Source organism: Xylophilus sp. PBN-3R (assembly GCF_057747805.1).
Genome location: NZ_CM173225.1, coordinates 3,692,876 through 3,748,238 on the forward strand (window position 1 = coordinate 3,692,876; position 55,363 = coordinate 3,748,238).

The following is a 55,363-nucleotide window of genomic DNA, read 5'->3' on the forward strand; positions in this document are numbered from 1 at the left end:
CCGTCATGACGTCGGTCGAGAGGCGCCACATGCGGTCACGGTCGGCCGTGCGTTCAGCCACCTGCCTGGCCAACGAATCCGCGAACTGGCTCAACTGGCGCTGGGCCGCCACCTTGGCGGTGGTTTCGATCACCGTGTCGATCATGCCGCAGACATTGCCCGCCTCGTCCCTCACCGGGCTGTAGCAGAAGGTGAAATGCGCCGGCTCCAGAAAACCGGAGCGGTTCACTTCAAGCGGAAAGTCCTCGACATAGGTGGCCTCGCCGCCGTAGGCACGCTTGACCACCAGCGCCAGGGTGTCCCAGACCTCCGACCAGACGTCCGAAAACGGCCGACCCAAGGCTTCGGGTTTGCCCCCCAGGATCGGCCGGAAGGCGTCGTTGTAGATGGTGATCAGCGCCGGCCCCCACACCAGGCACTTGGGGAAATGGGAGGCCAGGATCATGTCGGTGGCGACACGCAGGCTGGCCGGCCAGGATTCGATGGCTCCCAGCGGCGTGGCCGACCAGTCGAACAACCGCACCTGCTCGCTCATTATTCCGCTACAGGCGGGAAAGTCGGTCGAGATACCGGAGCGTTGAGCGGATGATGATGTCATTCGGGAAAAGAGGGTTGGAACAACCATTGTAAGTAGGCGCCATCCTACAAAAACCAAGGCTTCCGAGTGGCAGTCAGCGATCTTGTCCCTGCCGGCTACCGGAAAAACGCTTTTGCAACCACTCGGTAAACGCCCGATGTGAGCGAGGACTGATGGCATGGACATTGCATCTTCCGATGTCCAAACCTTATCTTTGAAACGCTTGCACCGACATGGCGCTGAAATCGCATTCCCTCATCACCCTCGCCGCTCTCAGCCTCCTGGCTGGATGCGGTGGCGCCAATTCCCCGACCGTCGTCGGCACCGGCACGGTCACCCCGGTGACACCCGTCACGCCGGTTGCTCCGGTAGTGCCGGTGACCCCGGTCCGCACCGTGACCTTCGACCCGGCCCTCTGCACCCAGCAGGCGGGCGCGCCCTACGGCCAGACCGTGGGCATCACCGGCACCAACATGATGGTCACCTCGGCCGACGTGCAGGCGTCCGCCGCTGGCTGCAAGGTGCTGGCCAAGGGCGGCACCGCCATCGACGCGACCATCGCGGTGCAGGCCGTGCTGGGTGTGGACGAACCTTTCGCGTCCGGCCTGTTCGGCGGCAGTGTCATCACCTATTACGACGCGGCCAGCAAGAAGGTCCGCACCTTCGACGGGCTGTCGGCGGCACCTGCCAACACCGGCGGACAGCCCGATATCTACAAGGCCGTGGCGCAGGATGTCAGCCCTGTCTGCAAGACCGGCCTGACGGTCGGTGCCAGCATCTCCTCGCAACAGGGCAATACCAATATTTCCGGCCGCGCCGTGGGCGTGCCGGGCACCGTCGCCGTGCTGAACATGGTGCATGACGCCTACGGAAAGACCGCCTGGAATGCCCTGTGGGACGACGCCATCGCGCTGGCCAACAACGGCTTCCCGATGACGAAGTACATGTATTCCACCCTGTACGCCGACTCGGCAGAGTTCGACGACGACGGCAACCCGGTCACAGCCGGCACCGGTGTATCGGCCTGGGTCAATTCGGCCGGCACCGCCAAGGGCGCGCCGCGCTGCAAATATCCGGACATCAACGCCCGTTACTGCGAACCGAGCGACACCACCAAACAAAAACCCCTGGCCGTCGGCACACTCATCAAGAACCCCGAGCTGGCCAGCACCCTGGCCCTGGTGCGTGACGGTGGCGCCGCCGCCTTCTACAACCCGAGCGGCCCCATCGCCACCGCCGTCGTCGCCAAGCTGACCACCGGCCAGCTGCCCTGCGCGTCGATCCTGCCGACCGCCGGCACCGCCGCGGCGCCCTCGGTGGCCAGCACCATCGCCAAGATCCCCAGCCTGATGACGACGGCCGACTTCGGCACCTACAAGGCGGTAGAGCGCCAGCCGCTGTCTGCCACCCGTTTCGGAATGACCATCTACACCCAGCCGGCGCCGTCGTTCGGTGGTGTGGTGCAGCTGTACACACTGGGCCTGCTGGAACGCAAGAACATCGCGGCCACCGCTTTCAACGGCGTCGACTACCTGCACCTGGCGACTGAAGCCAGCCGCCTGGCCAATGCCGACCGCCGCAACATCGTCGGCGACCCGGCGTATTCCAATACCCGTGACCGCATCTCCGTGCTGCTGAGTCCGAGTTACCTCGACGCACGTGCGCTGCAGATCGGCGCGACCGCCATCGGCACCGTCGCCGCGGGTGGAACGGCGGACGGCATCCCGGCTTTCGCTGCCAACGCCAGCCCGTCGAGCTACGACACGCTCGCACTGCGCAAGACCTCGGCCAGGGCCACGATGCTGGCGGCTGCCGGCAAGCCGGCGCACGAGGAAGACTGGAACACCACCAGCAACGTGGCCGTCATCGACGGCTACGGCAACGCCTTGTCGATGACCACCACGATCAACACCCACTGGGGTGCGCACATCGAGGCGGCGGGGATGATGATCAACGACGCGCTGTCGAACTTCTCTGCCAGCACGCCGGGGCTGGATGTGAACGGTTATGCGGCCTACAAACGTCCTCGCAGCTCCATCTCGCCGTCCATCGCCTTCGATGCGGCCGGCAAGCTGAAGCTGGTCTGGGGTTCTGCCGGCGGCGGCCCGATTCCCGATTACATCGTGAAGACCTTCCTGGGTCACGAGGTCTATGGCATGGACCTGCAGGCGGCGATCAATGCGCCCAACTTCAGCGGCCAGAACGGGATCGCCGAGCTGGAAGCCGGCAGCACGCTCGCCGCCCAGGTGGCGCCACTGATTTCAGCTTATGGCAGCGGATCGAGCGCCGCGGCCACCGGGCTACTGAGCGGCCTGAGCGGGATTTCCGTCAGTTATGACGCCAATGGTTTCCCTGTCTACAGCGGCGCTGCGGACAACCGGCGCAATGGCGGCGCCAATGGTTATTGAAGTGTTTCCCTGATTGATCAGGCCGCCTTCGGGCGGCCTTTTTTATTTGTTCAATGCTCCAGCCGCGATAAGCCGAGCCGGAAATCAGAAAGCGCAGAAACCGCGTCTCCCATCTGCGCCCGCACGATAGCCCCGTCCATAAGAAGCGCGACCACACCGGCATTTTCCGGCTTGCCCAGCAAGGAAATGATGCCGGCCATTTCGGACTTGTGCGCCAAGCCCGACGCACAGGTATCAGAAAAATCCCCCGCTGTTTCCGCAGCTGAATTGATGAAGGCACAGCCGCGAAATACAGGAAAAGAAAACCATTCCTCCAGCACATCCGGCAAGGCGGAAAACCCGCGCGATTCGGCACCATGCCGTCCGAGCGAATCGATGAACCAGCCCATCCAGACATCGTGCCGATAATCCAGAAACGCACGGACCAATAAATCCTTGCCGGCAAAGTGACGATAGAAAGTGACCTTCGTCACCCCGGCTTCGGCAATCACCCGGTCGATCCCGGTCGCCCGAATCCCGTCTCGGTAAAAAAGGTCATGCGCCGTACGCAAAAGCCGATCACGGGCAGACGAAAAAGTATGTGCAACGGCGTTGGTCATGCGCCCATTGTAGACAGACCTGTCTACCTCCGTTATCGTGCGGACCATGACCCCCTCCAAACCCCCGCTCCCCCCATTCACCGCGGAAACCGCCGTGCAGAAAACCCGCATGGCCGAAGACGCCTGGAACACCCGCGACCCCGACCGTGTGGTCCAGGTCTACACGGAGGACACGCAGTGGCGCAACCGCTCCGACTTCCCCACCGGCCACGCCGAAGTCCACGCTTTCCTCACCGCGAAATGGCAGCGCGAACTCGACTACCGGCTCATCAAGGAACTGTGGGCCTTCACCGACAATCGCATCGCCGTGCGTTTCGCCTATGAATGGCATGACAACGGTGGGAACTGGTTCCGCAGCTACGGCAACGAGAACTGGGAATTCAACGCCCAGGGCCTGATGCGGCGTCGTTTCGCCAGCATCAACGACCTGGCCATCGCCGAGCAGGACCGCAAGTTCCACTGGCCCCCGGGCCGCCGCCCCGACGACCACCCGAGCCTGTCGGACCTGGGGCTTTAGGCAGAAGTCCGCGACAAGGTGCCGGGCGGCAAGGCACCCTGGATGGAGCCCGGCACCGCTTCCCGGATGATCTCGAGGAAACGGCGCAGCCGCGCCGGATAGAAACGGGCGTGCGGGTACACCAGGTACATCGGCAGCGGCGATGCCTGCCAGTCCGGCAGTAGGTGCACCAGGCGGCCGGCGGCCAGGTCGTCCGACAACAGCCAGGCCGAACCGACGCCCACACCCAGGCCGTCCACCGCAGCGGTGCGCAGCGCATAAAGGCTGTCGGTGCTCAACCGTGGCCTGAAGGCCAGCCGGTGCGACTCACCGGTCTGCCGCTGCGACAGGGTGAGTTCGGTGCGATAGAAAGTGCGCAGCGCCAGCCACGGCAAGGCCATCAGGTCGGACGGCTGAGCGATGAGCGGCCGGCCCTGCAGCAACGATGGCGCGGCGACCACGAAACGGGGAATCTCCGCCAGTTGCAGCGCCACCACGTTGGGGTCGGTCACCTCGCCTACCTGGATGGCGCAGTCGACGCTGTCGGCGATGAAGTCCGGCGTGCGGTCGTGCAGCAGCCATTCCATCGACACCCGCGGGTATCGGCCCAGATAGTCGCCCACGGCCCGCAGCAATTGCGACTGGCCGAAGGCGTGCGGCGCCATGACCCGCAAGGTGCCTTCGGGTTCGTCGCCGGCACCGCGCAAGTCGGCCTCGAAGGCCTGCCAGCTCGCCAACAGTTCACGGGCACCGTCGAAGCAGCGCTGGCCGTCTTCGGTGAGTTTCATGGCATGGGTAGAGCGTTTGATCAGCCGCAGGCCCAGTTGCCGCTCGAGTGCCTGCAGCCGGCGGCTGATGGTCGGCTGCGTGGTACCCATCTGGCTGGCCGCCGCCGAGATGCTGCCGCTTTCGACAATTCGCACGAAAGTCGCCATCAGTTCGATGCGGTCGGTCGAACCCAGGCTTCCGGGCGCATTTTGGCGATCGTCCATCGGAAGATTTTATGCGGATGACGCATGACGGCTAAACGCACAAACCGTCTATGCGCAACGCGTCGACCAAAGCACACTGGCGGCCGGTTCAGTTGATCAGGGTAAACACCATGTCCTCCATTCAAGCAACGCATGTGAATGCCGCGCCGCAACCTGCAACCCAGGCGCTGCCGGCGGCGTTGATCTTTCTGCTCGCCAGCAGCGCCGGGCTGTCGGTGGCATCCATCTACTATGCGCAGCCGATGCTCGGCGTGCTCGGCCCGGCGCTGGGTGTCTCGGACCGGCTGATCGGCCTCGTGCCGACACTCACACAACTGGGTTATGCGTTCGGCATCCTGCTGCTGGCGCCGCTCGGTGACCGGTTCGACCGCCGGACCATCATCCTGGTCAAGGCTGCGGTCCTGTGCGCCGCACTGCTGGTGGCCGGTTTCGCGCCTTCCATCTCGGTGCTGCTCGCGGCCAGCCTGGTCATCGGCCTGACCGCCACCCTGGCCCAGGACGTGATTCCCGCCGCCGCCACGCTGGCGCCCGAAGCCAGCCGCGGCAAGGTGGTCGGGACCGCGATGACCGGGCTGCTGATGGGCATCCTGCTGTCGCGGGTGGTCAGCGGTTTCCTGGCCGAGCATTTCGGCTGGCGCAGCATGTTCATCGTGGCCGGCATCAGCATCGCGCTGGTGGGGCTGGCGGTGGCGCGGGGCCTGCCGCGTTTCAAGGCGACCACGCAACTGGCCTATGGCGCGCTGCTGGGTTCGCTGATCACGCTGTTCCAGCGCCACGGCGCACTGCGCCGCGCCGCTCTGGCGCAAGGCCTGCTGTCGGTGGCCTTCAGTGCCTTCTGGTCGACGCTGGCCGTGATGCTGCACGGCGCACCGTTCCACATGGGCAGCGCCGCCGCCGGCGCCTTCGGCCTGGCGGGTGCGGCCGGTGCGCTGGCTGCGCCCCTGGCCGGACGGCTCGCCGACAGGCGCGGCCCCGAACTGGTCACGCGGCTCGGTGCCGTCGTCGCCATCCTGTCCTTCGCGCTGATGGGGCTGATGTTCGCCATGCCCGACATGGAAACCAGCACCCGCGTCTGGCTGATCGCCGCAAGCGCCATCGGTTTCGACCTGGGCATCCAGGCCACGCTGATCGCCCACCAGACCATCGTCTACAGCATCGAGCCGGCCGCCCGCAGCCGCCTGAATGCAGTGCTGTTCGTCTGCGTGTTCATCGGCATGTCGGCAGGCTCGGCCCTGGGCAGCCAGGCACTGGCCGGCTGGGGCTGGATGGGTGTCACGCTGCTGTCCACCGTGTTCGCCGCCGGTGCGCTGGTGGTGCGCCTGTGGCCGGGGGCCGCACAGGCACGCTGAGATAACCCGACCAGGCCCCGTCTGCACGATGCCGTTGGACAATATCCGGCCTGATTGGAGAACAACACACATGTCCGAGCACGTCGTCGTCCAGATGCCCGAGGGGGAACCGGGCCAACTTTTCCTGCTGTTCCACGGGGTGGGCAGCACACCCGAAAACCTGGTGTCGGTCGGTGAACGACTGGCGGAGGAATTCCCTTCCGCCGCGGTGATCAGCGTGCGCGGGCCGGATGTGTCGGACATGGGTGCCGGCTACCAGTGGTTCTCGGTTGTCGGCGTCACCGAGGAGAGCCGGGCGGGGCGGATCGCCGCAGCGCTTCCGCGGTTTGTCGAAACGGTCCGGGGCTTCCAGGAGAAGACCGGTACGTCGGCGGCGCAGACCGCGCTGGTGGGTTTTTCACAGGGGGCGATCATGGCCTTGGCAGCGACCCAGCGGCCGGGCGCGGTGCTGGCGGGGCGGGTGATTTCGCTTGCCGGGCGGTTTGCGGATCTACCCGCCGTGGCACCTTCCGAGACCACGCTCCACCTGATCCACGGGCGCAGGGATCCGGTCATTGCACATGAGCATTCGGTTGCCGCTGCCGAACGGTGGATCGGGCTCGGGGGCGACGTCACAGCCGATGTGATCGCCGGCCTGGGGCATTCGGTCGACCAGGAAGTCGTCGACCTGCTGGTGCATCGCCTGAAGACGCATGTGCCGAAGCGGATCTGGGAACAGGCCATGGCAGCGGCTTCGGCTGCTCCCTGAACGTCAACCGCCGGAAGCCAGGGAAACCGCCAGGGCGTTGTGTCGCGCCACCAGCGGCTCCAGTTCGACCGAAACCAGCTGCCCCTGCCGAACCACGATCCGCCCATCGACCACGGTAAATGCAGCCGCCGCGCTCGCACACAGAAGCAGGGACCCGACCGGGTCGTGCACAGCTCCTCCGGCGAAACCCAGGACGGACAAATCGAAAAGGGCCAGGTCCGCGCAATAGCCCACGGAAATCTGCCCGATGTCGTGCGCCCGGCCCAGTACGCGGGCGCCGCCCCGGGTGGCAAGGGAAAGTGCATCACGCGCCGTCATCTCGGATGGCCCGGCATCACAACCAAAAGGTTCCAGCGCCCGCCCGACCCGGGCCAGCAGCAAGGCCTGCCGGGCCTCGGACACCATCTGCGCGCCGTCGTTGCTGGCGCTGCCGTCGACCCCCAGCCCGACCGGAACCCCGGCATCCAGCATGCGCCGCACCGGCGCGATGCCGGAAGCCAGCCGCATGTTCGAACACGGGCAATGCGCCACGCCGGTCCCGGTTCGGGCGAAGAGCCCGATGCCGGCGGCATCCAGCTTGACGCAGTGCGCATGCCAGACATCCGACCCCAGCCAGCCCAGGGACTCCGCGTATTCGGCAGGGGTGCAGCCGAACTTCTCGCGGCTGTAGGCGATGTCGTGATCGTTCTCGGCCAGGTGGGTATGCAGCCGCACGCCGTAGGACCGCGCCAGTTCGGCACTGCTGCGCATCAGGTCGCGGCTGACGCTGAACGGCGAACACGGCGCCACCGCCACCTGGGTCATGGCGCCGTGCGATGCGTCGTGGAAAGACTCGATCAGCCGCTGCGTGTCCCGCAGGATGGCGTCTTCGCGCTCGACCACCGCATCCGGCGGCAGACCGCCATCGCTCTGCCCAACGCTCATGCTGCCGCGTGAGGCGGTGAAGCGCATGCCGATGGCCAATGCCGCCTCGATGCTGTCGTCCAGCCGCACGCCGTTGGGATAGATGTAGAGGTGATCGCTGCTGGTGGTGCAGCCCGACAACAGCAATTCGGCCATCGCCACCTGGGTGGACACCTGCACCATCTCGGGCGTCAGGCCCGACCAGATGGGATACAGCCCCTGCAGCCAGGAGAACAGTTCGGCGTTCTGCACCGCCGGAATCGCCCGGGTGAGCGACTGGTACATGTGGTGATGCGTGTTGATCAACCCCGGCACCACCAGGTGACCGCGCGCGTCGATCACCTCGTCGGCCATCAGCGGCATGGCGTCCGCCGGGCCGACCGCTTCGATGACATTGCCGCGGACGAGGATGGAGGCGTCGCGCAGTTCGCGGCCGGCGTCGTCCTGGGTGGCGATGCAGGCGGCGTTGCGTATCAGCAGGGTGCGTTCTGTCGTGGCGCTCATGGCGCGACACTCGCGCCGGCCTGGAACCAGCGGCCGAGCAATGCACGTTCGTCGTCGGTGATGCCGGTGGCATTGTTCATCGGCATGGTCCTGGCGACCACCGCCTGCTGGTACACGGCTGCCGCATGGAGCTTGAGGTTCTCCGGCGAATCCAGGCGCACGTTCTTCATCTGCAGGGCCGCACCGTGGCACTGGTAACAGCGCTGTTCCAGCACCGGCTGCACCTGCGCATAACCGACCGGCGCGGCGGCGACCGCGGCCGCCCGCGCCGGATCGACCGGCGCCACCGGCGCAGGACGCAGCCACCAGATGACGCTGCCCAGCACCGCCAGTCCGACCAGTGCATACGGATAGGGATGGCGGTTGCGTCCCAGCTTGTAGCCGTGGCGCAGCACGAAGAACTGCCGGATGGCCGCGCCCGAGAACATCATCAGGATCAGTACCGCCCAGTTCTGCGGATGACTCCAGGTGAAGCTGTAATGGTTGGACAGCATCGCGAACAGCACCGGCAGGGTGAAGTAGGTGTTGTGCACGCTGCGCTGTTTGCCGCGCGCGCCGTGGATCGGGTCCACCGCCTGGCCGGCCTTGATCGATGCCAGCACCGTCTTCTGGCCGGGAATGATCCAGAAGAACACGTTGGCGCTCATGCTGGTGGCCAGCATCGCACCTACGAGCAGAAACGCCGCCCGGCCGGCGAACCAGTGGCAGGCCAGCCACGAGGCGATGCACACCAGCACCAGCACCAGGCCGCCGACGATCGCGTCGCCGTTCTTCTTCTTGCCGAAGGTCTGGCAGATGAAGTCGTACAGCATCCAGAAGATCACCAGGAACGACAGTGCCACGCCGATGGCCGCGCCCGGCGCCCATTCCATGCGCGACTTGTCGACCAGGTAGGTGCCGGCGTTCCAGAGGTAGGAAACCGTGAACAGCGCAAGGCCGGACAGCCAGGTGCTATAGCTTTCCCAGAAGAACCAATGCAGGTGGCTGGGCAGCCTGGGCGGCTGCACCTGGTATTTGACGGGGTGGTAGAAACCGCCGCCGTGCACCGCCCACAACTCGCCGGTAGCGCCTTCCTTGCGGAGGGCTTCGTCTTCGGGTGTCGTCAGGCTGCTGTCGAGAAAGACGAAATAGAAGGAGGAACCGACCCAGGCGATGGCGGTGATGACATGGACCCAGCGCAGCAGCAGGTTGGCCCAGTCGAGCAGATAACTTTCCATTGGTCCTGACCTTGCGGCGAAGGGGTGTCGCCGTCTTTCCCGGGATGACCACTGCTCACCACTGCGGGCGCTCTGAGCAGCATGGGCCGCGAACCGGGGTGTCTCTCAAACGATGGTCGAACCGACGGTTGAAAAGAGCACCCATGCTCCGCTGCGGCCATGAATTTTTTGTGGGCGCGAGTGTATCCAGAAAGCCGGCCGCCGCCGCGCATCACGCTGGCAGCGTCTGCAATAACTGTGCCGCCACCGCCACGGCGATGACCTCGGGTTCCTTGCCGCCGATACCGGGAACGCCTATCGGGCAGGTGACGGCGGCGAGTTCTTCCTCCGTGAAACCGCGCGCCATCAACCGGCGGCGGAAGGTCGCCCATTTGGTGTGGCTGCCGATCAGGCCGATGAAGCGCAGGTCGCCCTGCTGACGCTGCCGCAGGAGGCAGGCGGCCACCACGTCCAGGTCTTCGGCATGGCTGAAACTCATGATCAGCACCCGCGACTGAGGTGCCAGCCCCGGTACGGCCGCATGTATCGGGTCGGAATGTTCGCAGACCAGTTCGGCGTCGCCCCGCGGGATGTCGGGCGGGAATATCTCGTCGCGGCTGTCGATCCAGGTCAGCGCGAAAGGCAGCGAGGCCAGCACCCGCGCCAGCGCCGAACCGACATGGCCGCCGCCGAACAGCGCGACCGGCGCGCCCTGGCGGGCGAGCCCGGTGCGCAGCCTGGCGATGTCCCTGGCAGCCACTGGCGTGTAGCGCAGGTGGACCACTCCGCCGCAGCACTGGCCGAGCGACGGGCCGAGGGCGTAGCGGCGTGGCCCGGCAGCCGGCGGCCCGCCCGCCAGGGTGGCGCGGGCCTCGGCGATGGCGTCGAACTCCAGCCTGCCACCGCCGATGGTGCCCACCAGGCGGTCGCCGAAAACCGCCATCCAGGTGCCGGCCTCGCGCGGCGCGGAGCCCTGGGTGGCGACGATCTCGACCAGCACCGCCGCGTCGGATGCCAGGCCGTCCAGCAGCCGTTTCAGCGGCGTCATCGGGGCTTGCTCCGGCAGACAGGCGGCGACAAGTGCTGCGACACTCGGCGCCCATGGCCCCATCGTCCAAATCCATCCCCCGCCGCATCGCCGCGTTTTTTGGCGGCATCGCGGCGCTGCTCGTGTCCTGCCGTTCGGGCCCGCCCGACCTGACGCCGCCCACCGCCGAGGAACGTGCGCAGGACGCCGGCGCGGTCGTCGGGCCGGTTCCGGGCAACCAGGGTTCGGCCCGCATCTCGTCGGCCACCACCGAACGCGCCTACCGGCAGGACGGCGCCAGCCACCTCTACGGCCTGAACGCGGCGCGCATCTACAAGGGGCAGTTGCCGCCCCTGCTGTACGCCATCGGCACCTTGCAGGTGCATCTGGATGCCACCGGCCGGGTCACCGGCATGAGCTGGATGCGGGCGCCGAGCCATGCGCCCGAGGTCGTGCGCGAGATCGAGGCCACGGTGCGCCGCGCCTCGCCCTTCCCGGCACCGGCCCGCATCGGCCGCATGACCTATACCGACACCTGGCTGTGGGACAAGAGCGGCAAGTTCCAGCTGGACACGCTGACCGAAGGCCAACGTTAACTTCCGCGGTAGGTGGAGTAGCTCCACGGGCTGACCAGCAAGGGCACGTGGTAGTGCTGGCTGACATCGGCCACTCCGAAGTCCAGAGACACCCGGCCGAGGAAGTTGGGCTGCGGCAGCGCCACGCCGCGCGCAGAGAAATATGCCTCCACATCGAACACCAGGCGATAGGTGCCGGCCTTCAGGCTGGCAGCGTCGTACAGCGGCGTGTCGGTCCGGCCGTCGGCGTTGAGGGTGTAACGGCGCACCAGCGTGCTTTCGTCGCCCTGCGTGGTGAAAAGCGCGACCAACATGCCGGCTGCGGGGCAGCCGTGCATCGTGTCGAGCACGTGGGTGCTGAGGCCCATCGGAATGCTCCTTGCTTGCAATGAATGAAAACCGCCTGGCGGCTGGCGAACCTGGACGAACCCGGTTCGCAGTCGACCAAAAGTGTATACACTTTTACCTTCACCCGACCCTCTTCCCCGACCATGCAGCCTCTTCCAGCCGGGTCCTCTTCGACGACCACCGCCATCGTCGAGTCCCTGACACGGGCCATCGTCGAACACCGCCTGCACCCCGGCGCGAAGCTGGCCGAACAGAAGCTGGCCGATCATTTCGGCGTGTCCCGCACATTGGTGAGGCAAGCTTTGTTCCAGCTGGCGCAAAACCGGCTGGTGCGACTGGAACCGGCGCGCGGCGCCTTTGTCTCGGCGCCTTCGGCCGATGAAGCCCGCCAGGTCTTCGCGGTGCGCCGCATGCTCGAAACCGGCATGGCCCGCGATTTCGTACGCACCAGCACCCCCGCGCGCATCAAAGCCCTGAAGGCCCATGTGGCGCTCGAGAAAGCCGCCGTCGAACGCGACGACGTGCCCGGCCGCACCGCCCTGCTGGGCGATTTCCATGTGCGCATGGCCGAGCTGATGGGCAACAGCGTTCTGGCGCAACTGCTGGACGACCTGATCTCGCGCTGCGCCCTCATCACGCTGATGTACCAGTCGTCGGCCGCCGCCGCGCACAGCTACGAAGAACACGCCGACATCGTGAAGGCGCTTGCCGCCCGCGATGCCGAACTGGCCGCGAAACTGATGGACGAACACCTGTGCAACGTCGAGGAAAACCTGGTCTTCGACCGCCGCATGCCCAGCAACGACATCGCCAAGGCGCTAGCCGCCTGACATCACGCCACCACGCAACCCAGCCATGGCCCAGACATTCGACACCACCCTGCCCTACCCCCGCGACCTGGCCGGCTACGGCCGCAATCCGCCGCAGGCCGACTGGCCCGGCAAGGCCCGCATCGCGGTGCAGTTCGTCCTGAACTACGAGGAAGGCGGAGAAAACGCCACGCTGCACGGCGACGCCGGCTCGGAGCAATTCCTTTCCGAAATGTTCAACCCGGCCGCCTACCCCGACCGCCACATGAGCATGGAAAGCATCTACGAATACGGCTCGCGGGTCGGCCTGTGGCGCATCCTGCGGGAATTCGAGAAACGCCAGCTGCCGCTGACCGTCTTCGGTGTCGGCATGGCGCTGCAGCGTTATCCCGAAGCGGCCCAGGCGTTCGTCGAACTGGGCCACGAGATCGCCTGCCACGGCTGGCGCTGGATCCACTACCAGAGCCTGGACGAAGCGGTGGAACGCGAACACATGCAGATGGGCATGGACGCCATCGAAAAGCTGACCGGCACCCGTCCGCTGGGCTGGTACACCGGCCGCGACAGCCCCCGCACCCGCCGGCTGCTGGCCGATGCCGGCGAAACCCTCTACGACAGCGACTATTACGGCGACGACCTGCCCTTCTGGATGAAAGTCGCCCGCAGCGACGGCAGCACCGTGCCGCGCCTGGTCGTGCCCTATACGCTGGACACCAACGACATGCGTTTCGCCATGCCGCAGGGTTTTGTGCAGTCGGACGATTTCTTCACCTACCTGCGCGACAGCTTCGACGTGCTGTATGCCGAAGGCGCCGAAACCCCGCGCATGCTGAGCATCGGCATGCATTGCCGGCTGCTGGGCCGGCCCGGGCGCATGGTGGCCCTGCAGAAATTCCTCGATCACATCGCAAGCCACGACCGCGTGTGGGTCTGCAAACGTATCGACATCGCCCGCCACTGGATGGCGCGGCACCCTTATGCGGAGGCCGCCCGATGAGCAAGCTGACCCTCGACCAGATCAATGCCGCCAGCCCGGCCGAAGCCGCCGCGCTGCTGGACGGCCTGTACGAACACTCGCCCTGGATCGTCGAACGCACGGTGCTGCGGTCGGCGCCTTTCAGCTCACTGGCGCAGTTCAAGCACGCGCTGGCGCAGACGGTGTCGTCGGCTGGCGAACAGGCGCAGCTGGACCTCATCCGCGCCCATCCCGAACTCGCCGGCAAGGCCATGGTGTCGAAGTCGCTGACGGCCGAATCGACCGGCGAACAATCGCGCGCCGGGCTGACCGAATGCAGCCCGGAAGAATTCGAGCGCATCCAGCAACTCAACGCGCAGTACAACGAACGTTTCGGTTTCCCTTTCGTGATGGCGGTGCGCGGCCCGCGCGGCACCGGGCTGGCCCGCCAGCAGATCATCGACACCTTCGCCCGCCGGCTGGACCACCATCCGGACTTCGAGCGTGAAGAGGCGCTGCGCAACATCCACCGCATCGCCGAGATCCGGCTGGCCGACAAGTTCGACGTGTCGCCCACCATCGGCAACCAGGTTTGGGACTGGCAGGAGCGCCTGGCCGAATTCAGCGACCCGGGTTTCAAGGAAGCCGGCCAGCTGACCGTCACCTACCTGACCGACGCCCACCGCGCCTGCGCCAGCCGCATCGAACGCGACATGCTGGACGCCGGCTGCGACAGCGTTGCCATCGACGCGGTCGGCAACGTCGTCGGCCGCTACGAAGGCAGCCGCCCCGACGCGCCCGCGCTGATGACCGGATCGCATTACGATACCGTGCGCAACGGCGGCAAGTACGACGGCCGGCTGGGCATCTACGTGCCACTGGCCTGTGTGCAGCAGTTGCACCGGTCCGGCCAGCGCCTGCCCTTCGGCATCGAGATCGTGGCCTTCGCCGAAGAAGAGGGCCAGCGTTACAAGGCGACCTTCCTGGGGTCGGGCGCACTGGTCGGCGACTTCAGGCCCGAATGGCTGGACCAGCGCGATGTCGACGGCATCAGCATGCGCGAAGCCATGGAACAGGCCGGCCTGCGGATCGAGGACATCCCGGCGCTGCAACGCGACCCCTCGGCGTACCTGGGTTTCGTGGAAGTCCACATCGAACAGGGACCGGTGCTGAACGAACTGAACCTGCCGCTCGGAATCGTCACCTCGATCAACGGCGGCGTGCGTTTCCTGGGCGAATTCACCGGCATGGCCAGCCATGCGGGCACCACCCCGATGAACCGCCGCCGCGATGCCGCCACCGCCGCTGCCGAACTCGCCCTGTACCTGGAAAAACGGGCGGCGCAGGACGGCGATTCGGTCGCCACCATGGGCCAGCTGCAGGTGCCTTCCGGCTCGATCAACGTGGTGCCGGGCCGCGCGCTGTTCAGCCTGGACCTGCGCGCACCGACCGACCCGCAGCGCGATGCGCTGGTGGCCGACGTGCTGGAAGAAGCCCGGGCCATCGCCGCCCGCCGGGGCGTATCGCTCAAGCTGGACGAAGCCATGCGCGCGTCGGCCGCACCGAGCGCACCGGCCTGGCAGCAGCGCTGGGAACGCGCAGTCGAAGCCCTGGGCCTGCCGCTATACCGCATGCCCAGCGGCGCCGGTCACGACGCCATGAAACTGCATGTGGCCATGCCGCAGGCCATGCTGTTCGTGCGCGGCGAAAACGCCGGCATCAGCCACAACCCGCTGGAAAGCAGCACGGCCGACGACATGGAGCTGGCGGTTCTGGCCTTCGGCCACATCCTTTCGGGCCTGGCTTCGGACGCCACCTGAACACCTTTATCCACACGGTTTCCCGATGCCCGAATTCACCCAAGACTACGCCCGGCTCGACGCCTGGATCGACGCCCATTTCGCCGAAGAAGTGGCGTTTCTGCAAGCGCTGGTGCGTGTGCCGACCGACACCCCGCCCGGCAACAACGCACCGCATGCCGAGCGCACCGCCGAGCTGCTGAAAAGCTTCGGTTTCGAGGCCGAACACCATCCTGTACCGGCGTCCGAAGTGCATGCGGCCGGCATGGAATCCATCACCAACCTGATCGTGCGCCGGCCTTACGGCGAGCCCGGCCAGGGCCCGGTGATCGCCCTGAACGCGCATGGCGACGTGGTGCCGCCCGGCGATGGCTGGACCCATGAGCCCTATGGCGCCGAGATCGTCGATGGCCGCATGTACGGCCGCGCCACCGCCGTCAGCAAGAGCGACTTCGCCAGCTTCAGTTTCGCGGTGCAGGCGCTCGAATCGCTGGGCGCAGCGCTGCAGGGATCGGTCGAACTGCACTTCACCTACGACGAGGAATTCGGTGGCGAACTCGGCCCCGGCTGGCTGCTGAAGAAGGGCCTAACAAAACCCGACCTGCTGATCGCCGCCGGCTTCAGCCACGAGGTCGTCACCGCCCACAACGGCTGCCTGCAGATGGAGGTCACCGTGCACGGCCGCATGGCCCACGCCGCCGTGCCGGCTACCGGCATCGACGCCCTGCAAGGCGCGGTCGCGGTGCTGAACGCCTTGTACGCACAGAACACGCTCTACCGGCAGGTCACTTCGGACGTCGAGGGCATCGAGCATCCTTATCTGAACGTCGGCCGCATCGAGGGCGGCACCAACACCAACGTGGTGCCGGGCAAGGTCGTGCTGAAGATCGACCGCCGCATGATTCCGGAAGAAGACCCGGTGGCGGTCGAGGCCGACATCCGCAAGGTCATCGCCGACGCCGCGGCCACGGTACCGGGCGTGACGGTCGATCTGCGCCGCCTGCTGCTGGCCCGCTCGATGCGGCCGCTGGCAGGCAACCAGCCGCTGGTCGATGCCATCCAGCGCCACGGCAAGGCGGTGCTGGGCGAGGACGTTCCGGCCATGGGCACGCCGCTGTATACCGATGTGCGCCTGTACGCCGAGGCCGGCATTCCGGGTGTCATCTACGGTGCCGGTCCGCGCACCGTGCTGGAGTCGAACGCCAAACGCGCCGACGAGAACCTGCTGCTGGATGACCTGCGCGCCGCCACCAAGGTGATCGCACGGACGCTGCGCGACCTGCTTGCCGGCTGACCGCGTCGCGACTTTTCGCGACTTTCCATTTGTCGAATAGCGGGGTAGGAAGACTGCTACACCGCTGCTCGACACATGGACGGCTGGCACGCCTTGTGCTGCAATGAATCCGTCATGACTCACTTCAGGGAGTGCTCGATGGAATCACGTCTTTTTGCGGATTCACCGGCTACGGCCAGCAGCGTCACCCTGCCGTTCACTTTGCCCATCGCACAAGTGCGCAGTGTTTTCACCCCCTCGGACGTCGAGCGCAAGCTCGACAAGCTGCACGGCATGACCGGTGACCAGCGCGAACATGAAAGCCTGCGCAACACCTACGAACGCATGTTGGAGCGCGGCCCGGACCGCTTCCAGGTCAAGCCCGCGGGCATCCCCGACATGGCGCAGCTCTACGACGACCTGCCCAACTTCACCGAAGTGCTGGACGACGTGCGCCGCCATGTCGCCCTGTCGCAGGACAGCCGCGACGGCCTGGAGGTGACACCCATGCTGCTGCTGGGCGCACCCGGCATCGGCAAGACCCATTTCGCACGCGCCCTGGCCGACCTCATCGGCACCGGCATGAACCTGGTGCCCATGGGTTCCATGACTGCCGGCTGGCTGCTGTCGGGCTCGGCATCACAGTGGAAGGGTGCCCGGCCCGGCAAGGTGTTCGAGACCCTGGTCGACGGCCAATATGCCAACCCGGTGATCGTCGTCGACGAGATCGACAAGGCCAGCGCCGATGCCCAATACGACCCGCTCGGCGCGTTGTACAGCCTGCTCGAACACGACACCGCGGGCGCCTTCGTCGACGAATTCGCCGAGGTGCCCATCGACGCCAGCCAGGTGGTGTGGATCACCACCGCCAACGACGCACGGGGCATTCCGGACCCCATCCTGAACCGCATGAATGTGTTCGAGGTGCCGACACCCACGGCCGACCAGGCCCGCCACATCGCCCTGCGGCTTTACCAGTCGATCCGCGCCAGCCACGACTGGGGCAGCCGCTTCGACGACGCGCCGGCGGACATGGTGCTGGAACGACTGGCCGGCCTCGCACCCCGCGAGATGCGGCGTGCGCTGATGGTGGCCTTCGGCAACGCCCGGCTGGAAGGCCGCAGCACCCTGCGCAGCGCCGACCTGCCGCGCGGGCCGTCGGCACGCAGCCGCATCGGCTTCATGAACTGAGCGGATCAGGTCCGACAAGGGCATTTGGCGGCGAGAATGCCGGTTCAAATGCCCTTGTCCACCAGTCTCATCCTGATCGCCGTACTGATCGCGGCCAGCGCCTTTTTCTCGGTCGCCGAGATTTCCCTGGCCGCATCACGCCGGCTGCGCCTGCGGCAGATGGCCGACGAAGGCGAAAGCCGCGCCGAGCGGGTGATGCGGATCCAGGAACAACCAGGGCCGTACTTCACCATCGTGCAGATCGGCCAGAACGCCATCGCCATCCTGGGCGGCATCGTCGGCGAAGGCGCACTCAGCCCGACCTTCATCCAGTTCTTCTCGCTGGGCCTGGGCGAAGAGGCATCGGCCACCGCCGGCTTCATTTGTTCGTTCTTCGTGGTGACTTCGCTGTTCATCCTGTTCGCCGACCTGTTCCCCAAACGCCTGGGCATGACCGCGCCCGAGGCGCTGGCGGTGCGGGTGGCGCGGCCGATGCAGCTGCTCATGACGGTCTTCGCGCCGCTCGCGTGGATCTACGGCAAGGCGGCCGACGGCCTGTTCGCGCTGTTCGGCCTGCCGCTGAAACGCGACGACCGTGTCACCTACGAAGACATCCTGGCCATGACCGAAGCCGGCGCGCTGGCCGGCGTTCTGGCGGCGGGCGAGCAGCAGCTCATCGCCAACGTCTTCGAGCTGGACACCCGGGTCATCAGCAGCGCCATGACGCCCCGCGACCGCATCGCATTCTTCCGGCGGGACGACCCGGATTCGGTGATCCGCCTGCGCATCGCGGCCGAGCCCTTCAGCACCTATCCGGTGTGCGACGGCGACATCGACCGGGTGGTGGGTTATGTGGATGCCAAGGATCTCTTCCAGCGTGTGCTCAACAACCAGCCGATTTCGCTGGCCGACGACGCGCTGGTGCGCAAGGTGCTGATCGTGCCCGACCGGCTGACGCTGGCCGAGGTGCTGGAGCAGTTCCGGCTGGTGGGCGAGGACTTCGCGGTCATCGTCAACGAATACAGCCTGGTGGTGGGTGTGGTCACCCTCAACGACGTCATGAGCACGGTGATGGGCGACCTGATCTCGCCGCTCGACGAAGAGCTCATCGTGCGACGCGACGAGAACTCCTGGCTGATCGACGGCGTGACGCCCATCCAGGACGTGATGCACACGCTGGGCCTCGAATCGCTGCCGCACGAAGGCGAATACGAGACGCTGGCGGGCTTCCTGATGGTGATGCTGCGCCGGGTTCCGCGTCGCACCGACAGCGTGACCTGGGGCGGCTACAAGTTCGAGGTGCTGGACGTCGACAGCTTCCGCATCGACCAGGTGATGGTCGCCCGGGTCTAGCCGCGCGCCCTGGACTTGGCGCGTTTGCGGCGGGTGTGCCGGGCCGGCTTGGCCTTGCGGTGATGGGCAGTGCGCTCCGACTTGGCGAACGATTCGTCGGTGGGTGCGCCCTTGCTGTGGGGCTTGCGCATCTTCTCGCCGCTGCCGTGCGCGATACGTTCCTGCTTGGCGTGGATGTTGGCGTAGAGACCGGGTTTTTTCGGTTTGGCAGGCACGGGTGACTCCTGGCTGTTCAAGTCGCCCAGTCTGGCGAGGACACGACGATTCGAAGTGACCGGATGTTCAGCGGGTGCTGGTGTCGAACTGCCATTTCTTCTGCGCGCCGAATACCGCGTCCGGGTATGGTGCCCTGCCCCGGCTGCCGTTGTACCGCCCCAGCGCCATGAAGCTGTCGCCGCGTTCGCGGTCCAGGTAGAAACGCAGGATCACGCAGCCGAAACGCAGATTGGTCTGCATGTGGAACAGGTGCGCCGGCTCGCCGTTGCCGATGGTGCGCATCCAGAAAGGCATGACCTGCATGAAGCCGCGCGCACCCACGCTGGAGACGGCGAACTTGCGAAAACCGCTCTCGACCTGCACCAGGCCCAGCACCAGCGATTCGTCCAGCCCCGCCCGGTGCGATTCGTACCAGAGGGTGCGCAGGAAGTCGTGGCGGGTTTCCGCGTCGGCCATGCGAGGCCGCAGGCGGCCCGACATCTCGGCCAGCCAGCGCAGGTAGGCCATGCGCCGCGCGGTGTCGGCGAATTCGGGCACCGGCGGCGCCCGGTCTGAAATCGCGGCGCTGAGCGCGCTGCGCACCGCGTCGGCCAGCGGCTCTTCGAGTTGCGCGCCAGCCCGGGCCGCCTGCCAAGGAAGCAGCAGGCCTCCGGCGGAAAAAGCCAGCCAGGCGCGCCGCTGCATCATTTGCCGATGCGGCCCTTCACGTGGGCCGCCACTTCGGTCAGAGCCACCTTGGTGGCCTCGGTGTCGCGGCGCGCCTGGTATTCGACCGTGCCTTCCTTCAGGCCCCGGTCGGACAGCACGACCCGGTGCGGCACGCCGATCAGCTCCCAGTCGGCGAACATGGCGCCCGGGCGTTCGCCGCGGTCGTCCAGCAGCACGTCGATGCCGGACGCCAGCAGGTCGTCGTACAGCGCCTGAGCCGCTGCGCGCACCGGCTCGCTGCGGTCCATGCCGATGGGGCAGATGACTACGGTGAAAGGCGCGATGGCGTCGGGCCAGATGATGCCGCGCTCGTCGTGGTTCTGTTCGACGGCCGCGGCCGGCAGGCGGGTCACGCCGATGCCGTAGCAACCCATCTCGAAGTGGCGCGGCTTGCCGTTCTCGTCCAGGAAGGTGGCGCTCATCGCGGCGCTGTATTTGGTGCCGAGGTAGAACACATGGCCGACCTCGATGCCGCGTTCGATGGACAGCGTGCCCTTGCCATCAGGCGATGCGTCGCCGTCGACCACGTTGCGGATGTCGGCCACCAGCTCCGGCTCGGGCAGGTCGCGGCCCCAGTTGATGCCGCGGATATGGAAGTCGGGTTCGTTGGCTCCGGCGATCCAGTCGGCCATCAGGGCGACTTCGCGGTCGGCGATCATCTTCACCGGCTTCTTCAGGCCGATGGGGCCCAGATAGCCGGGCCTGGAGCCGAAATGCTCCTCGATCTCGCCGACGCTGGCGAACCGGAATCCGCCTTCCAGGCCGGGCAGCTTGCCGACCTTGACTTCGTTCATGTCGTGGTCGCCGCGCAGCAGCAGCAGCCAGATTTCGGAGGGCGCGGGCTCACCGGCTTCGGTGGTCTTCTCGGCGGCCAGCACGATCGACTTGACGGTGCGGCCGAGCTCCAGGCCCAGCAGCGCGGCGACATCGGCACAGGTGCTTTTGCCCGGCGTGGCGACCTTGGTCATGGTCTCGGCGGGCTCGGCACGGACATGGGCGGGCGCCAGTGCCTCGGCCTTTTCCATGTTGGCCGCGTAATCGCTCTGCGGGCAATAGACGATGGCGTCCTCGCCAGTGGCGGCGATCACCTGGAACTCTTCCGACAGGTCACCGCCGATGGCGCCGCTGTCGGCCGCCACGGCGCGATAACGCAGGCCGAAGCGGTCGAAGATGCGGCGATAGGCGGCCGCCATGTTCTGGTAGCTGGCCTGGGCGGCTTCGGGGCTGCGGTCGAAGCTGTAGGCGTCCTTCATGATGAATTCGCGGCCCCGCATCAGGCCGAAACGCGGACGGCGTTCGTCACGGAATTTGGTCTGGATCTGGTACAGGTTCTTGGGCAGCTGCTTGTAGCTGCGAAATTCTTGCCGGGCGATGTCGGTCACCACCTCTTCGCTGGTCGGCTGGATCACGAAGTCGCGGCCGTGGCGGTCGCGGATGCGCAGCAGTTCGGGGCCCATCTTCTCGAAGCGGCCGGTTTCCTGCCAGTACTCGGCCGGCTGCACCACCGGCATGGTGATCTCGACCGCGCCGGCACGGTTCATCTCTTCGCGCACGATGGCCTCGACCTTGCGGATCACGCGCAGCCCCATCGGCATGTAGTTGTAGATGCCGGCGCCCAATTTCTTGATCATGCCGGCGCGCATCATCAGCCGATGGCTGGCCACCTCGGCATCGGCAGGCGCTTCTTTGAGGGTGGAGACGAGGAAGGATGATGCTTTCATGGGGGCGTTCTAGCGGACGGCGGTGCGCTGGCAAAAAGACGGGAGAAGACGGCTGAAAGAAGCAGAAAAGCCCGGCTGGCCGAGGCCGTGCGACCGGCCTGCCACCAGCCTGGCGACTGAGTCCTTACCCGCTTATTCACGTGCGGAGGGCACGTGCATAATGGTCTCAGTTCAAAATTTGGGGTTTGATTATGCTTGACCGGGAAGGCTTCAGGCCCAACGTCGGCATCATCCTGCTCAACCAGCGCAACCAGGTTTTCTGGGGCAAACGCATCCGTACGCACAGTTGGCAATTCCCGCAAGGCGGCATCGATCGCGGCGAGACACCGGAGCAGGCCATGTTCCGTGAATTGCACGAGGAAGTCGGCTTGTTGCCAGAGCACGTACGTGTCGTTGCCCGCACCCGCGACTGGTTGCGCTATGAGGTGCCGGATCGATTCATACGCCGCGACGCACGCGGCCATTACAAGGGCCAGAAACAGATCTGGTACCTGCTGCAGTTGATGGGCCACGACTGGGACCTGAACCTGCGCGCAACCAACCATCCCGAGTTCGATGCCTGGCGATGGAACGACTACTGGGTGCCGCTCGACGTGGTGGTCGAGTTCAAGCGGGGCGTCTATGAAATGGCGCTCACCGAACTCGCTCGCTTCCTGCCCCGTCAAGACCCGCGCAATCGTTACCTGCGCAGCAGCATGCGTCCCGGCCGCGATGGCGAAGGCGTGCTCGGGCCGCACGGCTCGCCGGCCGGCGCATTCGAACTGCCACCTGGCGCCACCTTTGATCCGGACCCGGCCGGCAGCACCAATGTGCCGCCCACCGGCATCCTGATGGAACCTCCGCATGCTCCCCGCTAAATATCGCCGCATCGCCCTCGCGCTGTCGGTCGCCCTGGCCGCACCGGCCATGGCCGGCCTGCTCAGCAGCGCACCCGAGGGCGGTTATCCCGAAATCGAAACGCCGCCGCCCCCGGTATTCAGCATCGACAAGACGATCGAGATCCCGCAACGACCAGGCGGCAACATCCGGCTGGGAATCGATCCGGCCACCGTCACCGTCGAATCCGACGGTGTGGTGCGTTACGTCGCGGTTGCTCGAAGCACCAGCGGCGATGCGATCACCGCCTTCTACGAAGGCATCCGCTGCACCACGGCCGAAGTGAAGATGTATGCGCGGCATTTCGCCGACGGCGGCTGGCGGCCGGTGGCAGAGCCCAAGTGGCAGTCCTTGTACGACCCGGCTCCGCAGCGCACCTCGCTGGCCATTGCCAGGGCCGGCGTCTGCCAGGACGCCTCCAACGGCGGCAGCGCACGGCAGATCGTGCAGAACCTCCAGAACGACCTGCTGCGCTACCGGCCCTGAGAAACGACCGGCTGCTGACCGCCCGCTCAGCGAGTGGTCAGCACCAGGTTGTCGCGGTGGAGCATCTCGGGCTCGGCCGCATAACCCAGCAGGCCCTCGATGTCGGCCGATGCATGGCGGCACAAGAGGCGGGCCTCGGCGCTGGCGTAATTGGCCAGCCCGCGCGCAATCTCTACTCCGGCAGCATCGCGCACACCGATCACGTCGCCGCGCGAGAAATCACCTTCGACCGACACCATACCGATGGGCAGCAAACTGGCAGTGCCGGCGCTGACACGGGCGGCCGCTCCGTCATCCACCGAAACTGAACCGCGCATCTGCAGGTGATCGGCGATCCATTGCTTGCGCGCCTGTTGTTTGGGCGTCTGCGCCAGCAGGACGGTGCCGATGGACTCGCCCGACACCAGCCGCATCAATGCATCCGGCTCTCGCCCCCAGGCAATGACGGTCGAGGCACCCGAACCGGCCGCACGCCGTGCCGCCAGGATCTTGGTCAGCATACCGCCCCGCCCGATGGAACTGCCCGCGCCGCCTGCCATCGCCTCCAGCACCGGATCGCCGGCCCGGGCTTCGTGCACGAAGGTGGCTGCAGGGTCCTTGCGGGGATCGGCGGTGTACAGGCCCTTCTGGTCGGTCAGGATCACCAGCAGGTCGGCCTCGATCAGGTTGGCGACCAGCGCTCCCAGCGTGTCGTTGTCGCCGAACTTGATCTCGTCGTTGACCACCGTGTCGTTCTCGTTGATGACCGGCACGACGCCCAGCTTGAGCAGCGTCAGCAAGGTGGAACGGGCGTTCAGATAGCGTTCGCGATCGGCCAGGTCTGCATGTGTCAGCAGCACCTGGGCGCTGCCGATGCCGCTGGCGCGCAACTGGGTCTCGTACATCTGCGCCAAGCCCATCTGGCCGACCGCGGCCGCTGCCTGCAGTTCCTGGATGGCACTCGGACGGCTGGTCCAGCCCAGGCGTTTCATGCCTTCTGCAATGGCCCCGCTGGACACCATGACCAGCTCGCGTTTGCCACCGTCGGCCAGGCCGTTGACCAGGGCCGCCAGTTGCCTGCACCACTCGCCGATGGCCTCGGCGTCCAGACCGCGCCCTTCATTGGTCACCAGGCTGGAGCCGACCTTGACCACGATGCGGCGCGCGCCGCGGAGCATGTCGGCCGATGCCGTTGTTGTCATCGTTGTCATCGAAGGCGGCGTCGGGTCAGTCGTTGTCGGAGGTGGATTCGCTGTCGGTCCGGGCGGCCGGTGCTGCCGCTACCACGGGTGTCTCGCGGGCTTCGTCGAAACGCGGATCGACCTCTTCCGGGGGCAGCGCCGCCTTCTGGTCGGCCTGCACATGCTTGAAGATGGCGTGGATCAGCGGTTCACAACCTTCGCGGGTCAGCGCGGAAATCTCGAACACCGGGCCCTTCCACTTCAGTCGCTTGACGAAGTCCTTGACCAGCGCGGCGCGGTCGTCGTTGTCGACCATATCGAGCTTGTTCAGCACCAGCCAGCGCGGCTTGTCGAACAGCTTCTTGTCGTACTTCTTGAGTTCTCCGACGATGGCCTTGGCCTGCGCCACCGGATCCACAGCTTCGTCGAATGGCGCCATATCGATGACATGCAGCAAAAGACGGGTGCGCTGCAGATGTCGCAGAAATTGGTGACCCAGGCCGGCGCCTTCCGAAGCGCCTTCGATCAGGCCGGGAATGTCGGCGATCACGAAACTCTGCTCGGGCCCGACCCGCACCACTCCCAGGTTGGGGTGCAGTGTGGTGAAGGGATAGTCGGCGATCTTCGGGCGTGCGTTGGACACGGCCGTGATCAGCGTCGACTTGCCGGCGTTGGGCATGCCCAGCAGACCGACGTCAGCCAGCACCTTCAGCTCGAGCTTCAGGCTTTTGCGTTCACCGGGATAGCCCATCGTCTTCTGACGCGGCGCACGGTTGATGGCGCTCTTGAAACGCATGTTGCCGAAGCCGCCGTCGCCGCCGCGCGCCAGCGTAATGACTTCACCGGGCACCAGCATTTCATACAGCACGTCTCCGGTTTCGGAGTCACTGATGATGGTGCCGACCGGCAGTTTCAGGGTGATGTCTTCGCCTGCGGCACCGAACATGTCGGAACCCATGCCGTGCTGACCGCGCTTGGCATCGTGCCGGCGCGAAAACCGGAAATCGACCAGTGTGTTGAGGTTGACATCGGCCACCACGAACACGTGGCCGCCACGTCCGCCGTCACCGCCATTGGGACCGCCGAACTCCTTGTATTTTTCGTGCCGGAATGACACGCAGCCGTTACCGCCGTCGCCTGCTGCGACATCGATATAGGCTTCGTCGACGAATTTCATGGAGTTCTCCTGTCCCGAAGAGCAAGCGGCCCGGACATAAAAAAGGGCCAGAAAGCACGAAGCCCCGACCAGCGGGGCTTCGCAGGTAACGATCGACCGAGCCTTAGGCTGCGGGGGTCACGAAAACCGTTTGCTTGCTTGCCGCACCCTTGACGGCGAACGACACGTGGCCGTCGACCAGGGCGAAAAGCGTGTGATCCTTGCCCAGGCCGACATTGGTGCCGGCGTGGAAACGAGTACCACGTTGACGCACGATGATGGAACCAGCGGAGATCAACTCACCGCCGAAAGCCTTCACACCGAGCATTTTGGGCTTGGAATCGCGCCCGTTTCGCGTAGAGCCGCCGCCTTTTTTCTGTGCCATGACCCTGCTCCTTAACCGGCGATCGCGCCGATTTGCAGTTCGGTGAACTGCTGGCGATGGCCTTGACGTTTCTGGTAGTGCTTACGACGGCGCATCTTGAAGATGTGCACTTTGTCGTGCTTGCCATGCGACACGACGGTAGCCGTGACGGTGGCGCCGGACACCAGGGGCGCGCCGATCTTGATTTCAGCGCCGTTGCCGACTGCCAAAACCTGATCGATCACGATTTCCTGGCCTACGTCCGCAGCAATCTGTTCTACTTTAATTTTTTCGCCGGAAGCAACGCGATACTGCTTGCCGCCGGTTTTTATGACCGCGTACATACAAACCTCTTCATGTGAAGGTATCCGCGGACGAATTTCCGCAGAGCCCTCGATTGTAGCGCGCCCGGCGTGATCTGCCAAGCGTGCTTCCTGAAGGCCGGCTGAACAGTGTCGTTTTCCATTCCTATAATGCAACGCGCCTACCTTTTTGCGCAGCATTTCCCCACTTATTTCTTGACTGCCATCGCCACCCCCGCGGCCGCCGCGAAACCGGCCACAGCCCTCACCCTCATCGCCCATGACATGCGCGAGGTGGATGCCGTCATTGCCAGACGCCTGGACTCCGGCGTTCCGCTGGTAGGCGAAGTGGCCCGATACATCATCGCGGCCGGCGGCAAACGCCTTCGGCCCGCGCTGCTGCTGCTGATCTCCGGCGCACTCGAATCCCAGAACCCGCTGCGCCACACGCTGGCTGCGGTGGTCGAATTCATCCACACCGCCACGCTGCTGCATGACGACGTGGTCGACGAATCGACGCTCCGCCGAGGACGATCCACTGCCAACGAGGTGTTCGGCAATCCGGCCAGCGTGCTGGTGGGCGACTTTCTGTATTCGCGTTCCTTCCAGATGATGGTCGAGTCCGGAAACATGCGGGTGATGAGCATCCTGGCCGAAGCCACCAATGTCATTGCCGAAGGCGAAGTGCTGCAACTGATGAACATGCACGACGCCGGGCTGGACGAAGCCGGCTACCTGCGTGTGATCCGCTCCAAGACCGCGAAGCTCTTCGAAGCCAGCGCGCGGCTCGGCGCCATCGTCGCCGGTGCTTCGGCCGAAATGGAAGAAGCCTGTGCCACCTACGGCCAGGCCCTGGGTACCGCGTTCCAGGTGATCGATGATGTGCTCGACTACGACGGCGATGCCGGTGAAATGGGCAAGAACCTCGGCGACGACCTGCGCGAAGGCAAGGCCACCCTGCCGCTGATCATCGCCATGCGCCGCGGCAGCGCCGAGCAGGCCGGCCTGATCCGCGCCGCCATCGAGGAAGGCGAAGGCGACCTGAACGCCATCGTCGGCATCGTGCGCGAAACCGGAGCGCTCGAAGCGACCCGTGAAGCCGCGGCTGGCGAAGCGCAAAGGGCCATCGATGCGCTGGCGCCGCTTCCCGAGAATTCGCACTCGAAAGCTCTGCTAGAATTAGCGGCTCAGCTGTTGACACGCCGTTCGTAAGTTCAGAGAACAAACGTAAGCGGCAAGAAAACGGTTGATCGATGCGCCTGCCACCGCCGCAGGCTTCATCGGGGTGTAGCTTAGCCTGGTAGAGCGCTACGTTCGGGACGTAGAGGCCGGAGGTTCGAATCCTCTCACCCCGACCAGATTCTCCTTGCCTTCAAGGACCGACAAAGCCCCACTTGCTGGGGCTTTGTCGTTTTCCAAACCCGTTTACCCGCAGCCAGCAGCATGTCCCTCTTTACCCGCCTCTTTCCCCTGTGGGCCGCGCTCGCCGCCGCCCTGGCCTATGTTTCCCCCACTTCCTTCGTCGGCCTGCTGCCCTATGTCACCTGGCTGCTGATGCTGGTCATGCTGGGCATGGGAGCCACCCTCACCTTCGCAGACTTCCGACGTGTGCTGGTGCAGCCAGGTCCGGTGATCGCGGGTGTGGCGATCCATTACCTCGTCATGCCGCTGGCGGCATTTTTGCTGGCCCGCCTGTTCGACATGCCGCCCGAACTGACGGCCGGCATGATCTTGGTCGGCAGCGTAGCCAGCGGAACAGCCTCGACGCTGATGGTCTACATCTCCCGCGGCGACGTGGCGCTGTCGGTGACCATCGGCGCGATGTCCACCCTGGTGGGCGTGGTGGCCACGCCCCTGCTCACCCGCCTCTACGTCAACGCTGCCGTGGCGGTCGACGTGGCCGGACTGCTGCTGGCCATCCTGAAGATCGTGGTGGTGCCGGTGCTGCTGGGCCTGTTGCTGAATCACTTCGCACGGCCCATGGTGCGGGCGACCGAAAAGGCGCTGCCGGTGGTTTCGGTCGCCGCCATCCTGGCGATCATCGCGGCGGTCGTGGCGGGCAGCCACGCCAGCATCGCGAAGGTCGGCCCGACGCTCTTCATCGCTGTCGTCCTGCACAACGGCCTGGGCCTGCTGGGGGGATATTGGGGCGGCCGCCTGCTGAAGTTCGACGAGTCGGTTTGCCGCACGCTGGCACTGGAGGTCGGCATGCAGAACTCAGGCCTCGCAGCTGCGTTGGGAAACCTGTATTTCTCGCCGCTGGCAGCCCTGCCGGGCGCGGTCTTCTCGGTCTGGCACAACATCTCCGGCTCCTTGCTCGCCGGACTGTGGGCCCGCCGCAAGCCAAGGGACTGAAGAACAGCGGTGTGCCGGGCAGTCGGCAAACCACCGCGTGCCTCAGTCGACTCCGGGCGGCGGCGACTGCAGCCACGGCACCAGTTCCTGATGCGCAAGCGGCTTGCAGAAGTAATAACCCTGGCCTTTCCGGCAACCAAGCTCTCGCAACAGCGCAGCCTGCCCGGCGGTTTCTATTCCCTCGGCGACCGTGTTCATGCCAAGGCTTTTTGCAACCCGGATGGTGGCCTCGATCAGCACCCTGTGATGCGCGCTGCTGACGGCCTCGCTGACAAAAGAGCGGTCGATCTTGACGGTGCTCACCGGCAGTTGATGCAGGCTCGAGAGCGACGAATAACCCGTGCCGAAATCGTCCAGCGCCAGTGTCAGCCCCAGCGCCTGCAAGGCTCGCAATTCGGCCTGCACCGCCTCGTCCTGCGCGGCCAGGCTTTCGGTGATTTCCAGTTGGAGATGATCAGGCGGCAAGCCGCTCGACTTCAGAACGTCTGCGACGACCCGGGCGAAACCGGGCTCGATCAGTTGTCCCCGTGAAAGATTGACAGCCAGCAGGCGAGGTGCGTTGCGGCCCAATGTCGCCCGCCATTGCACGAACTGCCGGCAGGCGGTCCGCAGCACGAACTCGCCTATTTCGCCGATCAGACCGCATTCTTCCGCTACGCCGATGAAGTCCACGGGCGCGATGAGACCTCGCTCCGGATGGCGCCAACGCACCAGCGCCTCGACCCCAGCGGCATGCGGCGGCGCGCCGTTTTCCGGGCTCTCCTGCTGGAGATCGACCACCGGCTGGTACACCACGAACAACTCGCCGCGCAAAAGCGCCTGACGCAATTCGATCTCGACCACTCCACGGCGCAGCGCCCGTTCGTGCATCGCCGGCTCGAACACCAGGTACCGTGCCCCGCCCGCCCGTTTGGCTTCACGCATGGCGATGCTGGCATCCTGAAGCACCGCGTCGGCGTCCTGGGTCATGTGTTCATGCAGCACCAATCCCATGCTGATGCCGATATGCAGCCGGTGAGCCTGGACACGGTAGGGTTTGCTCAACACGGCCAGCAGGCGCTGGGCAATACGGTGCGCATCATCGGGCGAGCGCGCATCGCCGATGACGACGACGAACTCGTCGCCACCAATCCGGCCGGCGATGTCCGGCGCCGATCTGCTGCCGGAGTCGGTCGACGAAATTTCGCCACGACTTTCCTGGCGCAAGGTCGAACGGAGCCGCTCGGCCACCAGGCTGAGCACTTCATCCCCGGCGCCGTGCCCGAGCGAATCGTTGATTTGCTTGAACCGGTCGCAGTTGATGAACAACACGGCGATGTGGGCCGCACCACCAGCCGCCTGGCGCCGCATCGCGGCATTGACGATGTCCCACACAGCCGCACGGTTTGGCATCTGCGTGAGCACGTCCACCCGGGCCGCCGCCCGCAGACGGAGTGCCAGGCCGGTCTGTTCACGCTCTACCTCCTGGGTGGCGTCACTGACCATGGCCATCAGTCGATGCGCGTCCAGCTTCAGCACGCTGAGCGACAGGGTCTGCGTCGACGGACTGCCGGCCCGCATATGCTGGACCGAGAGCCGCACACCTTCCAGGATCGATCCGCTTTCGTCGGCGAACTCCGCGATCTTTTGCGGCAGCCAGGGAGCGACGTCCTTCAACGCTGAGAACAGGTTGTCCAGATTGCCGTCGGCTGAAAGCGGCATCAGCAGCGTGGCCGACTTGGGATTGGCCAGTTCGATAGTGCCGTCCATCGCCGCCTGCAACAAGCCGATCGGGGCCCGATACATGAACTGGATCAGGGCTTCATAGGCCCTGCCGGAGTCCACCGGATTCTGTGCTTCGACGACGTCGGTCATACCGGCTTCCACGACGCGGTCCGATTACGCCCGGCCGCTTTCGCCGCATACAGGGCGGTGTCCGCACGTTTCATCAGGCCGTGGAGATCGGACCCGCTGCTGACCACCGTGGCGATGCCCACGCTGATGGAGTAGCGGATCCTGGCCTCGCCGACGTCGACCTGCTGCGCATCGGCCAGCAGCCGCAGACGTTCTGCGCCGAGAAGCGCCTGCTCCTCGTCGGTGGAAGGCATGAGAACCGCGAATTCCTCCCCTCCGATACGGGCGACGACATCGACTTCACGGAAGCAGGAGGCCAGCAGCCTGGCGAATTCACGCAACACCGAATCGCCGGCAGCATGGCCGTACCGGTCATTGACGGACTTGAAGTGGTCCAGGTCCACCATCAGCAGCGACAACTTCCGGGCATGGCGCAGACCACGGGTGAATTCGAGTTCGCCGGCCTCGAAGAAGGTACGCCGGTTGGCGATGCCGGTCAGGTGATCGCACGAGATGATGCGGCGCTGGGCCTCGCTGGCTTCACGTTTTTCGGTGATGTCCCGGATGACCAGGCTGTAGGCCTTGCTGCCCGGCTGGTTGAAGGGCGGGAGCGCTGCCATGAACCGTTCGAGGTCGGGCGGGCCGATAGGCGGCGCGCGCAACGGAACGATCATCGCGCTGCCCCAGAACCTGCCGCCGTCGGCTTTGCGCTGCCATCCCTCGTCCAGGCTCCAGCCGCTCTGGTCTGCCTCGCGCAGCCGGTCGGTGATCCTTTCCGGGGTGATGGAGTCCTCGGGGTAGAAGATCGACATCGACTGCCCGACCACGTCCGGACGTCCGAAACCGGTGATGCGGCCGATGCTCGGATTCCATTCGTCGATGCAGCCTTCGGCATCCAGCCGGGCCAGCGCGTAGTCGGTGACCCCCATCATGATGGCGTTCAGCCAGGCTTCGTTCTGGCGCAGAAGGCGCTCCTGGGCGACCTGCTGGGTGATGTCGGTCAGCACCGCCATCAGCCGTTCCTCGTCGAGCTTGAGGACGCTCAGGGACAACATGGCCGGCTGGGACCTGGCATGAAGCGACGACCCCAGCGGGACCCGGATGCCGTCGCAGACCATGCCGTAGGCGGCATCGAAGTTCTGCACCAGATGCTGCAGGTCGGGAACCACGCCTTCGAGAGCGGCAAAGAGATTGGTCAGGTTGCCGTCGCTCGAGAGCGGCATCAGCAGTTGCGCCGACAACGGATTGATCATGGCGATTTCGCCCTGCAGGTCTGCCTGCACCAGACCCACCGGCGCGATGTACAGAAACTGCACCAGTGCTTCGTATTCCTGCGAAAGGTCCAGGCCCGAGTCGCTCATTGGCTACCGCCGACTCACGAGCACGTATCGCAGTTCTTCTCCGGGTACGGCCACCAGCCGCAGCCGCACCTTGCTGGGACGCATGCGCAGGGTGAAGACGTAATCGAGCTCGGCATCCAGGACTTCGCCGGCTGCTGCTGCGTCCTCGAACCGCTGCGCAACCATGAAGTTGTTCATGCACTGGGCGACCGTGCTGAACAGCGGCGCCCCGACGACACGTTCCGGCGAAAGGCCGGCCATTTTTGCCTCGAACGCGTTGTAGATGCGAACGATGGTCTGGTCGTCGAAACCTATGACGCCGAACTCGAGTGCATCGAATTCCTCAGTGCTGCATTGCTTGAGCCTGACGCCGATGTCGGGATGATGGAAGTCGATTGGGGACTGGGAGCTCATGTTTAGCCAGTTCTTGATGTGCACGCGACTGGGAGGACTTGTTTGCCCAGCGTACTTGCAAAAATTCGTATTGTTTGTAGGAAATTTCTATTACACGCCATCGTAGTTTTGAAACACCATGTCGCCCGAAAATTCTCCCGACCGCCTGCCGGCCAGGTGGTCCTGATCGTTTCGGCCAATGCAGCCCAGGCAATCCGCCATGGCCGTGCGGTCCGTCGCTGCCTAGACTGGTCCGACAACCGCAAACGATCCGACCATGGCCCTCGAAACCGCTCAGTCTCCCGCCCCGCATTCTTCTGCCGAAACCCGTGCTCCCCTGACCGGCGTACGGGTGCTCGACCTCACCCGCCTGCTGCCCGGGCCGGTGTGCACGCTGCATCTGGCCGACCTGGGCGCGGACGTGGTCAAGATCGAGGACATGGGTGCCGGCGACTACGCGTCGCCCGCCTTGCGCGCACTGGTCCACCGCAACAAACGCGCGTTGCGGCTCGACCTGAAACAGTCCGAAGGCGTGGCTGCGCTGAAGGCCCTGGCGGCCACCGCCGACGTGCTGGTCGAAAGCTTCAGGCCCGGCGTGATGGATCGCCTGGGCGTGGGTTACGAAACCCTGGCCGCACTCAACCCGCGCCTGGTTTTCTGCAGCATCACCGGCTACGGCCAGACCGGCCCGATGCGCGACCATCCCGGCCACGATCTCAACTATTGCGCGCTGGCCGGCATCACCGACCAGATGGGCCGCAACGGCGACACACCCGCGCTGCCCAATCTGCCGGTGGCCGACCTGATGGGCGGTTCGCTGACCTCGGTGATGGGCATTCTGGCGGCGCTGTTCGACGCCGTCCGCACCGGCAGGGGCCGGCATGTCGACATCGCCATGGCCGACAGCGCACTGGCCCATTCGCTGGTGCCGATGGTCAGCCTGGCGCTGCACGGCAGGACCCGGCCGGCGGGACGCGACAAGCTTTCCGGAGGCCTGCCCTGCTACAGCCTGTACCGCGCGGCGGACAACCGGTTTCTGGCGGTGGCCGCCTACGAGGCCAAGTTCTGGGAACGTTTCTGCGAAATCATCGGCCGCAATGACCTGAAGCCGCACCACCACCCGGCCGACCGGGCGACCAGCGACCGGGTACGGGCCGATGTAGCAGCGCTGATCGGAGCGCATCCCATTGCGCACTGGCAACAGGTGTTCGCCGACGGCGACTGCTGCGTCAACGCGGTGCTGCAGCCGGCCGAATCATTGGCCGACCCGCATTTCGAGGCACGCGGCATGGTTGTGCCCGCAAACGCCAACGGCGGTGCCGTGGCGCTGGGCTGCCCGGTGAAGATGACCGGCTACCGGTTCGCCGTGCATCGCCTGGCGCCCACCCCCGGCCAGCACAGCGACGAAATCATGGCAGAGGCCGGCTATACCACCCAGCTGCGCGACGACATGCGGAACAAGGGCGCGCTGGGGTAAAAACAAGGCCCTCCCAAGTGCCGCGCCGCCGCCGATCCTTGACTGCCTCCAGCTTCACCCACCAGACCATCGCCATCCAGCAGGTCGAACAGATCCTGCTGGGCGCCCGCGCCCGTGGCGCCGACATGCCGGCCCTGCTGCGGCGCGCCGGCATACCCGCCAGCCTGTTCGACTCACCGCTGGCCCGGGTGACCCAGGCGCAATACCTGGCGCTGATCTTCGCCCTGCGCCACACCCTGCGCGACGAGCTGTGGGGCCTGTGCAGCCGGCCCCTGCCGCCGGGCAGTTTCGCCTTCGGCTGCCAGCCGCTCATCAGCTGCCGCACGTTGGGCGACGCCCTGCGCCAGGGGCTGCGTCATTACCGCCTGCTGCTGTCCGACTTCGTGCCCCGGCTGCAGGTGCGCGGTGGCATCGCGGCGGTGCACCTGCAGCCGCGGGTGGACAACACCGCCGCCCTGGCATTCGCCCAGCGGGCGTTTTCCTTCTTCGCCTACGGCCTGGCTTCGTGGCTGGTGGCACGCCGGGTGCCGCTGCTGTCGGTGGACTATCCGCAGACCTACACCGGCACCGGAATCAGCAGCGATGCGGTCACCCTTTTCGGCGCGCCGGTGCATTACTCGGATGCCTGCACCGGCTGGAGTTTCGAGGCGCGCTGGCTCGACCTGCCGGTGGTGCAGACCGACCAGAGCCTGCGTGAATTCATGCGCCAGGCCCCGGCCAGCCTGCTCGTGAAATACCGCGACCAGAGCAGCGTGACCGAACGCATCCGCCGCATCCTGCGCCGGCACCTGAGCGACGAACTGCCCTCGCTCGAACACATCGGCCAGCAGCTGGCCATGACCCCGCAGACCCTGCGCCGCCGCCTGCGCGAAGAGGGCCAGGGTTTCCGCGGCATCAAGGACGACCTGCGCCGCGATGCGGCCATCGAATACCTGGCGCAACCCGAACTGACGCTGCCAGAGATCGCTGCGCAGCTGGGGTTTTCGGAGGCCAGCACCTTCCACCGTGCCTTCAAGCACTGGACCGGTCTGGCACCGGGCGAATACCGCCAGACCCACCTGCGGAACTGAGCGTACGCAGCCGGAGGGCTGGCAGTTTTCGCCAAGCAAGTTGATCGCCCGCGCCATTGGCCGGGCCGGCGCGGCGAAGCATCCTCGGGACATCAGATAACCGAGGAGACAAACCCGTGAAACGCACCGTTTACGTCGCCGGCGTCGGCATGATTCCGTTCGCCAAACCCGGCAAGAGCGAGGCCTACAACCTGATGGGCGAAAAGGCCGCGCGGCTGGCCCTCGACGACGCCCGCGTTCCTTATTCCGAAGTGCAGCAGGCCTATGTGAGTTATGTCTACGGCGACTCCACCGCCGGCCAGGCGGCCATCTACGGCGTGGGTCTCACCGGCATCCCCGTCTTCAACCTCAACAACAACTGCTCCAGCGGCTCCAGCGCGCTGTTCCTGGCGCGCCAGGCGGTCGAAAGCGGCATGGTCGAATGCGCCATTGCACTGGGCTTCGAACAGATGGTGCCGGGCGCATTGAAGGGCGCCTATGACGACCGGCCGTCGCCCATGCAGCGCTTCGCCGACGCCATGATCGACATCCAGGGTTTCGACCCGGCCAAGCCCCGCGCGGCCCAGTTGTTCGGCGGCGCCGGCCGCGACTACATGAAGCAGTACGGCATCCGGCCCGACACCTTCGGCCGCATCTCGGTCAAGGCACGCCAGCATGCGGCGCGCAACCCGAACGCCGTCTTCCGCGACACGGTGACGCTCGACGAGGTGATGGCCTCGCCGTCGGTCTTCGATCCGCTGACCCGCCTCCAATGCTGCCCGCCGACCTGCGGCGCCGCCGCTGCCATCCTGTGTTCCGAAGACTTCGCCCGCCGCCACGGGCTGGACACCCGTGTCTTCATCGCCGCCCAGGCCATGACCACCGACACGCCGTCCACTTTCGACAGCGGCGACATGCGCAAGGTGGTCGGCTACGACATGACCCGCGCCGCCGCGCAGCAGGTGTATGAATCCGCCGGCATCGGCCCGGAAGACATCGACGTGGTCGAACTGCACGACTGCTTCACCGCCAACGAACTCATCACCTACGAAGGCCTGGGCCTGACACCCGAGGGCACCGCCGAGAAATTCATCATCGAAGGCGACAACACCTACGGCGGCCGGGTGGTCACCAATCCTTCCGGCGGCCTGTTGTCCAAGGGACATCCGCTGGGCGCGACCGGCCTGGCACAGTGCGCCGAACTCACCTGGCAGCTGCGGGGACAGGCCGACCAGCGGCAGGTCGAAGGCGCGCGGCTGGCGCTGCAACACAACCTGGGACTGGGCGGCGCCTGTGTGGTGACGCTCTACCAGGCCGCCTGATCGATCCGGAGACTGCACATGATCGACCGCCAATACATCGGCCACAGCCTTGCGCCCTTCAGCGTGCAGGTCGAAGCCGGCCGCCTGCGTTTCTTCGCCAAGGCGATCGGCCAGACCGACCCGGTCTATTCCGATGAAACCGCCGCCCGCGCCGCCGGCTACCCCGGCCTGCCGGTGCCGCCCACCTTCCTGTTCTGCCTGGAGATGGAAGGCCCCAACCCGGCCGAAATCCGCGAGCTGCTGGGCCTGGACTACCGCCGGCTGCTGCACGGCGAGCAGTCCTTCACCTACCACGCGCCGGCCCATGCCGGCGACACCTTGCGTTTCCAGCAGCGCATCGAGGACATCTACGACAAGAAGGGCGGTGCGCTGGAGTTCGTGGTGCGCCTGACCACCGTCGACAACCAGCACGGGAAACGGGTCGCCGAAATGCGCTCGGTCACCGTGCAGCGCAACCCGTGATGGAAAGGACCACCGCCATGAATATTCCCGACTACGACACGCTGCAGCCCGGCGACGTGCTGCCCGGCTTCGAGACCGAAGCGCTGTCGCGCCTGACCCTGGCGCTCTACTGCGGCGCGTCCGGCGACCACAACCCGATCCACGTCGACAGCGACTTCGCACACTCCGCGGGCCAGGCCGACGTGTTCGCCCACGGCATGTTGTCGATGGCCTGGCTGGGCCGGCTGCTGACCAACTGGGTGCCGCAGCAGGCGCTGCGTGAATTCGGGGTGCGTTTCGTCGCCGTCACCCAGGTGCACGACCGCATCAGTTGCACCGGCACCGTCGTCGAAAAGTTCGAAGCCGACGGCGAACGGCGGGTCCGGCTGTCGCTTCAGACTCAGGACCAGAACGGCCAGGTCAAGCTGACCGGCGACGCCGTCGTCGCCCTGGCCTGAAGCATCCATAAAAATCTCGGAGACAAGACACATGAAGAAGCTGCAGGACAAGGTCGCCCTGGTATCGGGCTCGGGGCGTGGCATCGGCCGCGAGATTGCATTGAAGCTAGCCAGCGAAGGCGCGAAGGTGGTCGTCAACGACCTGGACGAAACGCCCGCGCAGGCCGTGGTCGCGGAGATCCAGGCGGCCGGCGGGCAGGCCGTGGCCTGCATCGGCAGCGTCACCCAGAAGGACTTCGCCCAGCGTTTCGTCGACACCGCCATCGGTGAATTCAAGGGCCTGGACATCATCGTCAACAACGCCGGTTTCACCTGGGACAACGTCATCCAGAAAATGAGCGACGAGCAGTGGGAAGACATCCTCGCGGTGCATCTCACCGCGCCCTTCCGCATCCTGCGGGCGGCGGCCGACTTCATCCGCGACAGCGCCAAGAAGGAAGCCGAAGCCGGTTTGCCGGTGTTCCGCAAGGTGGTCAACATCTCGTCCACCTCGGGTGTCTACGGCAACGCCGGCCAGGCCAATTACGCGGCCGCCAAGGCTGGCATCAACGGGCTGACCAAGGCCATGGCCAAGGAATGGGGGCGCTACAAGGTCAACGTCAACAGCGTGGCCTTCGGGCTGATCATGACCCGGCTGACCGAGGCCGATGCGCAGGCCGACGCCAGCATCGACATCGAGGGCCGGCGCATCAAGGTGGGTGTCAATCCGCAGATCCTGAAGAACGCCGAAACCCTGATCCCGCTCGGCCGCGGCGGCACACCCGAAGAAGCGGCCGGCGCGGTCTACATGTTCTGCATTCCGGAGTCCAACTACGTCAGCGGCCAGGTGCTGGTGTGCGGCGGAGGCCGGCCATGAACGCCGCCGTGCCATCGCCTTCCGTGCCCACCAGCCTGGCCTCGCCGTCGCGGCCCTGGATGGACCCCGAACTGCAGATGCTGCGCGACAGCGCCCGCCGTTTCTTCGAGACCGAATGTGTGCCGCACCAGGAAACCTGGGCCGCGCAGAAACACGTGGACCGGGAGATCTGGCGGCGCGCCGGCCAGCTCGGCCTGCTGTGCGCCGGCATTCCCGAAAACTACGGCGGCGGCGGCGGCACCGTGCTGCACGAAGCGGTCATCTGCGAAGAACAGTCGCGTGCGCTTGTCAACAGCTTCAGCATCAACGTGCACAGCGGCATCGTCGCCCACTACCTGCTGGCCTATGGCAGCGAGGAACAGAAGCAGCGCTGGCTGCCGCTCATGGCCAGCGGCGAGATGGTCGCGGCAATCGCCATGACCGAACCCGGCGCCGGCACCGACCTGCAGCGCATCAAGACCAGCGCGGTGCTGGAAGGCGACCACTACCGCATCAACGGCGCCAAGACCTTCATCACCAACGGTTTCCATGCAGACCTGGTGTGCGTGGCGGTCAAGACCGACCCGGCAGCGGGCGCGAAGGGCGTGTCGCTGCTGATGGTCGAGACCGCCGGACTGCAGGGTTTCCGCCGCGGCCGGCTGCTCGACAAGATCGGCCAGCGCGGGCAGGACACGGTGGAGCTTTTCTTCGACGACATGCGGGTGCCGGTGGCCAACCTGCTGGGCGGCGAGGAAGGCAGGGGCTTCGCCCAGCTGATGCAGCAACTGCCGCGCGAACGGCTGCTGCTGTCCATCGGTTCGGCCGCCACCATGCAGCGCGCTGTCGACGAGACCCTGGCCTACGTGCGCGACCGGCAGATCTTCGGCGACTCGCTGCTGAAGCTGCAGAACACCCGTTTCAAGCTGGCCGAATGCCAGACCCACGCCAGCATCGCCCGAGCCTTCATCGACGACTGCATCGCCCGGCTCGCGCGCGGCGAATTCGACATTCCGACGGCCGCCATGGCCAAGTGGTGGATCACCGAAACCACCTGCAAGGTGATCGACGAATGCCTGCAGCTGCATGGCGGCTACGGCTACATGAACGAATACCCCATCGCCCGCATGTTCGCCGACGCCCGGGTGGGCCGCATCTACGGCGGCGCCAACGAGGTGATGAAGGAGATCGTCGCCCGCGCGATGGAGCGCGAGTGAACCGCTGAAGGCTTCTGCCCGGCCGAAGCCTCGCTTCGGCAAATAGGCATGGCGGCGCCACGCTGCCCTGCCTAGCATCGAAGGCAAAGACAGGGGCCGCTCCGGACCCACCATAAAAACGCGTCGAGACAACGCATCGGGATTCCGCCAATGACCGACAAAGACACCGCTCCGGCAGAGCCACTCGAGCCATGGGCCGCCACCTGGCCGCGCGGCCTGCCGCGCCGGCTGCACCAGCCGCAGGTGACGCTGGGCCACTACCTGACGGTGGCCGCGCAGCGTTATCCCGACAAGCCGGCCATTCTCTTCTGCGGCGGTGTCACCACCTTCGCGTCGCTGCGCGCCCAGGCCGACGCACTGGCCGGCCACCTGCAGCACCGGGCCGGCGTCAACCCGGGCGACAGGGTGCTGCTGCTCAGCCAGAACTGCCCGCAGTTCAGCGTCGCCTTCTACGCCATCCTGCGCTGCGGCGCGGTGGTGGTGCCGGTCAACGCCATGTCGACCGCCGCCGAGACGGCGCATTACCTGGAAGACAGCGGGGCCGCTGTCGCCCTGGTGGCACAGGAGCTTCTGCCCGCCGTGCGAGGCGCGCTGGACGACGGCCGGCTGCGCCATGCCGTGCTGCACTGCTATGCCGATGCGGCCGATGAAAATGCCGACCCGCCCCTGCCGCCGCACCTGGCCATGCCGCAGGTGCCGGCCGAACATCCGGCCACCGTCAACTGGTGCGACGCGCTGGCCGGCGACCACCGCCCGCGGCCCGACACATCCAAGCCCGACGACCTCTGCGTGCTGCCCTACACCTCCGGCACCACCGGACGTCCCAAGGGCTGCAGGCACACGCACCGCACATTGCTGGCGTCCACCATCGGCGCCAGCCTGTGGCGCGGCCTGCATGCCGAATCGGTGGTGATGGGCGTGGCCCCGCTCTTCCACCTGCTGGGCATGCAGAACGCGATGCTGATGCCGATGTCGGCCGGCGCCACCGTGGTCATGCTGCCGCGCTGGGATGCCGGTGCCGCCGCCCGGCTGATCGAGCGCCACCGGGTGACCACCTGGGCCGCCCCGCCGGCCATGCTCAACGATTTCTTCGCGCACCCCGAAGCGCAGGCCCGCGACCTGTCCAGCCTCGCCGTGCTGAATGGCGGCGGCGCCGCCATGCCGGAGTCGGTGGCGGCCATGCTGCAGCAGCGTTTCGGTCTGCACTACGTCGAGGGTTACGGGCTGACCGAGACCGCATCCTTCCTGCACTGCAACCCGCCCGGCCGGGGCAAGAGGCAATGCCTGGGCATACCGGCATTCGGCGTGCATTCCCGCATCGTCGATCCCGAGACGCTGGCCGACATGCCGCAGGGCGAAACCGGCGAACTGGTCACCTCGGCGCCGCAGGTGATGCTCGGCTACTGGCATGACGAAAAGGCCGACCGCGGCAGTTTCTTCGAGCGCGACGGCCGCCGTTACTTTCGCACCGGCGACCTGGCCTTCATGGACGCGGACGGCTATTTCTTCATGCGCGACCGGCTCAAACGCATGATCAACGTCAGCGGTTTCAAGGTCTGGCCGGCCGAGGTCGAAAGCCTGCTCTACGAACACCCGGCGATCCACGAAGCCTGCGTGATCGCGGTGCCCGACGCGCGCCAGGGCGAGTCGGTCAAGGCGGTCGTGGTGCTGCGGCCGGCCGCCCTGCTGGACGCCGAGACGCTGGGCCTGTGGTGCCGCGAGCGGCTGTCGGCCTACAAGGTGCCGCGCCACATCCAGTTCCGTACCGCATTGCCCAAGTCGGGCACCGGAAAGATCCTGTGGCGCGCCCTGCAGGAAGAACCCGGCCCCAACCCATAAGAAGAACCGGAGACACACCGCCATGCATCTCACCCAAGGACTGCAAAGGTCGCTGCAGCGCCATCCCGACAAGGCGGCGCTCTGCCATGTCGGCGCCGACACCACCCACCGCTGGACCTTCGCCCAGATGCTCGACCAGGTCGCCCGTCGTGCCGCCGCACTGCACGGCTGGGGCATCAGGCCCGGCGACCGGGTCGCGCTGGTATCGCCCAACGACGACAAGCTGGTCATCAACCTGCTGGCCTGCTGGTGGATGGGCGCGGTGGCCTGCCCGCTCAACCTGCGCTGGAGCGTGCCGGAACTCGACCACGCACTGACCGACTGCGGCGCGGCGCTGCTGCTGGCCGATGCCGCCAGCGCACCGGCCGTGGCCGGCATCGGCACCCCGGTGACGGTGATGGACAACCCGCAACTGGCCGCCCGTGCAGCCGCGCTGCAGCCGATGGAAGACAGCCGCACCGGCGGCGACGCACTGGCCGCCATCCTCTACACCGGCGGCACCACCGGGCGGTCGAAGGGGGTGATGCTGACCCACGCCAACTTCTGGACCGCCTGCATGACACGCGGTGCCGAATTGAACAACTCGCCCGACAGCGTGTCGCTGCTGGTCGCACCGCTGTTCCATGTGGCGGGGCTGGGCCGGCTGATCGGCCAGAGCATCATCGGCGGCAGTTGCGTCACCCTGCCGCAGTTCCGGCCCGATGCGGTGCTGGACGCCATCGAAAGCCTGGGCATCAGCGACATCATCGTGGTGCCGACCATGCTGCAGGCGCTGCTCGACGCCCCCGGCTTTTCGCCGGCCCGGGTGCAGAGCCTGGACCGCATCGCCTTCGGTGCCGCGCCCATGCCGGCCGACCTGCTGCAACGGGCGCTGGCCACCTGGCCCGATGCGGAGTTCTTCCAGGCCTACGGCATGACCGAGACCGCCGGCGCGGTTTGCATCGACATACCGTCGCGCAGGCGCGGTTCGGCCGAGACGATGGGCACGGTGGGACGCGCCGGGCTGGGGTCCGAGATACGCATCGTGGACGTGGCCGGTGTCGAATGCCCGCGCGGCGAATCCGGCGAGATCGTGGTGCGCGGACCGATGGTCACCCAGGGCTACTGGAACCTGCCCGCCGTCAGCGCCCAGGCGCTGCGCGACGGCTGGCTGCACACCGGCGACGGCGGCCGCATGGACGCCCAGGGCTACCTTTATCTCACCGACCGGCTCAAGGACATGATCATCAGCGGCGGCGAGAACGTTTATTCGGCCGAGGTCGAAAACGCACTGCGCGGCCATCCGGCGGTATCGGAGGCGGCGGTCATCGGCGTGCCGCACGAACGCTGGGGCGAGGCAGTGCATGCGGTGGTGGTGGTGCGGCGTGACAGCTTGCGAGCGGACAGCAGCGAAGACACCGACGCCCTGGCCGAGCAGCTGACGGCCTGGTGCCGCACCCGGCTGGCCGGCTACAAATGCCCGCGCAGCTTCCACTTCACCGACACCCTGCCGCTGTCCGCGGCCGGCAAGGTGTTGAAGACCACCTTGCGCGCAGCCCACCGTTCACCCTCTCCGGCTGCCACCGGCACAACCCCATGACCGAGACATCTCCCTTCGACTTCAGCGGCCGCCATGTCTTCGTGGCCGGTGGCAGCAGCGGCATCAACCTGGCCATCGCCGAGGCGTTCGCGCAACGCGGCGCCATGCTCTCCATCGCCAGCCGGTCGATGGATCGGGTGCAGGGCGCGGTCGCCCGGTTACGGGCCCATGGCAACGACGTCGAAGGCTACAGCGCCGATGTGCGTGAGTACGAGGCCATCGAGGGCGCGCTGTCGCAGGCGCACGGGCGTTTCGGTGCCATCGAGGTGCTGGTTTCCGGCGCGGCCGGCAACTTCGTCGCGCCGGCCCTGGGCATGTCGAGCAAGGGTTTCCGCACCGTGGTCGACATCGACCTGGTGGGCGGTTTCAACGTGCTGCGCGCGGCCCATGCTTTTTTGAGGAAACCGGGCGCATCGGTCATCAACATTTCCGCTCCGCAGGCCTTCAACCCGACTGCCTACCAGGCCCATGTGTGTGCCGCCAAGGCCGGGCTGGACATGATGGTGCGGGTGCTGGCGATGGAATGGGGGGCGGACGGAGTTCGCGTCAATTCCATAGTGCCCGGCCCCATCGGCGACACCGAGGGCGTGCGCCGGCTGGCACCCGGCGACGACGCCATGGCGGCCATGGCCGCCAGCGTTCCGCTGGGCCGGATGGGCCGCACGTCGGAAGTGGCCGACATGGCGCTGGTGTTGGCATCGCCGATGGCCTCGTTCGTCACCGGCGCGGTGATTCCGGTCGACGGCGGCAGCTCTTTGCCCGGCGGCCGCGACCTGAGCGCGGCCCTCAAGAAAAACTGATCCAAAGGAGACAAGGACATGACCACCAACCCGTTGGCAGCGGCCGCAGCACTGCTCGAATTCAAGGTGGCCGACCAGGTCGCCACGCTCACCATCGACGACCCGCAGACCCGCAACGCCATCGGCCCGCCGGTGCGTGAACTGATGGCCGATGCAGTCCGGAAAATCGAGGACGACCGCAGCATCCGCGCAGTGATCATCACCGGCGCGGGGGGCCATTTCTCGTCTGGAGGCGACCTGCGCAACATTGCCACGGTCGGCCTGGACAACGAAGGCTGGACCGACCGGCTGCACGACCTGCACCGCTGGCTGCGGGCCCTCATCACACTCGACCGGCCGGTCATCGCGGCGGTGGACGGCGCGGCCTACGGCGCCGGCATGGGCCTGGCGCTGTGCGCCGACTACATCATCGGCACGCCGCGCCTGCGCATGAGCGTTTCTTTCCTGAAGATCGGCCTGGTGCCCGACTTCGGCATCTTCTACACCCTGCCCCGCATCGTGGGCACCCAGCGCGCCAAGGAGCTGATGCTGTCCGCCCGGGAGGTCCGGGCCGACGAAGCGCTGCGGCTGGGCATCGTGTCCGAACTGCAGCCGCCCGAACAGCTGATGGCCAGGGCCCGCGCGGTGGCGCAGAGTTTCGTCGACACCTCGCCGGTGGCGGTGAGCATGATCAAACGCGCCATGGCCGCCGACGACGACCTGACCACCCGGCTGGAACTGGAAGCGGTGTCTCAGGCAGTCGCCATGGGCACCCGGCAGCACAAGGACGCGGTGGCCGATTTCCTGGCCAAGCGCCCGACCCGTTTCGTGTGGCCCGCCTGAAGCCGGTCGCACATCCGTCTCGAATCACACATCGCGCAGAACAGAAGGAGCAGAAAAACATGAGTACATCCCCCATGCTGGAAGGCAAGGTCATCGTGGTGACCGGCGCGGGCGGCGGCATAGGCCGCGACATCGCGCTGGCCATGGCCAGGGCCGGCGCCAAGGTGGTGGTCAACGACATCGGCGCATCGCTGTCCGGCGAAGGCGCCGATGCCGGGCCGGCGCAGAAGGTGGTCGACGAGATCCGCGCCGCCGGCGGCGAGGCCGCGGCCAACACCGACAGCGTGTCCGACGCCGCGGCGGCCGGCCGCATCGTCGGCACCGCGCTCGACGCTTTCGGCCGCATCGACGGCGTGGTCAACAACGCCGGAATCCTGCGCGACCGCTTCTTCCACAAGATGAGCGAGGACGAGTTCGATTCGGTCATCAAGGTGCACCTGTACGGCAGCTACCACGTCAGCCGCGCCGCCGCGCCGCATTTCAAGGAACAGGAATCGGGCATGTACATCCACATGACCTCCACATCCGGCCTGATCGGCAATTTCGGCCAGGCCAACTACTCGGCCGCCAAGCTGGGGCTGGTGGCGCTGTCGAAGTCTATCGCGCTCGACATGCAGAAGTTCAACGTGCGTTCGAACTGCATCGCGCCTTTCGCCTGGAGCCGCATGATCGGCTCCATCCCGGCCGAGACCGATGCCGAAAAGGCCCGGGTCGAACGCATCAAGCAGATGACCCCCGCCAAGATCGCACCGCTGGCGGTGTGCCTGGCCAGCGATGCCGCGGCGGACACCAACGGCCAGGTCTTTGCCGTGCGCAACAACGAGATCTTCCTCATCAGCCAGCCGCGCCCGGTGCGGTCGGTGCACCGTTCCGAAGGCTGGACACCCGAGGCGGTGCTGAGCCACGCGCTGCCGGCGCTGAAGGCGCAGTTCCATCCGCTGGACCGGTCGAGCGACGTGTTCAGCTGGGATCCGATATGAGCTGTCCCGAATTTCTGCGCAAGCTGCGCCTGCCGGTGATCGCGTCGCCGCTGTTCATCATCAGCGTGCCGGCGCTGGTCATCGCCCAGTGCAAGGCCGGCATCGTCGGCTCCATGCCGGCGCTGAATGCGCGGCCGGCCGAACTGCTGGACGACTGGCTGGCCGAGATCACCGAGGCGCTGGCGGCGCATGACCGGGCGCATCCGGACCGTCCCGCGGCGCCCTTCGCCATCAACCAGATCGTGCACAAGACCAACGACCGGCTGGATGCCGATCTGGCGGTCTGCGAACGCTACAAGGTGCCGCTGATCATCACCTCGCTGGGCGCCCGGCCCGAAGTCAACCAGGCGGTGCACGGCTGGGGCGGAATCGTGATGCACGACGTCATCAACGACCGGTTCGCCCACAAGGCGATCGAGAAGGGCGCGGACGGACTGGTAGCGGTAGCGGCTGGTGCGGGCGGCCACGCGGGAGTGAAGAGCCCGTTCGCGCTGGTGCAGGAAATCCGCAGCTGGTTCGACGGCCCGCTGGCGCTGTCGGGCTCCATCGCCAACGGTGCGGCCATCCTGGCGGCGCAGGCGATGGGGGCCGACTTCGCCTATATCGGCTCGGCCTTCATCGCCACCGAAGAGGCCCGCGCCGACGAACGCTACAAAAAGATGATCGTGGACAGCGACAGCGACGACATCGTCTATTCGAACCTGTTCACAGGGGTGCACGGCAACTACCTCAAGCCGTCCATCTCGGCGGCCGGCATGGACCCGGACGCACTGCCCGACAGCGATCCGTCGGCCATGAACTTCGGCAGCAGCCGCAAGCCGTGGAAGGACATCTGGGGTTGCGGCCAGGGCATCGCCGCCGTCGGCGCGGTGGAGCCTGTGGCGCAGCGGGTGCTGCGGATGGAGGCGCAGTACCGGGCTGCACGGGCGCGCCTCCTGGGGCCGGTGGAGGCGCTCGCCGAAGCGGCCTGATGCTGAAGAAGAGGCCGCCCGGCAGCAGCCTCCCCCGTCCGCTATTCGAGGCGGATATTGGTGTCCTTGATGATCTTGCTGTAGACAGCAAGATCGTCACGGACCATCTTCGCAAAGCGTTCGGTCGGCATGCCGCCGGGTGTCATGCCTTGCCCTTCGATCTTCTCGATCACGTCGGGCAGCTTCAGGATGCGGTTGCTTTCATCGGCGAACTTCTTCGCGATGGGCGCCGGCACGCCGGCCGGCATGAACAGCGCGAACCAGCCCACCGGTTCGAAGGACTGGTAGCCCAGTTCGGCGAAGGTGGGCACGTCGGGCACGACCTTGTTGCGCTGCACACCCGTCACCGCCAGGCCCCGGAAGGCATCCAGGTGCGGGCGGATGGTCGACATGTCGATGAAGGCACAGGTGAGCTGGCCGCCGCGCAGGTCCTGCAGCAGCGGTGCGGCGCCCTTGTAAGGCACGTGGATCAGGTCGGTGCCGGCCTGCAGGTTGAGCAGCGAACCCTGGATATGCGACGAGGTGCCGATGCCGTACGAGCCGAAATTGTGTTTGCGCGGCTGCGACTTCACCATGGAAATGAACTCGGCCAGGCTCTTGACCGGCGACGACCTGGGCACCACCAGGATGGAGTTGGTGCTGGCCACCTGCGCCAGCGGCTGCAGGTCGCGGTTGACGTCGTAGGGCAGCTTCATCAGCGCCGGCACCTGCACGATGGCGGTGATGGCGAGCAGCACGGTGTAGCCGTCGGCCGGCGCCTTGGCCACCATGTCGTTGCCGATGGTGCCGGATGCGCCTGGCCGGTTGTCGACGATCACCGTCTGTCCCCAGGCTTCCTGCAGTTTGGTAGCCATCATGCGGGCCAGGTTGTCGGTGCCGCCACCGGGTGGGTACGGCACCACCATGCGGATGGGCTGGCTCGGGTAGGTGGCTGCGTTGGCATTGGCGGCATTACCGCCCTGGGCCCAGGCACCGCCGGCCGCACCCAGCCCGAGCGCGGATACGCCCGCCACGAAGCGGCGGCGCCGCATGTCGCTTGAGTTCATCTGTCTTGTCTCCTTCGTTTTTGGCAGTGTGGGACGAGCTCGGCGTGCGACCAATGGCCGGTACGTTTGCGGCCATTGGCAGAAAGTGACAGATGGGGAAAGTGCCTAGAGCGGCTCTATCGATGACCTCCGCGCCGTCCCACTCGCGGCCAAGCGCGAGGCGGGCCATCAGCTCGATCAGGTGCAGAACGGCCAGGAACCGGATGACTGGAAGCCCCGAATACCGTGGGGAAAGGAGTGAAGGAAATTCGAATACGGGATGCGGCCGGGGCATTTCGGCTTATCTAGCCCTTTACGTATCTCGGAAGACCAGCAGGACGGATCTGGACTTGGCCACAAAACGTTATCGTGACTTACTCAAGGAGCTGGACTCATGAACAAGCAACGCTTTGCCAGCGTCTGCGATGCCATCGAGGACACCCCGGAAGAAGCGGAAAACATGAAGCTGCGATCTGTCTTGCTGACAGCGCCGAAGAAACGCCTTGCGCGAACCGACATGAGCCAGGCGCAGGCCGCCAAGCCGCTGGGTGTGACTCAGCCTCGCGTGTCGGATCTGATGCGAGGCAAGATCGAATTGTTCGGCCTTGATGCATTGGTGAACATGGCCACGGCTGCCGGGCTTCATATCGAAATGCGGGTGCTGGAAGCCGCTTGAACCATTCGGAACAGCGGTCTTGGCTGATGCACCGGCAGGTCGCTACAGCAGCCGCTCCTCCAGCTGCACATTCGCCAGGTGCCGGATCAACGCCGCCGCAATACGCGGCAGCGGCACATGCGCCCGATTGACGATCTTGGTCTCGCGCCGAGCCCAGGCATCCGTCAGCCCCACGATGCGCAGCTTCAAGGTACGCGCCTGCCGCAGCGCGGAAGACCGCGGAATGATGCCGATGCCCACGCCTGCCTCCACCAGCAGGCAGATCGACTCGAAGCTGTTGACCTGCAGCCGGAAGTCCAGGTTGCGGCCCATGGCACGGGCGAGCGGCGGCAGGAAACCGGCCAGCGCGCTGCCCTCGGCCAATGACACATGAGGCTCGTCCAGCGTGTCCAGGAAGGTGGTGGTCGGCCTGTGCGCCAGCGCATGGCCCTCGGGCACCACCACCACCAGGTCGTCACTGACGAAATCGCGCACTTCGAGTCCCTTGGTGTCGACGTCGCCGGCCACGATGCCGATGTCGGCATGTGCTTCGTGGATGGCGATGACGATCTCCCGGCTGAGCCTTTCGCGCAGGTCGATGCTCACATCCGGCTGCTGCGCCAGGAAGCTGGCCAGCGCGGTGGGCAGCGCGCTGCTGATGCTGGTGGTGTTGGCCAGCACCCGCACGTGGCCCTTGCTGCCACCGGCGTATTCCTGCAGGTCGATCTTCAGGTGGTCGACCTGCTGCAGCACCAGCCGCGCATGGTGAAGCAGCGCCTCGCCGGCCGGCGTGGGTTCGACACCCTGGGGTTTCCGATAGAAGAGTTTGGTGCCGATGTTGTCTTCGAGCTGCTTGATGCGGGTGCTGGCGGCGCCGAGCGAAATGCAGGCACGTTCGGCGCCGCGCCGCAAGTTGGATTCTTCCGCCACGAAGACGAACAGCCGCAGGTCGAAAAGGTCAAAGTGCATCGTCGAAGTCGTCGGGAAGAGGCCCAAAAAACCATTGTGCGGCAGGCCATGCGACCGGCGCATCGGGGTCGAACCGAACACCCCCTTCTGCAAAAACGCATGGCGGCGTGCCGACGTCCACGCCATCCTGCGAACAGGAAGACGCTTCACGACGAAGAAGCGCGCGACAAAAAACACTGGAGACAAACCATGAATTTCATCCACTCGCGGCGAGTGCTGCTCGGCATCGCCGCAGCATGGCTGCTGCCGTTCGGACCGGCGACAGCGCAGCTGATGTCGTCGCAGGGTCCCGTTCGCCTGGTCGTCGGTTATGCGGCCGGCGGCCCGGTGGACACCGCCGCGCGCCAGTTCGGCCCGGTGCTGTCGCGTGAACTGGGCCGCACCGTCATCGTCGAGAACCGTCCCGGCGCGGCCGGCTCGCTGGGCGCCGAGGCGGTGGCCCGGGCGCCGGCAGACGGCGCCATGCTGTATTTCGGCGCCAGCCCCACGCTGACCATCACGCCGCATGTGCTGAAGAGCCTGTCGGTCGACCTGCAGAAGGACCTGACACCGATCGCGCCGCTCATCACCTACGCCAACGTGCTGGTGGTCAATCCCAGGCTGCCGGTGACCGACCTGAAGGAACTCATCGCCTACGCCAAGGCACGCCCGGGCGAGCTGACCTACGGATCGGCCGGCATGGGTGCATCGAACCACCTGAGCGGCGAGCTGTTCGTCCGCCAGAGCGGCATCAGGCTGACGCACGTGCCGTACAAGGGCAGCGGCCCGGCCATGCAGGACGTGATCGGCGGCCAGCTGTCGATGATGTTCGACATCGTCAGCACCGCCCGCAACTACAGCGCCGCCCAGCGGGTGCGTCCGCTGGCGGTGACCTCGAAGGACCGCAACGCCGGCCTGCCCGACGTGCCCACCATGCAGCAGGCCGGCCTGCCCGGCTACGAGGTGATCGGCTGGTACGGCGTGTACGGCCCGGCCGGACTGGACGCGCCCCACGTGCGGCAGATCAACGCGGCCGTCACCAAGGCCATGACCGACGAAGGCCTGCGCAAGCAGTGGGCCGAGGCCGGCTATGACCTGTGGCCCGGTTCGCCCGCGGTGCTGGCGGCCCAGCAGCGCAAGGATTTCGAGTTGTGGCGGGGCGTCACGGCGGACATCAAGTTCGAATGAGGGACCGCATGCAGAACGACAGCATTTCGACCGAAACCGGCCGCGCACGGCCGCCGCGGCGTATCCACGAGGCCTTCGACGACTGGCTGGCGCGTGACCCCGACCGGGTGTTCCTGCATCTGCACGACCGCGTGATGAGTTTCCGCGACCTGGCCTTGCTGGTCGACGCGCTCGAACACGAGCTGCGCAGCGAGGGCACCCAGGCCGGCGACCGCATATTGACCGTCGCCGAGAACTGTCCCGAACACGTCGCCCTGGTGCTGGCCTGCAGCCGCATCGGTGCCTGGTCATGCGGGGTGAACGCACGCATGGCGCCAGGCGAGGTAGCGGGTTTTGCGGACAAGGCAGATGCCCGCCGCATGTATTTCACGACTGGCGTCTCTTCGGCGGCAGCCCGCCATGCGGCGCGTTACGGCGCTGGCGAAAGCGTGTTGCCGGGCCTGTTGCGCAGCCCGGGCCGCGAACCCGCTGCGGCACCCGACACGGCCGGCGCGGACATCGCCGCGATTATCTTCACCTCGGGCACCACCGGCGCACCCAAGGGCGTGATGGTCACCCACGACGGGCTGCAGCATTTCGGGCGGGTATCGGCCCTGGCCCGCCGGCTGGGACCGGAGGACCGGTCATATGCCTACCTGCCCATGACCCATATCTTCGGACTGGGCACGGTGCTGATGGCATCGCTGTTCGCCGGCTCCGGCCTGGTGATGCGCAGCCAGTTCGATCCGGCCGATGTGTTCGATGCGCTGGCGCACCACAAGGTTTCGCAGCTGCAGGGTCCGCCGACCTTCTTCTCGCGCCTGCTGGCCCATGCCGAAGACCACGGCATCGGCCGGCCCGACGCGCCGCAGCTGCGTTACCTGTATACCGGCGCCGGCCCCCTGGACCTGGGCCTGAAACGCCAGGTCGAGTCCCGTTTCGGCCTGCCGCTGCACCACGGCTACGGCCTGTCGGAATACGCCGGATCGGTGCATGTGACGGCGCTCGGCGAACACCGCGAGGACACCTCGGCCGGCACCCGTTTCGAAGGCGCCGAATCGCGCATCGCCGGACCCGAAGGGCAGGACGTGGCGGCCGGCGAGCGTGGCGAGATCTGGATCCGCGGCCGGGGCCTCATGGCAGGTTATTTCCGCGATGCCGAAGCCACCGCCAAGGTGATGCGCCCCGGCGGCTGGTACGCCAGCGGAGACCTGGGTTACCTCGATGCCGGCGACGCACTCTTCGTGGTCGGCCGCATCAAGGAAATGATCATCCGCTCGGGTTTCAACGTTTATCCGGGCGAGGTGGAACTGGCCTTGCGGAATTTCACCGGCATCCGTGCCGCGGTGGTCGCCGGACGCCCGGCCGAGGACGGCAACGAAGAGGTGCTGGCCTTCGTGATCCTGCAACCCGGGCAGACGCTCGACCGCCCCGCCCTCGACGCATGGCTGCGCGAGCAGCTGGCCCCCTACAAACGTCCGTCGCAGATCCATGTGGTGACCGAATTTCCCATGACGCTGAGCGGCAAGGTGCTGAAGCGCGAGCTGCTGGCCGCCCTGCCGCCGGACACCGCACCAGTCTTTTCCTGAAGAAAAAACCATGACCACCGAAACCCTCAACGCAAGCGAAACCGGCGTCCAGGCCTGGCACCAGGCACAACTCGACCAGGGCCGTTTCTTCATCCAGCGCGGCACCGTCGACGGCCGCCATGTCTATTACCCGCGCGAGTTCAGCCCTTTCGACGGCAGCCGGCCCGAATGGGTGGAACCGGCCGGCGGCGGCACGGTCTACGCGGTCACCACGGTTCGCCGCAAAGCCGAGGCAGGCGGCGACTACAACGTCAGCATCGTCGAGCTGGACGAAGGTGTGCGCCTGATGAGCCGGGTCGAAGGCCTGCCCCATGACCGGATCCGGATCGGCCAGCGGGTGAAGGCCCGTGTGCAGGTGAAGGATGGCCGTGGCCTGGTGATGTTCGATGTCGAAGGAGCCGCGGCATGAACGCCATCCACGTACCCGACGGCATGCGGGCCCTGCGCGGCAGCGCCGCCATCGCCGGTGTGGCCACCTTCGGCTGCGGCGAATCCCCGGGTTTCACCGACATGGAACTGCTCGCCCGCTCGGCGCAGGCCGCCGTGGCCGATGCCGGCCTGAAGATGAGCGACATCGACGGCTTCTGCACCGCCAGCGCGGGGGCCACCATGTGGGCCATGCCGGCCATCGAATACCTGGGCATACGGCCCCGCTACATCGACAGTACCATGCTCGGCGGCAGCAGTTTCATCGCTCACCTGTTGCCGGCCATGATGGCCCTGCAGGCCGGCCAGTGCAACGCGGTGCTGGTCTGCTACGGCAGTGCGCAACGCAGCGCGACTTTCGGCCGCAGGGAGATCGGCCAGAGCCGCAAGTTCCTCGACCCGCAGCCCTACGAGACACCGTACGAACCCATGTCGCCGCCGTCGGCCTATGCACTGGCCGCCTCGCGCCACATGTTCGAGTTCGGCACCACCCGCCGGCAACTCGCCGAGGTGGCGGTGGCCGCACGCGCCTGGGCCGCGCTCAACCCGGAAGCCTTCATGCGCGGGCCGCTGACCATCGACGACGTCCTGGCCGCGCGGATGGTTTCCGACCCGCTGGGCGTGCGCGACTGCTGCCTGGTCACCGATGGCGGCGGCGCCTATGTGCTGGTGCGGGCCGACCGGGCGCGTGACCTGCCGCACAAACCGGTCTATGTGCTGGGCAATGCGACCGCCGTGTGGAACCGCCAGATCTCGTCGATGCAGGACCTGACGGTAACCAGCGCGAAGGAATCCGGCGCGCATGCATTCGCCATGGCCGGCATGCGCGCGACGGACATGCACATCGCCCAGCTGTACGACGCCTTCACCATCAACACGCTGCTGTTCCTGGAAGACCTGGGTTTCTGTGCAAAGGGAGAAGCCGGGGCTTTTGTGGAGAACGGCGGCATCGCGCCGGGCGGGCGGCTGCCGGTCAATACCAACGGTGGCGGGCTGTCTTGCGTGCACCCCGGCATGTACGGGATCTTCGCGCTCATCGAGGCGGTGCGGCAGTTGCGCGGCGATGCCGGCGAGCGCCAGGTGGCCGGTGCGAAAACCGCTGTGGCGCACGGTAACGGCGGCACCTTGTCGAGCCAGTCGACGGCGGTGCTCGGCTTGGCCGAGACCCTTTGAAACCATCTTCAGGACGACACCCCATGAGCAACCCTCAGGACCATCCGAGCCGCACGCTCGCCACCTTCGCGGCCACGCTGCGCTACGAAGACATTCCCGAGCCCGTCCTGCGCCGCTGCGAGGACCTGTTCCTGGACTGGTTCGGCTCGGTGCTGGCCGGCCGCAATGCGCGTGCGGTGCAGACCATCGGTTCCTTCGCCCGGGCCATGGGGCCGGCCGACGGTCCGAGCGAAATCTTGTTCACCCGAGGCCGCACCAGCCCTCTTTTCGCCGCGATGGCGAACGCCGCCGCTTCGCATGTGGCCGAACAGGACGACGTGCACAACGGCTCGGTTTTCCATCCGGCGGCGGTGGTGTTCCCGCCTGCGCTGGCGGTGGCCCAGGCCATCGGCGCATCGGGCCGCGAACTGCTGGTGGCGAGCGTGGTCGGCTACGAGGTCGGCATCCGCGTAGGCGAGTTCCTCGGGCGGTCGCATTACCGCATCTTCCACACCACCGGCACGGCCGGCACCATCGCGGCGGCCGCCACTGTCGGCCGCCTGCTGGGGCTGGACGCGGACCGCATGCTGCATGCCTTCGGGTCCGCCGGCACGCAGGCGGCAGGATTGTGGGAATTCCTGCGCGACGCGGCGGATTCGAAGCAGTTGCACACCGCCAAGGCGGCGGCCGACGGGCTGATGTCGGCCTACCTGGCGAAGGATGGGTTTACTGGCGCGCAACGCATCCTGGAGGGCGCGCAAGGCATGGCCGCCGGCATGTCCACCGACGCCGATCCGGCCAGACTCACCGACCGGCTGGGCATCCGCTGGGCGCTGCCGGAAACATCGTTCAAGTTCCATGCCTCCTGCCGCCACACCCATCCCGCCGCCGACGCGCTGCAGCAGGTGATGCGGACCCACCACCTGGGGCCGCAGGACATCGCCGAGGTGACGGCCCGGGTGCACCAGGGCGCCATCGACGTGCTGGGACCGGTGACCGACCCGTGCACGGTGCACCAGAGCAAGTTCTCGATGGGCACGGTGCTGGGCCTCGTGGGTGTTTTTGATCGCGCCAGCCTGGCCGATTTCGACGCGCACTTCCAGGACCCCCGTGTTGTGGCGGTACGCGAAAAGACCCGCATGGCGCTGGACGAAGAAGTCGACGCCGCCTATCCGCAGCGCTGGATCGGCAAGGTCGATGTCCGCACCACCGACGGCCGCACCCTGCACGGCCGGGTCGACGAACCCAAGGGCGACCCCGGCAACACGCTGGACCGCGCCGAGGTCGAGGCCAAGGCGCGACAGCTGGCGGCCTATGGCGGCGGCGCCACCGAAAGCGAGATGGACGCCGTGGTCGCCCGCAGCCGGAGCCTGGCCGACTGGCCGCGCGCGGAAGCGCTGCTGCCCTGAACAACATTCCCTGGAAAAGAGACCGAACACCATGATCCGAGATCCCGAGACCCTCGAAGCCCTGCTCGACAGCGTGCGCCGATTCGTGCGCGAAACCCTGGTGCCCGCCGAGCAGGAAGTGGCCGACACCGACGAGATTCCGGAAAGGATCGTCAAGGGCATGAAGGAAATGGGCCTGTTCGGCCTCACCGTGCCCGAAAGCTATGGCGGCCTGGGCGTGACGATGGAAGAAGAGTCGCTGGTGATGTTCGAGCTGGGTCGCACCAGCCCGGCTTTCCGCTCGCTGTTCGGCACCACCGTCGGCATCGGTTCGCAGGGAATCCTGATCGACGGCACGCAGGCGCAGAAAGACAAGTACCTGCCGCTGCTGGCCACCGGTGAACTCATCGCGTCCTTCGCGCTGACCGAACCCGAAGCGGGCTCGGACGCCGGTTCTCTGCGCACCACCGCCCGTCGCGACGGCGACCATTACGTGGTCAACGGCACCAAGCGGTTCATCACCAACGCACCGCAGGCCGGCATGTTCACCCTGATGGCCCGCACCGACCCCGCCAACAAGGGCTCGGGGGGCGTGTCGGCCTTCATCGTCGACCGCGACACACCCGGCATCACCATCGGCAGGATCGACCGCAAGATGGGCCAGCGCGGCGCGCACACCGCCGACGTGATCTTCGAGAACTGCCGGGTGCCGGCCGAGAACGTCATCGGCGGCAAGGAAGGCATGGGTTTCAAGACTGCCATGAAGGTGCTGGAAAAAGGCCGCATCCACATCGCCGCCATCTGCGTCGGCGTGGCCGAACGCATGCTGGAAGACGCCCTGGCCTATGCCATGGAACGCCGCCAGTTCGGCCAGCCCATCGCCGAATTCCAGCTGGTCCAGGCCATGCTGGCAGACAGCAAGATGGAGGTCTATGCCGCCCGATGCATGGTGATCGACGCGGCTCGCCGCCGCGACGACGGCGAGAACGTGTCGACCGAGGCCTCGTGCTGCAAGCTGTTCGCGTCGGAAATGTGCGGCCGGGTGGCCGACCGCGCGGTGCAGATATTCGGCGGGTCGGGTTACGTTGCCGATCACGGCATCGAGCGTTTCTACCGCGATGTGCGCCTGTTCCGTCTTTACGAGGGCACCAGCCAGATCCAGCAGTTGGTGATCGCTCGCAACATGATCAAGGCGGCCGCTGGTTGAGTAACCCTCCGGATCAGGCGTAAGAGTG

54 protein-coding genes, 1 tRNA gene and 1 pseudogene (1 of these 56 only partly in view) are annotated in these 55,363 nt (G+C 66.4%); 37 read left to right on the forward strand and 19 right to left on the reverse strand.

Translation table 11 applies throughout. The annotated features are described in order from the left end of the window. On the reverse strand, positions 1-535 hold the start of the coding sequence (locus tag AC3ANW_RS17580) for a hybrid sensor histidine kinase/response regulator (RefSeq protein WP_488342135.1). 1,472 nt of this gene lie to the left of the window's left edge; 535 of the gene's 2,007 nt are visible here — the first part of the coding sequence; it begins with the start codon at positions 533-535; its stop codon lies beyond the left edge, outside the window. 275 nt (positions 536-810) lie between these two features. Between AC3ANW_RS17580 and AC3ANW_RS17585 the strand changes: the two genes are divergently transcribed. Further along, complete coding sequence (locus AC3ANW_RS17585; RefSeq protein WP_488342136.1) at positions 811-2,985, forward strand: gamma-glutamyltransferase family protein; 2,175 nt, start codon at positions 811-813, stop codon at positions 2,983-2,985. A gap of 50 nt (positions 2,986-3,035) precedes the next feature. Here the strand turns inward: AC3ANW_RS17585 and AC3ANW_RS17590 are convergent, their stop codons facing one another. Next, positions 3,036-3,584 (reverse strand): TetR/AcrR family transcriptional regulator, encoded by a 549-nt coding sequence (locus tag AC3ANW_RS17590; RefSeq protein WP_488342137.1) that lies wholly within the window; start codon positions 3,582-3,584, stop codon positions 3,036-3,038. Positions 3,585-3,630: 46 nt separating this feature from the next. On the opposite strand from AC3ANW_RS17590, the gene AC3ANW_RS17595 reads away from it, so the two are divergent. Further along, entirely contained in the window at positions 3,631-4,101 is a 471-nt protein-coding gene (locus tag AC3ANW_RS17595; RefSeq protein WP_488342138.1) for a nuclear transport factor 2 family protein, read from the forward strand. Here AC3ANW_RS17595 and AC3ANW_RS17600 read toward each other — a convergent pair. Further along, the gene (locus AC3ANW_RS17600; protein ID WP_488342139.1) at positions 4,098-5,072 is read right to left on the reverse strand and encodes a LysR family transcriptional regulator; all 975 of its coding nucleotides are present in this window, start codon (positions 5,070-5,072) and stop codon (positions 4,098-4,100) included. The two genes, AC3ANW_RS17595 and AC3ANW_RS17600, sit on opposite strands and share 4 nt — an antisense overlap. A gap of 110 nt (positions 5,073-5,182) precedes the next feature. On the opposite strand from AC3ANW_RS17600, the gene AC3ANW_RS17605 reads away from it, so the two are divergent. Both AC3ANW_RS17605 and ypfH read left to right on the forward strand, forming a co-directional pair. Beyond that, positions 5,183-6,421 carry an MFS transporter gene (locus AC3ANW_RS17605; protein ID WP_488342140.1) on the forward strand — a complete coding sequence of 413 codons (1,239 nt, stop codon included), beginning with the start codon at positions 5,183-5,185 and terminating at the stop codon, positions 6,419-6,421. Positions 6,422-6,491: 70 nt separating this feature from the next. After that, the gene (gene ypfH / locus AC3ANW_RS17610) at positions 6,492-7,169 is read left to right on the forward strand and encodes an esterase (protein WP_488342141.1); all 678 of its coding nucleotides are present in this window, start codon (positions 6,492-6,494) and stop codon (positions 7,167-7,169) included. Positions 7,170-7,172: 3 nt separating this feature from the next. On the opposite strand, the gene AC3ANW_RS17615 is transcribed toward ypfH, so the two are convergent. The 3 genes from AC3ANW_RS17615 to xdhC all read right to left on the reverse strand — a co-directional run bounded on the left by AC3ANW_RS17615 (position 7,173) and on the right by xdhC (position 10,820). Beyond that, positions 7,173-8,576, reverse strand: coding sequence for an 8-oxoguanine deaminase (locus tag AC3ANW_RS17615; protein ID WP_488342142.1), 1,404 nt, complete (start codon positions 8,574-8,576; stop codon positions 7,173-7,175). After that, positions 8,573-9,793 (reverse strand): urate hydroxylase PuuD, encoded by a 1,221-nt coding sequence (locus AC3ANW_RS17620; RefSeq protein ID WP_488342143.1) that lies wholly within the window; start codon positions 9,791-9,793, stop codon positions 8,573-8,575. The genes AC3ANW_RS17615 and AC3ANW_RS17620 overlap by 4 nt, the downstream gene beginning before the upstream one ends. Positions 9,794-10,004: 211 nt before the next feature. Next, positions 10,005-10,820 carry a xanthine dehydrogenase accessory protein XdhC gene (xdhC, locus tag AC3ANW_RS17625; RefSeq protein ID WP_488342144.1) on the reverse strand — a complete coding sequence of 272 codons (816 nt, stop codon included), beginning with the start codon at positions 10,818-10,820 and terminating at the stop codon, positions 10,005-10,007. A gap of 53 nt (positions 10,821-10,873) precedes the next feature. Here xdhC and AC3ANW_RS17630 point away from each other — a divergent pair, with 53 nt between their 5' ends. Continuing rightward, positions 10,874-11,395: a hypothetical protein gene (locus AC3ANW_RS17630; protein ID WP_488342145.1), complete on the forward strand. Its 522-nt coding sequence runs from the start codon at positions 10,874-10,876 to the stop codon at positions 11,393-11,395. Here the strand turns inward: AC3ANW_RS17630 and uraH are convergent. Continuing rightward, on the reverse strand, positions 11,392-11,742 hold the full coding sequence (gene uraH / locus AC3ANW_RS17635) for a hydroxyisourate hydrolase (RefSeq protein WP_488342146.1): 351 nt from the start codon (positions 11,740-11,742) through the stop codon (positions 11,392-11,394). The two genes, AC3ANW_RS17630 and uraH, sit on opposite strands and share 4 nt — an antisense overlap. Positions 11,743-11,865: 123 nt before the next feature. Between uraH and AC3ANW_RS17640 the strand changes: the two genes are divergently transcribed. From AC3ANW_RS17640 to paeA, 6 genes are all read left to right on the forward strand, one after another. After that, the gene (locus tag AC3ANW_RS17640; RefSeq protein WP_488342147.1) at positions 11,866-12,552 is read left to right on the forward strand and encodes a GntR family transcriptional regulator; all 687 of its coding nucleotides are present in this window, start codon (positions 11,866-11,868) and stop codon (positions 12,550-12,552) included. Between the two features lie 25 nt (positions 12,553-12,577). Further along, a complete protein-coding gene (puuE, locus tag AC3ANW_RS17645; RefSeq protein ID WP_488342148.1) occupies positions 12,578-13,528 on the forward strand; it encodes an allantoinase PuuE in 951 nt (316 codons plus the stop codon). Further along, the gene (uraD, locus tag AC3ANW_RS17650; RefSeq protein ID WP_488342149.1) at positions 13,525-15,306 is read left to right on the forward strand and encodes a 2-oxo-4-hydroxy-4-carboxy-5-ureidoimidazoline decarboxylase; all 1,782 of its coding nucleotides are present in this window, start codon (positions 13,525-13,527) and stop codon (positions 15,304-15,306) included. The genes puuE and uraD overlap by 4 nt, the downstream gene beginning before the upstream one ends. Before the next feature lie 25 nt (positions 15,307-15,331). Next, complete coding sequence (locus AC3ANW_RS17655) at positions 15,332-16,579, forward strand: M20 family metallopeptidase (protein ID WP_488342150.1); 1,248 nt, start codon at positions 15,332-15,334, stop codon at positions 16,577-16,579. Positions 16,580-16,717: 138 nt separating this feature from the next. Beyond that, positions 16,718-17,749 (forward strand): AAA family ATPase, encoded by a 1,032-nt coding sequence (locus tag AC3ANW_RS17660; protein ID WP_488342151.1) that lies wholly within the window; start codon positions 16,718-16,720, stop codon positions 17,747-17,749. A gap of 48 nt (positions 17,750-17,797) precedes the next feature. Continuing rightward, the gene (paeA, locus tag AC3ANW_RS17665) at positions 17,798-19,081 is read left to right on the forward strand and encodes a polyamine export protein PaeA (RefSeq protein ID WP_488342152.1); all 1,284 of its coding nucleotides are present in this window, start codon (positions 17,798-17,800) and stop codon (positions 19,079-19,081) included. Here paeA and AC3ANW_RS17670 read toward each other — a convergent pair. The 3 genes from AC3ANW_RS17670 to AC3ANW_RS17680 all read right to left on the reverse strand — a co-directional run bounded on the left by AC3ANW_RS17670 (position 19,078) and on the right by AC3ANW_RS17680 (position 21,726). Beyond that, entirely contained in the window at positions 19,078-19,296 is a 219-nt protein-coding gene (locus AC3ANW_RS17670; RefSeq protein WP_488342153.1) for a hypothetical protein, read from the reverse strand. The genes paeA and AC3ANW_RS17670 overlap by 4 nt on opposite strands. A gap of 67 nt (positions 19,297-19,363) precedes the next feature. Continuing rightward, entirely contained in the window at positions 19,364-19,984 is a 621-nt protein-coding gene (locus AC3ANW_RS17675; protein WP_488342154.1) for a lytic transglycosylase domain-containing protein, read from the reverse strand. Next, a complete protein-coding gene (locus AC3ANW_RS17680) occupies positions 19,981-21,726 on the reverse strand; it encodes a proline--tRNA ligase (protein ID WP_488342155.1) in 1,746 nt (581 codons plus the stop codon). The genes AC3ANW_RS17675 and AC3ANW_RS17680 overlap by 4 nt, the downstream gene beginning before the upstream one ends. A 191-nt stretch (positions 21,727-21,917) precedes the next feature. On the opposite strand from AC3ANW_RS17680, the gene AC3ANW_RS17685 reads away from it, so the two are divergent. Further along, positions 21,918-22,583 (forward strand): RNA pyrophosphohydrolase, encoded by a 666-nt coding sequence (locus AC3ANW_RS17685; protein WP_488342156.1) that lies wholly within the window; start codon positions 21,918-21,920, stop codon positions 22,581-22,583. Beyond that, on the forward strand, positions 22,570-23,088 hold the full coding sequence (locus tag AC3ANW_RS17690; protein ID WP_488342157.1) for a CNP1-like family protein: 519 nt from the start codon (positions 22,570-22,572) through the stop codon (positions 23,086-23,088). Before AC3ANW_RS17685 ends, AC3ANW_RS17690 begins: the two co-directional genes overlap by 14 nt. A 26-nt stretch (positions 23,089-23,114) precedes the next feature. Here AC3ANW_RS17690 and proB read toward each other — a convergent pair whose 3' ends face one another. The 4 genes from proB to rplU form a co-directional block, all read right to left on the reverse strand. After that, positions 23,115-24,269 carry a glutamate 5-kinase gene (gene proB / locus AC3ANW_RS17695; RefSeq protein WP_488342158.1) on the reverse strand — a complete coding sequence of 385 codons (1,155 nt, stop codon included), beginning with the start codon at positions 24,267-24,269 and terminating at the stop codon, positions 23,115-23,117. A gap of 25 nt (positions 24,270-24,294) precedes the next feature. Next, complete coding sequence (gene cgtA, locus AC3ANW_RS17700) at positions 24,295-25,425, reverse strand: Obg family GTPase CgtA (RefSeq protein WP_488342159.1); 1,131 nt, start codon at positions 25,423-25,425, stop codon at positions 24,295-24,297. Between the two features lie 103 nt (positions 25,426-25,528). Further along, a complete protein-coding gene (gene rpmA / locus AC3ANW_RS17705) occupies positions 25,529-25,789 on the reverse strand; it encodes a 50S ribosomal protein L27 (RefSeq protein ID WP_488342160.1) in 261 nt (86 codons plus the stop codon). An 11-nt stretch (positions 25,790-25,800) separates the two neighbouring features. Continuing rightward, entirely contained in the window at positions 25,801-26,112 is a 312-nt protein-coding gene (gene rplU, locus AC3ANW_RS17710) for a 50S ribosomal protein L21 (RefSeq protein WP_160551651.1), read from the reverse strand. Between the two features lie 129 nt (positions 26,113-26,241). Between rplU and AC3ANW_RS17715 the strand changes: the two genes are divergently transcribed. The 3 genes from AC3ANW_RS17715 to panS all read left to right on the forward strand — a co-directional run bounded on the left by AC3ANW_RS17715 (position 26,242) and on the right by panS (position 28,425). After that, entirely contained in the window at positions 26,242-27,282 is a 1,041-nt protein-coding gene (locus tag AC3ANW_RS17715) for a polyprenyl synthetase family protein (RefSeq protein WP_488342161.1), read from the forward strand. Positions 27,283-27,351: 69 nt separating this feature from the next. Then, positions 27,352-27,428: transfer RNA gene (locus tag AC3ANW_RS17720), tRNA-Pro, on the forward strand. 85 nt (positions 27,429-27,513) lie between these two features. Next, on the forward strand, positions 27,514-28,425 hold the full coding sequence (panS, locus tag AC3ANW_RS17725; RefSeq protein WP_488342162.1) for a ketopantoate/pantoate/pantothenate transporter PanS: 912 nt from the start codon (positions 27,514-27,516) through the stop codon (positions 28,423-28,425). Between the two features lie 42 nt (positions 28,426-28,467). Here the strand turns inward: panS and AC3ANW_RS17730 are convergent, their stop codons facing one another. Genes AC3ANW_RS17730 through AC3ANW_RS17740 form a run of 3 tightly spaced genes read right to left on the reverse strand, consistent with a single transcriptional unit; the run spans position 28,468 to position 32,012 of the window. Beyond that, entirely contained in the window at positions 28,468-30,279 is a 1,812-nt protein-coding gene (locus tag AC3ANW_RS17730; RefSeq protein ID WP_488342163.1) for a putative bifunctional diguanylate cyclase/phosphodiesterase, read from the reverse strand. Beyond that, positions 30,276-31,619 (reverse strand): sensor domain-containing diguanylate cyclase, encoded by a 1,344-nt coding sequence (locus AC3ANW_RS17735; protein ID WP_488342164.1) that lies wholly within the window; start codon positions 31,617-31,619, stop codon positions 30,276-30,278. Before AC3ANW_RS17735 ends, AC3ANW_RS17730 begins: the two co-directional genes overlap by 4 nt. A 3-nt stretch (positions 31,620-31,622) precedes the next feature. Further along, positions 31,623-32,012, reverse strand: coding sequence for a PAS domain-containing protein (locus AC3ANW_RS17740; protein ID WP_488342165.1), 390 nt, complete (start codon positions 32,010-32,012; stop codon positions 31,623-31,625). A 256-nt stretch (positions 32,013-32,268) separates the two neighbouring features. Between AC3ANW_RS17740 and AC3ANW_RS17745 the strand changes: the two genes are divergently transcribed. From AC3ANW_RS17745 to AC3ANW_RS17805, 13 genes are all read left to right on the forward strand, one after another. Beyond that, a complete protein-coding gene (locus AC3ANW_RS17745) occupies positions 32,269-33,468 on the forward strand; it encodes a CaiB/BaiF CoA transferase family protein (protein WP_488342166.1) in 1,200 nt (399 codons plus the stop codon). 38 nt (positions 33,469-33,506) lie between these two features. Further along, a complete protein-coding gene (locus AC3ANW_RS17750) occupies positions 33,507-34,538 on the forward strand; it encodes an AraC family transcriptional regulator (protein ID WP_488342167.1) in 1,032 nt (343 codons plus the stop codon). 116 nt (positions 34,539-34,654) lie between these two features. After that, positions 34,655-35,839: a lipid-transfer protein gene (locus AC3ANW_RS17755; protein ID WP_488342168.1), complete on the forward strand. Its 1,185-nt coding sequence runs from the start codon at positions 34,655-34,657 to the stop codon at positions 35,837-35,839. Between the two features lie 18 nt (positions 35,840-35,857). Continuing rightward, positions 35,858-36,301 (forward strand): MaoC family dehydratase N-terminal domain-containing protein, encoded by a 444-nt coding sequence (locus AC3ANW_RS17760; protein WP_488342169.1) that lies wholly within the window; start codon positions 35,858-35,860, stop codon positions 36,299-36,301. Between the two features lie 17 nt (positions 36,302-36,318). Beyond that, entirely contained in the window at positions 36,319-36,738 is a 420-nt protein-coding gene (locus AC3ANW_RS17765) for a MaoC family dehydratase (protein WP_488342170.1), read from the forward strand. Between the two features lie 31 nt (positions 36,739-36,769). Next, positions 36,770-37,594: an SDR family NAD(P)-dependent oxidoreductase gene (locus AC3ANW_RS17770; protein ID WP_488342171.1), complete on the forward strand. Its 825-nt coding sequence runs from the start codon at positions 36,770-36,772 to the stop codon at positions 37,592-37,594. Next, positions 37,591-38,787 (forward strand): acyl-CoA dehydrogenase family protein, encoded by a 1,197-nt coding sequence (locus AC3ANW_RS17775; RefSeq protein WP_488342172.1) that lies wholly within the window; start codon positions 37,591-37,593, stop codon positions 38,785-38,787. The genes AC3ANW_RS17770 and AC3ANW_RS17775 overlap by 4 nt, the downstream gene beginning before the upstream one ends. A gap of 150 nt (positions 38,788-38,937) precedes the next feature. Further along, positions 38,938-40,626 (forward strand): long-chain-fatty-acid--CoA ligase, encoded by a 1,689-nt coding sequence (locus AC3ANW_RS17780; RefSeq protein ID WP_488342173.1) that lies wholly within the window; start codon positions 38,938-38,940, stop codon positions 40,624-40,626. A 22-nt stretch (positions 40,627-40,648) separates the two neighbouring features. Next, positions 40,649-42,205 (forward strand): class I adenylate-forming enzyme family protein, encoded by a 1,557-nt coding sequence (locus tag AC3ANW_RS17785; RefSeq protein WP_488342174.1) that lies wholly within the window; start codon positions 40,649-40,651, stop codon positions 42,203-42,205. Beyond that, positions 42,202-43,005, forward strand: a complete 804-nt coding sequence (locus AC3ANW_RS17790; protein WP_488342175.1) for an SDR family oxidoreductase — start codon at positions 42,202-42,204, stop codon at positions 43,003-43,005. Before AC3ANW_RS17785 ends, AC3ANW_RS17790 begins: the two co-directional genes overlap by 4 nt. 18 nt (positions 43,006-43,023) lie before the next feature. After that, positions 43,024-43,827: an enoyl-CoA hydratase/isomerase family protein gene (locus tag AC3ANW_RS17795; RefSeq protein WP_488342176.1), complete on the forward strand. Its 804-nt coding sequence runs from the start codon at positions 43,024-43,026 to the stop codon at positions 43,825-43,827. A gap of 74 nt (positions 43,828-43,901) precedes the next feature. Then, positions 43,902-44,807: an SDR family NAD(P)-dependent oxidoreductase gene (locus AC3ANW_RS17800; RefSeq protein WP_488345453.1), complete on the forward strand. Its 906-nt coding sequence runs from the start codon at positions 43,902-43,904 to the stop codon at positions 44,805-44,807. After that, entirely contained in the window at positions 44,804-45,778 is a 975-nt protein-coding gene (locus AC3ANW_RS17805; protein WP_488342177.1) for an NAD(P)H-dependent flavin oxidoreductase, read from the forward strand. The genes AC3ANW_RS17800 and AC3ANW_RS17805 overlap by 4 nt, the downstream gene beginning before the upstream one ends. Positions 45,779-45,819: 41 nt before the next feature. Here AC3ANW_RS17805 and AC3ANW_RS17810 read toward each other — a convergent pair whose 3' ends face one another. Then, on the reverse strand, positions 45,820-46,824 hold the full coding sequence (locus AC3ANW_RS17810; RefSeq protein ID WP_488342178.1) for a Bug family tripartite tricarboxylate transporter substrate binding protein: 1,005 nt from the start codon (positions 46,822-46,824) through the stop codon (positions 45,820-45,822). 118 nt (positions 46,825-46,942) lie between these two features. Between AC3ANW_RS17810 and AC3ANW_RS17815 the strand changes: the two are divergent. Together AC3ANW_RS17815 and AC3ANW_RS17820 are read left to right on the forward strand one after the other, a co-directional pair. Then, positions 46,943-47,201 (forward strand): annotated as a pseudogene (locus tag AC3ANW_RS17815) (type II toxin-antitoxin system RelE/ParE family toxin). Beyond that, on the forward strand, positions 47,198-47,479 hold the full coding sequence (locus tag AC3ANW_RS17820) for a helix-turn-helix domain-containing protein (RefSeq protein ID WP_488342179.1): 282 nt from the start codon (positions 47,198-47,200) through the stop codon (positions 47,477-47,479). Before AC3ANW_RS17815 ends, AC3ANW_RS17820 begins: the two are co-directional and overlap by 4 nt. A 42-nt stretch (positions 47,480-47,521) precedes the next feature. Here the strand turns inward: AC3ANW_RS17820 and AC3ANW_RS17825 are convergent, their stop codons facing one another. After that, positions 47,522-48,427 (reverse strand): LysR family transcriptional regulator, encoded by a 906-nt coding sequence (locus tag AC3ANW_RS17825; protein ID WP_488342180.1) that lies wholly within the window; start codon positions 48,425-48,427, stop codon positions 47,522-47,524. A 189-nt stretch (positions 48,428-48,616) separates the two neighbouring features. On the opposite strand from AC3ANW_RS17825, the gene AC3ANW_RS17830 reads away from it, so the two are divergent. The 6 genes from AC3ANW_RS17830 to AC3ANW_RS17855 are packed head-to-tail and all read left to right on the forward strand — an operon-like array spanning position 48,617 to position 55,335. After that, positions 48,617-49,594, forward strand: a complete 978-nt coding sequence (locus AC3ANW_RS17830) for a Bug family tripartite tricarboxylate transporter substrate binding protein (RefSeq protein ID WP_488342181.1) — start codon at positions 48,617-48,619, stop codon at positions 49,592-49,594. 8 nt (positions 49,595-49,602) lie between these two features. Continuing rightward, a complete protein-coding gene (locus AC3ANW_RS17835) occupies positions 49,603-51,162 on the forward strand; it encodes a class I adenylate-forming enzyme family protein (RefSeq protein WP_488342182.1) in 1,560 nt (519 codons plus the stop codon). Positions 51,163-51,172: 10 nt separating this feature from the next. After that, positions 51,173-51,571, forward strand: a complete 399-nt coding sequence (locus AC3ANW_RS17840; protein WP_488342183.1) for a Zn-ribbon domain-containing OB-fold protein — start codon at positions 51,173-51,175, stop codon at positions 51,569-51,571. Further along, positions 51,568-52,761 carry a thiolase gene (locus AC3ANW_RS17845; protein ID WP_488342184.1) on the forward strand — a complete coding sequence of 398 codons (1,194 nt, stop codon included), beginning with the start codon at positions 51,568-51,570 and terminating at the stop codon, positions 52,759-52,761. Before AC3ANW_RS17840 ends, AC3ANW_RS17845 begins: the two co-directional genes overlap by 4 nt. A 23-nt stretch (positions 52,762-52,784) precedes the next feature. Continuing rightward, positions 52,785-54,149, forward strand: coding sequence for an MmgE/PrpD family protein (locus tag AC3ANW_RS17850; protein WP_488342185.1), 1,365 nt, complete (start codon positions 52,785-52,787; stop codon positions 54,147-54,149). A gap of 31 nt (positions 54,150-54,180) precedes the next feature. Then, positions 54,181-55,335, forward strand: a complete 1,155-nt coding sequence (locus AC3ANW_RS17855) for an acyl-CoA dehydrogenase family protein (RefSeq protein ID WP_488342186.1) — start codon at positions 54,181-54,183, stop codon at positions 55,333-55,335. The last annotated feature ends 28 nt before the right edge of the window (positions 55,336-55,363 follow it).

What these genes read in the sequence shown, in the direction of transcription:
- AC3ANW_RS17585 (WP_488342136.1), top strand. Translation starts at nt 811, where the DNA reads ATGGCGCTGAAATCGCATTCCCTCATCACCCTCGCCGCTCTCAGCCTC.
- AC3ANW_RS17590 (WP_488342137.1), bottom strand. Translation starts at nt 3,584, where the DNA reads ATGACCAACGCCGTTGCACATACTTTTTCGTCTGCCCGTGATCGGCTT.
- AC3ANW_RS17595 (WP_488342138.1), top strand. Translation starts at nt 3,631, where the DNA reads ATGACCCCCTCCAAACCCCCGCTCCCCCCATTCACCGCGGAAACCGCC.
- AC3ANW_RS17600 (WP_488342139.1), bottom strand. Translation starts at nt 5,072, where the DNA reads ATGGACGATCGCCAAAATGCGCCCGGAAGCCTGGGTTCGACCGACCGC.
- AC3ANW_RS17605 (WP_488342140.1), top strand. Translation starts at nt 5,183, where the DNA reads ATGTCCTCCATTCAAGCAACGCATGTGAATGCCGCGCCGCAACCTGCA.
- ypfH (WP_488342141.1), top strand. Translation starts at nt 6,492, where the DNA reads ATGTCCGAGCACGTCGTCGTCCAGATGCCCGAGGGGGAACCGGGCCAA.
- AC3ANW_RS17615 (WP_488342142.1), bottom strand. Translation starts at nt 8,576, where the DNA reads ATGAGCGCCACGACAGAACGCACCCTGCTGATACGCAACGCCGCCTGC.
- AC3ANW_RS17620 (WP_488342143.1), bottom strand. Translation starts at nt 9,793, where the DNA reads ATGGAAAGTTATCTGCTCGACTGGGCCAACCTGCTGCTGCGCTGGGTC.
- xdhC (WP_488342144.1), bottom strand. Translation starts at nt 10,820, where the DNA reads ATGACGCCGCTGAAACGGCTGCTGGACGGCCTGGCATCCGACGCGGCG.
- AC3ANW_RS17630 (WP_488342145.1), top strand. Translation starts at nt 10,874, where the DNA reads ATGGCCCCATCGTCCAAATCCATCCCCCGCCGCATCGCCGCGTTTTTT.
- uraH (WP_488342146.1), bottom strand. Translation starts at nt 11,742, where the DNA reads ATGGGCCTCAGCACCCACGTGCTCGACACGATGCACGGCTGCCCCGCA.
- AC3ANW_RS17640 (WP_488342147.1), top strand. Translation starts at nt 11,866, where the DNA reads ATGCAGCCTCTTCCAGCCGGGTCCTCTTCGACGACCACCGCCATCGTC.
- puuE (WP_488342148.1), top strand. Translation starts at nt 12,578, where the DNA reads ATGGCCCAGACATTCGACACCACCCTGCCCTACCCCCGCGACCTGGCC.
- uraD (WP_488342149.1), top strand. Translation starts at nt 13,525, where the DNA reads ATGAGCAAGCTGACCCTCGACCAGATCAATGCCGCCAGCCCGGCCGAA.
- AC3ANW_RS17655 (WP_488342150.1), top strand. Translation starts at nt 15,332, where the DNA reads ATGCCCGAATTCACCCAAGACTACGCCCGGCTCGACGCCTGGATCGAC.
- AC3ANW_RS17660 (WP_488342151.1), top strand. Translation starts at nt 16,718, where the DNA reads ATGGAATCACGTCTTTTTGCGGATTCACCGGCTACGGCCAGCAGCGTC.
- paeA (WP_488342152.1), top strand. Translation starts at nt 17,798, where the DNA reads ATGCCCTTGTCCACCAGTCTCATCCTGATCGCCGTACTGATCGCGGCC.
- AC3ANW_RS17675 (WP_488342154.1), bottom strand. Translation starts at nt 19,984, where the DNA reads ATGATGCAGCGGCGCGCCTGGCTGGCTTTTTCCGCCGGAGGCCTGCTG.
- AC3ANW_RS17680 (WP_488342155.1), bottom strand. Translation starts at nt 21,726, where the DNA reads ATGAAAGCATCATCCTTCCTCGTCTCCACCCTCAAAGAAGCGCCTGCC.
- AC3ANW_RS17685 (WP_488342156.1), top strand. Translation starts at nt 21,918, where the DNA reads ATGCTTGACCGGGAAGGCTTCAGGCCCAACGTCGGCATCATCCTGCTC.
- AC3ANW_RS17690 (WP_488342157.1), top strand. Translation starts at nt 22,570, where the DNA reads ATGCTCCCCGCTAAATATCGCCGCATCGCCCTCGCGCTGTCGGTCGCC.
- proB (WP_488342158.1), bottom strand. Translation starts at nt 24,269, where the DNA reads ATGACAACAACGGCATCGGCCGACATGCTCCGCGGCGCGCGCCGCATC.
- cgtA (WP_488342159.1), bottom strand. Translation starts at nt 25,425, where the DNA reads ATGAAATTCGTCGACGAAGCCTATATCGATGTCGCAGCAGGCGACGGC.
- rpmA (WP_488342160.1), bottom strand. Translation starts at nt 25,789, where the DNA reads ATGGCACAGAAAAAAGGCGGCGGCTCTACGCGAAACGGGCGCGATTCC.
- rplU (WP_160551651.1), bottom strand. Translation starts at nt 26,112, where the DNA reads ATGTACGCGGTCATAAAAACCGGCGGCAAGCAGTATCGCGTTGCTTCC.
- AC3ANW_RS17715 (WP_488342161.1), top strand. Translation starts at nt 26,242, where the DNA reads ATGCAACGCGCCTACCTTTTTGCGCAGCATTTCCCCACTTATTTCTTG.
- panS (WP_488342162.1), top strand. Translation starts at nt 27,514, where the DNA reads ATGTCCCTCTTTACCCGCCTCTTTCCCCTGTGGGCCGCGCTCGCCGCC.
- AC3ANW_RS17730 (WP_488342163.1), bottom strand. Translation starts at nt 30,279, where the DNA reads ATGACCGACGTCGTCGAAGCACAGAATCCGGTGGACTCCGGCAGGGCC.
- AC3ANW_RS17735 (WP_488342164.1), bottom strand. Translation starts at nt 31,619, where the DNA reads ATGAGCGACTCGGGCCTGGACCTTTCGCAGGAATACGAAGCACTGGTG.
- AC3ANW_RS17740 (WP_488342165.1), bottom strand. Translation starts at nt 32,012, where the DNA reads ATGAGCTCCCAGTCCCCAATCGACTTCCATCATCCCGACATCGGCGTC.
- AC3ANW_RS17745 (WP_488342166.1), top strand. Translation starts at nt 32,269, where the DNA reads ATGGCCCTCGAAACCGCTCAGTCTCCCGCCCCGCATTCTTCTGCCGAA.
- AC3ANW_RS17760 (WP_488342169.1), top strand. Translation starts at nt 35,858, where the DNA reads ATGATCGACCGCCAATACATCGGCCACAGCCTTGCGCCCTTCAGCGTG.
- AC3ANW_RS17765 (WP_488342170.1), top strand. Translation starts at nt 36,319, where the DNA reads ATGAATATTCCCGACTACGACACGCTGCAGCCCGGCGACGTGCTGCCC.
- AC3ANW_RS17770 (WP_488342171.1), top strand. Translation starts at nt 36,770, where the DNA reads ATGAAGAAGCTGCAGGACAAGGTCGCCCTGGTATCGGGCTCGGGGCGT.
- AC3ANW_RS17775 (WP_488342172.1), top strand. Translation starts at nt 37,591, where the DNA reads ATGAACGCCGCCGTGCCATCGCCTTCCGTGCCCACCAGCCTGGCCTCG.
- AC3ANW_RS17780 (WP_488342173.1), top strand. Translation starts at nt 38,938, where the DNA reads ATGACCGACAAAGACACCGCTCCGGCAGAGCCACTCGAGCCATGGGCC.
- AC3ANW_RS17785 (WP_488342174.1), top strand. Translation starts at nt 40,649, where the DNA reads ATGCATCTCACCCAAGGACTGCAAAGGTCGCTGCAGCGCCATCCCGAC.
- AC3ANW_RS17790 (WP_488342175.1), top strand. Translation starts at nt 42,202, where the DNA reads ATGACCGAGACATCTCCCTTCGACTTCAGCGGCCGCCATGTCTTCGTG.
- AC3ANW_RS17795 (WP_488342176.1), top strand. Translation starts at nt 43,024, where the DNA reads ATGACCACCAACCCGTTGGCAGCGGCCGCAGCACTGCTCGAATTCAAG.
- AC3ANW_RS17800 (WP_488345453.1), top strand. Translation starts at nt 43,902, where the DNA reads ATGCTGGAAGGCAAGGTCATCGTGGTGACCGGCGCGGGCGGCGGCATA.
- AC3ANW_RS17805 (WP_488342177.1), top strand. Translation starts at nt 44,804, where the DNA reads ATGAGCTGTCCCGAATTTCTGCGCAAGCTGCGCCTGCCGGTGATCGCG.
- AC3ANW_RS17810 (WP_488342178.1), bottom strand. Translation starts at nt 46,824, where the DNA reads ATGAACTCAAGCGACATGCGGCGCCGCCGCTTCGTGGCGGGCGTATCC.
- AC3ANW_RS17820 (WP_488342179.1), top strand. Translation starts at nt 47,198, where the DNA reads ATGAACAAGCAACGCTTTGCCAGCGTCTGCGATGCCATCGAGGACACC.
- AC3ANW_RS17825 (WP_488342180.1), bottom strand. Translation starts at nt 48,427, where the DNA reads ATGCACTTTGACCTTTTCGACCTGCGGCTGTTCGTCTTCGTGGCGGAA.
- AC3ANW_RS17830 (WP_488342181.1), top strand. Translation starts at nt 48,617, where the DNA reads ATGAATTTCATCCACTCGCGGCGAGTGCTGCTCGGCATCGCCGCAGCA.
- AC3ANW_RS17835 (WP_488342182.1), top strand. Translation starts at nt 49,603, where the DNA reads ATGCAGAACGACAGCATTTCGACCGAAACCGGCCGCGCACGGCCGCCG.
- AC3ANW_RS17840 (WP_488342183.1), top strand. Translation starts at nt 51,173, where the DNA reads ATGACCACCGAAACCCTCAACGCAAGCGAAACCGGCGTCCAGGCCTGG.
- AC3ANW_RS17845 (WP_488342184.1), top strand. Translation starts at nt 51,568, where the DNA reads ATGAACGCCATCCACGTACCCGACGGCATGCGGGCCCTGCGCGGCAGC.
- AC3ANW_RS17850 (WP_488342185.1), top strand. Translation starts at nt 52,785, where the DNA reads ATGAGCAACCCTCAGGACCATCCGAGCCGCACGCTCGCCACCTTCGCG.
- AC3ANW_RS17855 (WP_488342186.1), top strand. Translation starts at nt 54,181, where the DNA reads ATGATCCGAGATCCCGAGACCCTCGAAGCCCTGCTCGACAGCGTGCGC.